This window comes from Chloroflexus aurantiacus J-10-fl (assembly GCF_000018865.1).
Classification (GTDB): domain Bacteria; phylum Chloroflexota; class Chloroflexia; order Chloroflexales; family Chloroflexaceae; genus Chloroflexus; species Chloroflexus aurantiacus.
This window is the reverse complement of sequence record NC_010175.1, coordinates 1,499,460-1,557,130: the sequence shown is the minus strand read 5'-3', so window position 1 is coordinate 1,557,130 and position 57,671 is coordinate 1,499,460. Positions and strand designations below refer to the sequence as shown.

Here is a 57,671-nt window from a genome sequence, read left to right as displayed (position 1 = left end):
ATGCTGCTCATGCGATTGAGTCGTTGCGGGCGAAGGGGTTGCCGGAAAAGCTGCCCGAATACCCCGTCTTCTTCAGTAAGATGCCCACGGCAGTCAATCATCCCAATGCACCGGTACCGTTGATGGCTGATGTCTCGGCGCAGCGCGACTGGGAGGTTGAGCTGGCGGTGATTATCGGGCGGCGTGGGCGGAATATTCCGGCAAGTGCTGCGCTCGATTACGTCTTCGGCTATACCATTATGAATGATGTGAGCGCACGCGATCTTCAGACGCGCCATCAACAGTTTTTCTACAGCAAGAGCCTCGACGGTAGTGCCCCGCTGGGACCGTGGATTGTCACCGCTGATGAAATTCCCGATCCACACGCGCTCGGCATCCGGCTGCGCCTCAATGGCGAGCTGGTACAAAATTCGGTGACGCGCGATATGATCTTTGATATTCCCACCTGTATTGCCACCTTCAGCCGTGGCGTGACGCTCGAACCGGGTGATATTATTGCGACCGGTACACCTTCGGGGGTCGGCATGGGCATGACGCCACAACGCTGGTTGAAGGTAGGCGATGTGATGGAGGCCGAGATTGATGGGATTGGGGTGCTGAAGAATGTTGTAAGTGAGTAGACCAGGTTGCCCCTATTCCATATCCACGGCAGACGAATGCACAGAGCATTTTTCTGTGCATTCGTGCTTTAAAACCTACGTACCCGGCATAGTTCAGCCATCAGGCAATTGTCGTCAGATAGTGAGCAACATGATATAATGCGCGCCGATGTTAGTAGTTACATACAACACTAAGGAGTAATCATGGATCGACGGGTGGTGGTGACCGGAATGGGGGCAATCAGCCCACTTGGTCTCAGCGTAGCCGAACTCTGGCAGGGGATCGTCGCAGCGCGGAGCGGCGTCGGTCCGATCACATTGTTCGATTCGACCGGTTTTGATACCCGGTTTGCCGCTGAGGTGAAGGGCTTCGATCCCACGAATTATATGGATCGCAAAGAGGCGCGACGCACCGACCGCTTCGTGCAGTTTGCGGTGGCTGCGACCAGAGAAGCGTTACGCGATGCCGAGCTTGAGATCACGCCCGCCAATCGTGATGAGATCGGGGTCTTTATTGCCAGTGGGATCGGTGGCATTGGCACCCTCTCGGAGCAGTTAGACGTTCTGCGCAGTCGCGGGCCGGGGCGGATCAGTCCCTTCCTCATTCCGGCGATGATCACCAATCTGGCCGCCGGTCAGGTTTCCATTGTCACCGGTGCCCGTGGGCCGAGCTACTGTGTGACATCGGCCTGTGCGAGTTCAGCCCACGCCATCGGCGAGGCGGCAGAGACCATTCGCCGTGGATGGGCAAAGGCGATCATTGTTGGTGGCAGTGAAGCCAGCATTACCCCTATTGGCGTCGCCGGCTTCAATGCGATGCGTGCCCTCTCGACGCGCAACGAAGACTATGCCCACGCCTCACGACCATTTGACGCCGAGCGTGATGGGTTTGTGATGGGTGAGGGTGCAGCGGTACTCATCCTCGAAGACCTTGAATTCGCTCTTGCCCGTGGTGCGCGTATTTTAGCCGAGGTGGTGGGGTATGGTGCAACATCTGATGCCTACCATATCTCGAATCTGGCCGAGGATGGCGAAGGTGTCGCACGGGCGATTCGGTTGGCCCTGCAGCGGGGTGCTCTGGCACCAGAGGATGTGGATTATATCAATGCGCACGCCACCTCAACTCCGGCTGGTGACCCGGTTGAGACAACCGCTATCAAGCAGGTCTTCGGCGGACGCGAGAAATCACCGCCGGTGAGTGCCAGCAAGTCGCAGTTCGGTCATCTGCTCGGTGCAGCCGGTGCTATCGAAGCAGTTGTGACTATCCTGGCGATGCAGAACAATCTCCTGCCGGCAACCATCAATCTTCAGCAACCAGACCCGGCCTGTGATCTCGATTTTGTGCCCGGTCAGCCGCGTCCGGCTCGGATTGAGGTGGCCCTAAGCAACTCGTTTGGCTTTGGCGGACACAATGTGTGCCTTGCCTTTCGTAAATACCACGGATAGGCGCTATGAGTGATCGACTGGCCGAACTTGAGCGGGCAATCGGGATCACCTTTCGTGATCGAACGCTGTTGCAGACGGCATTTATGCACCGTTCGCTGTTCAACGAACAGCCGCATCTGCTGAATCACCTGACCGACAATGAACGGTTAGAGTTTCTCGGCGACTCGGTACTCCATTTTGTAACCACAACCTGGTTGTTCGAGACCTTTCCCGACCAGGATGAGGCCACCCTGACCAACTGGCGGGCCGCGTTGGTGAGCACGAAGGGATTGGCAGAATGTGCCGCTCAGTTCAATCTAGGCCAGTATGCCTATCTATCGCGAGGCGAAGACAACCCTGGCGGTCGTAGCCGCCAGAAGCTGTTAGCCGATCTGTTTGAAGCGCTGGTAGGGGCCATCTACCTGGATCAAGGGCTTGAGACTGCACGGGCGTTCATTGTGCCATTCTGGCAAGCCCGGATCGAGCAGATTATTCACATCGATCTCGATCCAACAACGCGCTTACAGGAATTGATGCAGGCTCGCTTCAAGCAACTCCCCGACTATTCAATAGAAGAGGAGCGAGGCCCTGAACACCAGCGCGAGTACGTCATGGCAGTCACTGTAGCGGGTCGCAAATTTACCGGCTCTGGTTCGAGCAAGAAAGAGGCCAAGCGCGCGGCTGCACGTAAAGCGTTGGCTGCCTGGGATAAGCACGGCTTCACTGCAACGGCCATAGACGCTCAGGATGAGCGCAACTGAAGCATACCACGATGAATGGCGAACGGTATCTGATCACCGGTGGTACAGGGTACCTGGGGCAGGCGTTGATCCGTCACGCCCGTTGTCTGGGTGTGCAGATTGCTGCTACCTTTCACTCGCAGACTCCGCCAGCGCTGGCAGAGGTTGCCTGGCATCCCCTCGATCTCCGCGACGCAGCGGCGGTTATGGCATTGATCCGCGAGGTGCAGCCGACCGTGATTGTCCATACCGCATTCCGCCAATACGATCCCGACTTGATGGCGGTAACCGGGGAGGGTGCCGGCCACGTGGCCGTGGCTGCTGCCCAGATTGGCGCCCGCCTGATCCATATGTCGAGCGATGTCATTTTTGACGGAGAAAAGGGCGAACCATACACAGAAGATGATCCGCCCAATCCAATCACCGATTATGGTCGCGCAAAAGCGCGGGCTGAAGCGTTGGTGCAGGCAGCATATCCGGCGGCAGCCATTGTGCGCACGTCGCTCATTTACGGTTTTGAGCCGATGGATCGCCATACGGCTTTTGCTCTGGCCGTGGCACGCGGAGAGCGCCCGGAACGGTTGTTTCGTGATGAGTTCCGTTGTCCGATCTTTGTTGATGATCTGGCCGTAGCCCTGATCGATCTGGCGCAGCGGGATTACCGTGGAGTGATCAACCTTGCCGGCGCCGAGATACTCAGCCGCTATGAGTGGGGCTGCCTGCTGGCGCAGGCTTACGGTCTCGATCCAGGTCTCATACGTGGTGCCTGGAGTGCCGAGAGTCCAACACCACGACCACGCAACTGCGCGCTCGACATCAGCCGGGCGCGTCAGCTCGGTTTTCGCCTGCGGGGAGCGCGCGAAGTGTTACAGTCGCCTGGTCGGCTCTAACCCTGAAACTCTGTAATCACCGTCACCCCAGAACCACGGAAACTATCGAGATCGACCAGCGCCGCCGGTGCTTCACTCAGGCTAATCGTGCGGCCAATCAGGCGCTGCGGTTGTACTTTGCCAGACTGGATGAGGTCGAGCATCGCATCATAGCGGTAAGCCTGCATCCCATGGCTTCCCATAATCGTCAACTCACGCGCAACCACGATATCCATCGGCAACGGAGGCATCCGTTGGTCGGCCAGCAGCAGACCAACCTGCACATGGCGCCCGCGCTTCCGCAGACTGGCAATGGCATTGGCGCAGGTCATAGGACTACCCAACGCATCAATCGCGAGGTGTACCCCACCGCGGCTGAGATCGCGAACCACGCTTACCACATCCGGTTCGGTAGTGGCATCAATCACCGCCGTTGCCCCTACCGCCCGAGCCAGTGCCAGCCGTTCCAGGTTAATATCGATTCCGATCACCTGTCCACCGAGGGCAGAGGCTAACATAATCGCCGAGAGACCAACGCCACCACACCCGTAAACCGCCACCCACTCGCCTCCACGTACCTGGCCCAAATCAACGACGGCGCGAAAGGCAGTTGCAAAACGACACCCCAGACTGGCGGCAGTCGTGAAGCTCATATCGGCAGGCAAGCGCACCAGATTCAGATCGGCGCGATCAATGGCAACGTATTCAGCAAACGATCCCCAATGCGTGAATCCCGGTTGAAACTGGTTGTCACACACCTGTTGCTGACCGGCCTGACACTGAGGGCAAAAACCACAGGCACACACGAAGGGAACAGTGACCCGATCACCGATTCGCCAGCGCCGAACCTGTGATCCGACGGCAACAATCTCGCCGGCCAGTTCGTGGCCTGGCACATGCGGCAGCTTAATATCGGGATCATGCCCCATCCAGCCATGCCAGTCGCTACGACACAGGCCGGTAGCGCGTACTGCGAGCACGACACCATCTGGCGTTGGGGCTGGATCGGGCAGCGTGGCGATCCATGGCATCTGACCAAACGCTTCATAATAGACGGCGCGCATGGGAGTCTCCTTACGTAGCAGGTGAATGTTTGTTCGCTCTCACCCATGCTAGCACATCTTGCTATGTATACCGACAGTCTCCACTACGCACCCAAAAGCGTTCACCGTAGAGCGTACCCGGCGGTGCAACCTGTCGGGCATACGTGCGCACGGCATCGGCCATCACATCAACTGCCTCACCATTCGCGATCGGATGGCCTAACTGACTACGGCTCAGTTCGGCCAGTTGACTGGCATACGCCGTAATGGCAGCCAGACGTGTCGTCATTCGTTCGTCAATAGTCCGAACCAACGGGCGCAATGGCCAATCGAGGATGTCCAGTCGTTGTTCAAGTGCACCGGGGCGCACCACGTAGGGAAAATCCTCGTACCACATCACCGGACCCTCTATCGTCGCCGCAGCCAGACAGGTCAATTGGTGATCGACGTGATTCCCCACACCCAAGGGGGCGTAGACGGTAGCGTGGGGAAACCGGTGGCGAAGCTGGTGACACAGATCGTGAAGAGTGGTGAACAGCGGATCACCAGCAGCCGGCTCGCCGAAGAGAGCTGCACGACTGTTGTACACCTCTGGCATCCGGTAGATGGCATCAAGCGCACCGACCCACACCCCATCGGCCCCCAATATCGACAGCGCTGTCTCCTCTTCGCGGCAGCGGGTCTGCATTACCATCGTCGGTGACAACCCCCAATCAGCATGAAATTGTTGGGCCAGCGCACTAAATTGCATATCAGTGGGTGGCGTTGCGGTACAGATCGTCACCACCAACACCGGTTCGCCGGCAGCCACAGCGGCGGCCAGTGAACCGCCACAGGAGAGGGCAGCGTCATCGAGATGAGGTGAAAGCACAATATGGTGATACGAACGCTGAAGATTGGCGAGATGCGAGACAATCATGGCTGAAATGACCTTTCACGCCTGAAATGCTGGCAGCATAGCTGATAAGCTGCTGCGCATGATAGACGCTTTCGTGCTTTTAGCAGTTTCATCATGAGCTGACGATGAATAAGTTGCAATCAGGCAGGTGCCAATCCAGGCTCATCATATCAGTGGGTGCGTGTTATTTTTCGTAACCCGCGGGGATGCAACGGATCGACGCCTCGTGCCAGGGCTAGATGGTAACAGAATAGTTGTGCCGGAACGATGGTAACGATGGGGGTTAACCAGTCGGGAATACCTGCGGGTATGAGCAAGCCGGTAACACCGTGCGCAAAGAGTGTGCGATCATCACTGAGTACGAGCAATTCAGCGCCAGCGGCTCGTAAGCGGTCGAGCAGATTGGCGATGTACATACTGCCAGCATCGCGGGTAGCCACAGCTAGCACTGGAAACCCTGGCTCGATCAGAGCAATTGGGCCGTGTTGAAACTCGGCGGTAGAGTAGCGTTCGGCTACGACATAGGCCATCTCTTTCAGTTTCAGCGACCATTCCAGAGCAGTTGCCAGTTGAAATCCACGACCAAGTACTACACAGTATGACATCGTGCGAAAATGGCTGGCAGCAGTTGCTACAACTTCTTCGAGTTGCAAGGCTTCAGTAAGTGCTACAGGAAGTCGGCGCAATTCAGTTAATCTTGCCTGATCATCGGCCAGCGCTATTGCCAGCAATGCGAAAGCGGTCAGTTGAGCCGTGTAGGTTTTCGTCGCGGCTACTGCTAACTCTGGGCCGGCAGCGATGTCGAAGTGGAGGGCAGCGTGCTGAGCCAATGGCGAAGCTGGATCGTTGGTTATAGCCAGCGTGAGAGCCCCTTGCCGTTGTGCTTCATCAATCACTGCCAGAATGTCTGGAGATTGCCCCGATTGCGAAACGCCGATAACTAATGCGTGGCGCAGGTTTGGTGGCTGCTGATAGATAGTGAAAAGTGATGGCGCAGCTAGCGCTACCGGTAACCGATTGAGCGTCCCGAACAAATACTGACCGTAAATACTGGCATGTTCAGAAGTTCCCCGACCGGCTGCATACACATAACGGATATCATGCTTGCGAATTTTAGCGGCCAATTGGTATGCCTGTACCAACCCATGTTCAAGTAGTTCACTAATAACTGTGGGTTGTGCGTAAATTTCGTGTTGAATGGTCATACATTAAATTCCTCAGACAATACTCGTAATGGTAGCTTACCCTGGAATGGAATTTCACCCCATAGGCCAGCAGCAAGTGCTTTCAAGGCTACCGGTTGCAAACTATAAGTACAGAGATGCGTTGACACTTCCGGGTAGGCGAGCAAATCGGTGGGGAGACGTAATGCTACGGTAATCAGGGGAATGCCTCTTTGAAAGATCTCGTGTACGAGCGAAGCCTGACCACGATACGTTTGGGCGTTGATTGTTCCTATGATCACCAGATCGGCTTCGGCGAGAGCAGCTAGAATATCGGCAATGCTGGCTGGAGAGGGATCAATATCGATAATGAAGGACTGAACATAAGAATGGCAAGAAAGGATCGCCTCGGCAAGTGCAGGCCGTTCACTTGCTGATGTGTCGGCAGGGGTAAGATCAACGGGTTGCGGCATGATTACCACGACACGGGCTGTTGTTGATAATTGTAGTGGTAATAAGCCTTCCTGATTGCGCACCAGGGTTAATGCGCGCTGCGCCACCTCATCTGCCAGCGCGTGATGAGCTGCACATCCGACAACTGATAGATCTGGTTGAGGACGATTCCGCAGCCATTGGCGCAGCGCCGCAATGCGCTGGCTGGAAATAGTACTTTTAGTGTTTCTATCAATTGTACTGAGAAACTTTATTGTCTGCTCCAGATCATTTCCTGCACCGAGCAAGAGCAGATCGATACCTGCATGAACTGCTTCCGACAAAGCTCTGGCATATCCATCGTCAGGTGCAAAGGCTTTCATGTCGAGTGCATCGCTAATCGTAACACCTCTGAATCCGAGGTGATGCCGCAGATGCGCTATGACCTGTGGTGCGCGGGTGGCAGGGCGATCCGCTGCCTGCAATGCAGGTACAGCCAGATGTCCAACCATCACTGCCTGAACACCAGCCTCGATAGCCGCCGAAAATGGCAACCATTCTACGTGCTGTAATCGTTCGTAATCGTGATTAACCCTAACCAGACCATAATGACTATCACCAAACGTATCTCCGTGGCCGGGAAAGTGCTTGGCTGTTGCGGCAACTCCATGCTGCTGCAGGCCGGCAATCATTGCCGCAGCCAGTACTCCGACGATCTTGGGGTCATCGCCAAAGGCACGGATCCCGATGACCGGGTTTTGTGGGTTCGTATTAACATCACAAACCGGGGCATAGACCAGGTTAACCCCAAGTGCTGCCAGTTCCGCCCCGATTGCACTGCCAACACGAAAGGCCAAAGCTGGCGATTGGGTTGCTCCTAATGCCATTGCACCGGGAAAAGCGGTTAATCCCGGTAAGGCTTGCAATTGACCACCCTCCTGATCGGCACCGATTAAGAGAGGACCGTAGCCCGAGGCTGCTGCCAGTTGCTGTAAATGCGCGGTTAATGCACGGATACGGGCTGGTGATGCGCCATTGAGGTGGCGATAGAGCGTCACACCGGCAACGCGATGGTTGAAGATCAGGTCCGGCAGATGTGATGGTACTTCATCACCGGCGAACCAGATTAGTAGTTGTTCACTCAATGCATTCATTAGGTCGCCTCCTCACCAATGATGAACCACCAGCTTTGAATTTCCTTTGGTCCACAATGAATGTGTAAGGTTCGATCTGTCAAGGGTTGCGGCGGGGCTAATGCTTCTCCAGCTAACGTGATCGGTTGGGCTGCCTCAACAGGCAATGCCAGGTGGAGTTTACCAGACTCAGGAGTTTCATACGGATTAAACACCCGTACTTCTATTCTGCGTGTTGCTGCCAGTCTGAGACAACTTAACGTCAGCGGACCTTCAAGTACGAGCAGGCTGGCAGTGCGGGGGAGTCGACCATAGTCTGGTTGACGACAATGCACTGATTGAATCCCACCTGCCAACTGCTGGGCAAGGAGGTTGAGGCGTGCTCGATCAGGTGTAGCACTTAACGGGAGTAACCACATGCGGTAATGAAGTTCTGTGTTGAGCAGTAATCCATCAGGTTCGCCATCGGTGAAGACTGTACGACGAGTGCTCCGTAAAAGCGTCAGAGCAATCGCTCGATCAGGACGATCAAGCACCGCTGTTTCCAGCAAACCCGGTGCAATCAATGCCAGTCCTCGTCCGTCTGCAAACACTGCCGTCCAACTGCGCTGGGGGCGAGTTTCTACTTCGAGTTCACGATAGCGGTAGTTATCGGGTCGTAACGAAATTGCCCGTTCAACAACATCAAATGCCCCATCCGCCAGATAGGTTGTTGCCGGGGCATGGGTTGGGAACAGGAGCCGCAAGCGATGATCGGCGGCTGTATTACAGAGGTAGAGCTGAATTTCGAGACGGTCGCTCTCAGGGCGTAAACTCAGATCGATGGTTACCGGTAACTCAACCAGATGAGTGGCTCGCTGCATCAGGTTAAAATCAAAGTTGGCCGGTACGAGCAGTTGTCGTTGAACACGCAGAGTCGTCAGAAAGGGACCATTATGAATGACGCTCACACTGAGCATGGTGCTACTCACTGTTGGGTTACCGGCCAGGGCCGGACCGTGGTACCAGCCATCACCAATGTCGGCGTCATCACTTAGCTCAAGTAATCCCTGGTATTCTTGCCCGTGAACCAAATCATGAATTGTCAGAGTGCCATCGTGAGCCACCTCGACCGTCAAGCGCCCATTACTTATGCGACGTTCACCAATCAGCATGCCCTGTCCTGGATAGCGGATAGGTTGTGCGGGTGTTCGCCGGGCCGGATGGGCGGGCAGTGGATCGAGATCCCCCGGCTGAACCGTCAGTGTAGTGTAACCCAACGGCGGGAGCGAGAGAGGGAGACTCACTTTCACTTCATCGACCTGATAGACATCGGGAAAGGTGTGGGGGAAGCAGGTGAAGCGCGTTCGCTGGCGGTGCTGAGCAAGTCGTTGATAAGGAATTTCGTGTCCGTCCGCATCATAGATACGGAACGCCGGTAATGACTCAAAACCAAAGAACTCGGCAAAAGCAGGCCAATCTGGGGGTAGCTCGATAGTTAATTCAACAGTCTCTTGAACGGATACAGGTAATGGGTTAAAGACGACTAAACGTCGGCCCTGATTGGAATCTGAGTCAGCAACGGCTGCGGCTAATCGTTGTAAAGCCTGGGCTGTAAGAAGTTCACCAATTTGCCGGCACTGGCTATAGCGGTAGCGCATATCCCGATGCACCAGATCGATACTGCATCCACCCAGCGAGTCGTGTGGATGATTTAGTAGCAACCAGCGCCATCCCTCATCCAGAAATGCCGCTTCGTCCGGTGCTCCGGCTACCAGGTGTGCCCAGGCGGTAAAGGGTTCAACCCATTGAGTTAACAACTGCTCACAGGCTGCGTTTGCCAGCTTCAAATCGATCCGACTACTCAAGACCCCAGGTATCAGGTATTGTTCATTTTCAGCACGAGGTGGCAGAGCTGGTTCACGTAGTTCACCACGGGCTTCGGTAGTAATCATATCAACGTGTGGCAGAATATCATCAAGGTAGGAGTCAAGATCGCTGAAAACGATCTCAACCGGTGCAGCAGGATCTGCGGCATACGATTGCAATACCTCAGTTACTTGTGGATCCCAGGCCAGATGATCACCACCATCAAAGAGGAGAATGGATGGTAATGACGTAGCGGCAGCTTCAGCAGCAATAAATGCCGCCAGATTTGCAGTAAGTTCCGATCGGGTAGGCGAAGAGCCGGATAAATCAGCACGACGAACATCGAAGGCAAAACTACAATACCCGACACGGCCAAAACGATAGACCGGCATCATCGTGCCATCACTACCGTACCAGCGAAAGTGGCGGGCTTGCTCGTTTGTACCACGCCAAAGGAGAATCCCGTGTATCCCAAACCCGGCCAGTAACTGAGGTAACTGACCAATATGCCCAAACTGATCGCATACCAGCCCAGCCCGTGATGGCTGCCCGCCCAACTGTCGGGCAACGTGAGCACCGCGCCGCAGATTACGAATCAACGCTTCACCACCACTTAGAAACTCATCGGGAGCTACATACCACGGGCCTATCACCAGTTTACCGTTAGCGGCTAATGTGACAATCTGTTCCCGACGCTCCGGTCGCACTTCGAGATAATCTTCCAGGAGAACGGCCTGACCATCCGTGGTAAATGGGCCAGGCAAAGCACCGTTATTCAAGCCATCGAGCACAGTATCGAGCAATGCTACCAACGCATAGCGAAAATGTTGAAATGGACGGTACCACTCACGATCCCAGTGGGTACTGAGCACATAATGAGCACGGCGGCACGCCATCGATGATCTCCATTCCTTCAAGACACGATGAGCTATTGCTATTCAACAGGGGTTTGACAGAACCTGATATTATTATCCCTTAACTGCGCCGCTCAGACCACTGACAAAGTAGCGTTGGGCAAAGATGAACCCAATCAATATGGGAATGATTGCAATAATTGTTCCGGCAGCAATGAGCCGAAAATCTGCAGAAAACATTCCTCGCAGGGTGTTCAAACCAACCGGTAACGTATATATCTCGCGCGTCCGCAGCATCAGTGACGGCCAGAGGAGTGCGTTCCACGAGGTGACACCCGTGAACACAGCCGCCGTTGCCAGTGACGGACGAACTGTAGGCAAAACGATTTGTGCCCAGATTCGTAATTCGCTAGCACCATCAATCCGTGCTGCATCGATGAGATCATTTGGTACAGCTTGAAACGCTTGACGCAGCAAAAAGATATTGAAGGCACTGAAGACGTTAGGAAATATCAAACTCCAAAGGGTGTCATCATAACGAAAGACCCGTACTGCCAGGATATAGCCGGGCACATAAGTGAGTTCGAGAGGCACGATCAACGTTGCTAACAGACTGTAAAAGATTAATTCACGTCCTGGAAACCGCATCTTGGCCAGAGGATATGCAGCCAATGCCGAGACGGTAACATTCAAGATCACGGTGCAGGTTGCGACAAATAGACTATTCAGAAAAAAGCGCCAGACAGTAATTTGTTGCCAGACACGAGTAAAATTATGTAACGTTGGCTCATAAGGAATCCATTGTGGTGGGAAGCTAAACACTGCATCATTTGGCCCTTTCAATGCCGTTGTCACCAACCAAAAGAAGGGAAAGATTGTTACAACGCTGGCAATGCCTAATACAACATACCAGCCAGCCGCACTGCTGAGCGTCATCCGTGAACGGTTTGCAAGTGTTTGTGATCTTGCTATAGTTGCCATTGACTCTACTCCTTAATCATCACGCTGCTCAAGCAGACGAACATTGATAATCGAAAAACTCAGCGTTATGATTAATAAAACCATCGCTATTGCTGAAGCATAGCCAACATTTTGCAGGCGAAAAGCTTGCTTCCACAGATAGAAAACTATCGTTGATCCACTATTAAGGACACCTCCAGTAGCATTTGTTAAGATATAAATCTCATCAAATACTTTGAGCGCACTTAGACTGGAGATAACAGCCACGAAGACTATAGCAGGTCGAATACCGGGAATACTTACATGCCAGTGTTTCTGCCAGCGATTACAACCATCAATGAGCGCTGCATCATAGAGATCTTCGGAAATATTTTGTAATGCCGCCAAGAAGATCACCATGTAGTAACCAACGCCCATCCAGATGGTCATCAGCATTGCGATAGGTAGGATAAAATCCGGCTCGGTTAAAAAGACAATCGGTTTTTCGATCACTCCCAACCAGATCAATAAGCCGTTAATTGGCCCACCGCTGCCGTTGAAGAGAAATTGCCAGGCGATGCCAATCGCTACGCTACCGGTGATAACCGGGATGTAGTAGAGTGTTCGAAAGAAACTGATGCCGGGTAATTTGCGGTTTAGGGCTATCGCCAGGGCAATAGACAGTATAATAATGGTCGGAGTCACGATGAGATATACAAACGAATTGCGCAATGACAGCCAGAAAACATTGTCATTCAGCAAATGTTGATAATTAGCAAAACCTACAGGTGTTGGTGGGCGCAGAATGTCGTATTCAGTGAAACTGTAGTATCCTACTGCCACTAGCGGATAAAGCGTAAAAACACTCATAAATATCAGAGCAGGTGCCAAAAAGAGATAAGGTGTTACCCGCGACCATATTCGTGCCTTCATACCTTTCTCCATTAACGGGGCGGTAACGACCGCCCCGTTTGAATGGGCAAACGATGGTCTGTCGTTAACCCTACTTTCCGATCAACGTATTCGCCTGCGTAACGGCATCTTTTAGCGCCTGTTCTGCCGGTACACCGCCGAAAATGGCTGCTTCAATCGCCTGACGTACAATCTCATTCACCTCGTTCAAGCGCGGGATTTCGGGCAAAATATTGCTTTGCCGTGCGATAATGTCACGCGCAATTGGCCGGATCTGATCTTCAATTGCGACCGGTGGCTGTGTGAAGAAGGGATCATCATAAGAGGCTGGAGTGGAAGGAAAGATTTGCACCAGTTTCGAGAATTCAAGCATGCTCCGAGGATTGGTGAAGAACACAGCCAGTGCCGCCGCTGCACGAGGATACTTGGTATTCTTCGATACGACAATTGACATCGAGACCGGCGGGAGCTTTCCAGAGCGCCCTACTGCCCGGGGAACCATTGCCAGATAGCCGTATAATCCGGGATTGCTCTCACGCACCAATCGGATCAATTGTGGACCAGTAACGTAAAACGGCATTTGCCCTGCCGAGAAGCGCTCCAGACCGATCCGGTCGTCACTGCTGTTGAGCAAGAGAATGTCACGCGCAGTTGTTTCGTCCTTGATCATATCGACGTAGTACTGAAGCCAGCTTACCGCTTCCGGCGAGTCGAAGACGAAACGGCCATTGGCATCCATAATCGTGACATTGCCTTCGTAGGCCATACTCTGCAACAAATTGCCGGTATTTAGCCGCAGACCACAGGGAATGCCGGTCGCGGCTTTCACTCTGGCACAGAACTCTTTCTGTTCGTCGAAGGTTTTGGGTAGGTCGTCGATGGTCAATCCGGCTTGTGTCAGGAGCTGCTTGTTCACCAGATACCCATCGACTGCCTGATACCACGGCACCTGATAGCTGGCACCGCCAACATTAACCTGATTGAAGAGACCTTCAAAATACTGTTTCTGCACCTCTGGCGGTAAGGCTTCGCTCATATTCAAGAGCTGCCCTTTTTGGGCAAACTCCAGAACCCAATCGGTTGGAATGTTGACGACATCTGGGGCATTACCGGCGGCTAGACTGTTGCGGTACTCTTCTTGCAAGGTAGCCTGACGGTCTTCCCATCTGACCTTAACACCCGGATAGGCTTCATTGAAACGCGCTATGGTGTCTTTGATGTACTGATCAAATGTTGGTGAGAGGTAGAATGTCCAGAAGGTAATTTCTGCTCCCTCTTCCACCCCACTGATGACAGCTTCAGGATGGGGGCCAGGTGTTGGTGTGACGACGACCTCAACCGTCTTTTCGACTTCAACAATTTGGGTTTCCCGAACGATTTGAGTAACGATTTGTGGTTGAGCAGTCTGAGGGGTTGATGAACCACACGCACTCAGGGTGAGGCTGATCAGGCTAATAATCGCAAGCGGTAGCGCAAAGATGCGACGCATAAGACTTCTCCTTTGCACTGAAGACTAAATGTTGCAAGTGTATCGGGTTATTAACTGGCTTTACGTCAGTTGTCACCTCCTTTCTCGTGTAGATACTGGAGTGTGAAGTCGATCTCAAACACGCGCTGCCACGGAAAGTGCACGCTGCCGGGTAGAATGCGCCAGCGATAGGCGAAACCAGGCAAAGCCGTCACGATCTCATTGAGCCGTTGTTCTACACGTGTGGCAGCCAGTCCACGTAATTCAGGAGTAAGCTCGTTCTGGTTGTAGGTTGTCTGTAGCCATTCGCGGATTTCACGACGAACGATGTGCTGATAGCCGTAATCTTCGATGAAGCGATGGAGCAACAGTCGTTCTTGCGCAATACGACATGACCGGTCTCCAATCAGTGTCGCACAGGTCTGGGCGATAACGCCGCCAATCGTGTTACCGGCAGTGTTCCAACCTCCATATGCTGCCAGTTTCGTGGGATCGAGCCGGGTCGTTATCAGCTCGATCAGCAACGGATCTGCCCCATTTGGGTAAGCAACGTCAGCAAAGGCAACCGTCTTGCCGTCGACCAATGCTTCACCTGCTTTGGTGACCAAGTTTTCTATTGCGGCCTGACGTGCCATGCGATCATGGTGCCCATCCACTGGATTCCATTCAGCGCGCCGTGCTATTGGTGCATTCACACCCAGCCAGATGCGCGCTATTTCGGGCACGCCGATTAACTGGCATCCGGCTGCGGTAATCTGACGTTCCACAGTGAGACGGATTGGCCCATCTTCAAACGCTGCAATATTCATGGCATCGGTCGGTGGAGCGTAACGCACACTTACCGCGGGATGCAAACCGATATGCGTCAATGCCATCCGTATCGTCAATACGCTGCCTACTTCATCTGCACCAGGGTACATTAGCAACCGCTCCTGAAGCGGGAGCAACTCTGCCCAAGTATGTAACCAGCGTTTCTCACGGCTGGGTAAGCCAAAAGGACTGGTATCATCAGAACTGAGGACAAGCAGGTCGAAGATACCGTCATTCAGCAACTGGAGTGCTGTCAGGTTGATAAGATGGTTGCGCAATCGACGCCGCAAAACATCGGAGCGGTAAGTAGCAGGGATTGCCCGCTCAGCTTCTTCTCGTCGCGTCTTGCTCAGGGCCCCCTGATGTACCTGATCCAGGATTTGCGACCAATGGTAGATCGCTGTGCCATACTCGGCCCAATACGCCGGCTCTTCGCTGGCATCACTGGCATTGGAGACACGAGTGATGAGATTAAAGCCGTAGATGTATAAGTGGGGAAAGCGATCACGTATGCGTCGAAGTACACTCAAGCGCTGACTGATTGTCTCTGGCGGTTCGTCGGTTGTTCGTGAGGCGATCAATCCGCCGTAACCGAGTTGCTCACAAGAGACAATCAGCCCATCCAGTTTTGGCGCGACTTGTTCCAACCACCCAGCCAATCCGCTACAGTTACCAGGTTGGTGCTGGCGACTCAGGAGGTGGGATGGTGGCAAGATCAGATTGATTCCGGCAGCCTCGGCAATCAGTTTCGGATCGCGGGTATTCGCCGGACGTTCATCGAGCGGGATTAAACCAATCCGTATCACACCTTTCCTCCTGCCCGCTCAATTGCCTGTATGCTAAAGAGGAGTGCGCGCGGCATGTGGAAGAAGCCTTTGTAATTGCCACCCTTACTGGTCAAGGCTACTTCGCCGCGCCGATCACAATAGCCAAACCATTCGCCGTAGACGGGATCGGCAAAGTACCGAAAGGTATAGGCATCGATCCGTTCCAGCCATTCGATCCATTGCCGATCACCGGTGATGGTTGCTGCCAGCACCAGCGCATATATTGCTTCTGCGTGTGGCCACCAGAGCTTCATCGTTGACTCGATCTGTAATGTTGGTCGACCGGCCAGATCAACGAAATAGAAGATGCCACCGTATGTCTGATCCCAACCCAGTTCAAGCGAGCCGCGGATCGCTGCCAGAGCCTGCTTGCGGAGCGCCTGATCCGGTTGCCATTCGAGAAGATGCAACATTATCCATGCTGTCTCTAGCGAATGACCAGGATTAAATAGTCGGCTATCTGGATTATCTTCCAGCACTGAACCATCAGGTGCTACGCGTTCGCGGTAAATGTTACGTTCCGGGTCAAAGTGACGAACGATGCCTGCAATGGTTTCAATAATCGCTGTCGAGTATTCCTGCTCGCCGGTTAGCGTGAACATATCCAGTGCCATCATGCCGACAACCAGCAGATCGGTGAGCTGACTCACGACCGGCATGCCCGGCAACGAAGGACGACCTAATAGGCCGGGATTGGCGATCCATTGGCAAATCAAGGCGAAGACCTCTCTCGCTTCAGCAAGACAGGAATCATCACCGGTGGCACGTGCATATTCCGCTAATCCCATCTGGTAGAACACAGCCGCATACGGTTTTCGTTGCATAAAGACCGGCTGACCATCGCGAGTCAGACTAAAGTAGACTCGACCTTCACGATCACGGGCATGACGACGGAGAAATTCGACACCCAGCCTTGCTGCGGCTAAAAAATCGTGACGTGGCTCAAATGTGTTGTAGAGTCGGCTAAACATCCAGATTGCCCGGCCTTGCAGCCAGACATACTTGCGGGTATCGTAGACAGTTCCGTCACGATCAAGTGCGCTGAAATAACCGCCATGCTGATGATCAAGCGAATGGCGTAGCCAGAATGGAATGACACGCTCGGACAGTTCAATCCGATAACGATTGGCGAAGGCTTCAAGCATCAACGTGTTCCTCACGACGGTGAAGACGAATCAAACCCAATTCCCCGGTCAAGACTGGGGCTGCTGCGCCAATGAGGGGCGTAATGGTCGGTGCCGGCGCAAGTCTGATCTCAGTATCCCGTACCAGGGCTGGTAGTGCCCGCTGTGCCACTTCACGACGCACTAACTCAGCAAACGTTTCTCCGAAGGCGGTAATCCGACCCGTAATCAAGACATGACGAACCGACAACAGACTGATAATGGTAGCTACTGCGGCGCCGGTTGCTGCGGCAGCGGTTGTTATAACGTGCTGGGCAACCGGGTCGCCCATCGCTGCCCCTTCAGCAATCCGCCCGAGTGATAGATCGCTGGCGTATGCTGCGAGAATACTATTTGGATTGGCAGCAATTGCTGTTCGAGCCTGGTGTAACAGGGCGTCACTTCCCAACACGGTTTCAAGACACCCCCGATTTCCACACTTGCAAAGCAGTCCGTTCGCGGTAAAGGCCAGGTGTCCAATTTCACCAGCACCAAACCCTTCACCAGCATAGAGTTGACCATTCAGCACAATACCGGCACCTACACCTTTCCCAATCTTCAGGACCACCAAGTTGGCTACACCTCGCCATTCACCAAATAGATGCTCAGCTAAAGCCAGGCATTGACTATCGTTGACCACCTTCACCGGTAAGCCGTAGCGTTCATGGAGTAACTGACCAAGTGGTAGATCGGCCCATTCCAGTCCGACTGCGCGGACAATCATTCCCGAACTGGCGTTAATCAAGCCAGGAGTGGTTACACCAATGCCGAGAAGTGGCTGGTTTGCCGTCTGAATCAGCTCGTCAAGAGTTTCTTGCAAGGTGTTTAGTGCATCGGCACCTGTCTGCCCCTGAATCGAGCGGCTGATACGCCTTCCTACGTTTCCTCGCAGACTAACCAGCGCCCCTTCGACGCTGTCAGCATTGACACTAATAGCTGCTACCGGTCGTGACCATTCAGCAACGCTCAGGAGCATAGGTGTACGCCCTATTCCTCCACCTGTCGCCAATCCGGTCTCGATGACTAAGCCACGTTCTATCAGTTCTCCTACAACATCGGAAACCGTCGTTCGCGTCAAGTTAGTCAAACGTGCCAGGTCAGCTCGGCTCACCGCACCTAGCTCGTAGATAAGCCGCAATACCAGACGTAAGTTGACGTCCCGGGTGTGCTGACGGGTTGCTTTTTCGCCAAGAGTTGTCATAGCAGATCGTCTTAATTAGATAGTCCAATGAACTAACAAAATAGTAGCACGCAAATAAAACCCTGTCAAGAGGATAACTGGCCATTCTCACAGCATTGAGAGCGACACTTAAGATACCGTTTGGGTATGTATGGATGTCATTCGTCGCAGGACGATCTCACCCTTGTTATTCACGAATGTTGGAAATGGAGGAATGCTTCTTTCCTTCCAAATATTTTTGAAGCACAATGATTCAGGATAATCACGACCGTGCGATTGACATGAAGTTTTCCACTGTGATGCCAGGCTCGTGATCTTTTGAAGGGAGGAGTTGACTGGAGATGGCAGGCATGGTGTAGTCTGAACGTGCGCTGGTGTGAATGTATCAGTGGACACGCTGTTGCGAGGATACCCGCTCCTACCCAGTGTGCCCATCTTACCAGTTTGAAGTGCGGAAGCGTAGCTTCCGCACTTACTGTGCTTCGGTACTGACTGCACGGTTCGCCCGCTAACCTGTGAGTTGCGACCTGCTACTACCAAATGTGCATGAAGCATTCTGCTCTATCGACATCGCTTCGGCAGCAGAAAGCAAAACCTGAATCAGGCTAGCTCTCGTGTTCAGAGAATTTGTGGGATTGTTAAATCCGTTTGGTATCTAAATTGAACTCACAACCACATCTGCGCCAATGTATTAAGAGATTTTGTTCCACTTCACGCAATTCACGGTTTGAATTATCAGCGGGTTTTAGGATGAGGTCTGGACTCATGAAAACCAACAGGTGGCCTCTATGGGCCACCTGTCCTCATCGTATCACCTTACCTCAAATCGATACCATTCGCTCCCGGGTACGCCGGCGGGCAGCGAGTACTGCCGGGCGAGCCGGCTGGCGGAATGGCAATGGCAGTGCTGTCGGCTGCGGACGATAACCGAGCAAGCGCATAATAGTCGCCTGATCCTGCTGTGGCACCAGTCGTGAACTGAGACGCCCATCACGCTCTTCGACGATGAAGCGAGCCGCTTCGGGCGTCAGACAGTGGTGGGCCCCGCCACGGCCAGAAATCATCTGCTGGTACGCACCAATGCCGAAAATGGCCAGGACCAAACCGCCATCGGTCTCCGGCAACCACAATGGCGGCTGTTCCGGTCGCGGATAGATGTCATCGCTGTCGCATGTGCGCCGACCGGCAAGCCGTACTGGACGCACTGGCCGATGCCAGTCGCTGAGCGGCAGGATGACAAACTCCTGCCCACTGACGAAAAGGGTGTCCGGTAACATCACCATCAGTGAGCCATTGATCAAATACCAGTCTGGTTGATCGGGTTGTCCCGCTTTCACGGCGCCCACCTCAACCAGATAGGCGCTGTGGGTGGCGACGGTGTAACGGCCAAATTCACCGATTAACTCCGGCACCGGTACATCGTATTCGGCACACAGATCGCGCACCGTTGCCATCAGCCGGGCAAGAAAACGCTGGTAGTCGAAGTTGAACGTCAACTGATACCCGGCAGTTGGTACGCCACCACCAAAATTGAAGTAGCGCAGGGTTGGTACACGGCGGCGTAGACGACAATAGTTCTCAATCGAAGCCCGCAGGGTGGTCAGGAAGTGCCCTTCGTCTTCGATCTGGCTGCCGATCATGGCATGGTACAGCACAAGCCGGTGTTCAGTCGTTGCAATCAGATCGGCAGCCTGTTCGATCTCGGCCATTGTCAAGCCAAAACGATCATTGCCGGGGTGTCGACCATCCCGATTTCCGGCGGCACGTTCACGCACACCAAATTGTAAGGGTGCCGGCGTTGTGATCAGATCGTGCAATTCACTGAGATCATCGAGGACGGGTATCACCGTCTCACAACCGTCGAGACGCAATTGCCGGATCGCGTTGCGGTAGGCCGGCTCCTTTGAGCCGTTGCAACAGATCAGTCGATCAGGTGGCAGGATGCCCTGACGCCAGAGACCATGGGCGATGATCAGGTCGGCAGTTGCCGAGGTTTCATAATGAGCACCAGCCGCCAACGCCGTTTGCACCGCCTCGGCAGCAAAGTTAGCCTTGGTCGCATAGGCGTAATGGAAGGGGGCTGCGTATTCGGTAGCGGCACGAGCCTGCGCGGCCCAGCCGATCATGCGGTGAATTTGTGCAGTAATTTGCGGTGTGTATACGACTTCGAGCGGTGCACCGTGTTGGCGTACCAGTCGGTTCAAGTTGAGACGATCACCAAAGTAGAGGTCGCCGTCGTAACGGCTCACGAAATCGGTCAGGCGGCCCTCACCGGCAAAGCCGGTCTGCTGTGCAATCAAGTCGGCAAAGGTTAGCGTCTTCAACTGTACCACATTCCTCCATTCATACAGCGGGAACAACCCGCACCACGAAACCAGGGCAAAATAAGACCTATCCCACCAGAAGCGGGCAAGATCACAAGCGAACACCGGCAATGGCCGTGACAGGCACTAGATTGCCGTGACCATAGCGATTCAGCGTCAGGGGATGAAAAAAGGCCCTGCACCTGATGCAGCGGCCGGAGGAGCGAGAACGCGCAGCGTCACTCGCGCACGTCTAGCAGGCGGAACCTACCGACGCACGGCGTGCAGGTGTGCAGTTTGGGGAGCGCTGAATCGCGCGTAAATTGTATGCGCCGTCCATACTGCCTCACACTAGCCCGCCCGACGTCGTCTTCTCCACGGGGCACCAGCGTGCCATGACGACGATTTCCGCTCGGCGTTCGGTGTTGCGTGTTACGTGTGTCGGGTGCCTTCCCGAAACGCGAAACCCGTAACCCGAACGTAACGGGGGGCGCGAATGACATGGTCGATTGGCTCGACCGAGTGCGCATTATACATCTATCAGGGGTAATCGTCAATAGGGTAACGGGCTTAAATCTTGAACAGATGCGCTTCACGCCTCTCTGCCCTCTGTGTCTCTGTGGTGCATCTCCTACCACTCCACTGGGAAGCCCATTGATGCCTGAACCATCGCTTCCGACTGCGGCAGACGCAAACGAAACCCAGCGCTTCAAGCCTCTGTGCCCTCTGTGTCTCTGTGGTGCATCTTCCATCACTGGGTCAGCAGGGGTTCGTCTTGCCAGGCAAGACTCGCCTCTCTTTCCAACGTCTCCCCAAACTCTTGCTATAATGCTGCTATGCGTTACCTGTTACTTACCCTCGCTATCGTGCTAACTGCATGTGCGGCTCCGCTGCCGTCTCCGCCGACAAATACACCGCAGTCGGTGATCACGCCGACTGTTGTCAATCAGGTGCCGACCGCTACCTCTGCCACTCCGGTACCAACCGCCACACCGCTGGCAACACCCACGCCGGCACCGACGGCCACACCGCAACCTGCCGTGCATCCCCTCTTCGATCCACAACGGCTCAGCTACGACCACAATTTCAGCGGACCGGAGATTCAGGCATTTCTGGAAGCGCGCCAGAGTCCGCTGGCAACGATGCGTATCACTATTGGCGGTCGCAGCCATTCGTTTACCGATGTTCTGGTGTCGCTGAGTAATCTCTACAGTGTCAGCCCGCGATTACTGTTAAGTCTCATGGATCTGCAGAGTGGCGTTCTCAGCACCCCTAACCCCAGCAGTGATCAGATGGCCTGGGCTGCCGGGTTTCGGGGCGAGAATGGGAATCGACGCGGTCTGTTTGCGCAGTTACGCTGGCTGACCCGCGAACTACGGGCTGCCTTGCGCGACTATGCATTGCTGGGGCCGATGGCTTTACCTCCGCTTACTTTTGCCGATGGGAGCACCCTTGCGCTCCCGCCCGGAACGGACCTGAGTCGCTATGTCCTTAGTCGAGCGTTGGCACCAACAACGACTTCCAACCGTCTCGAAGCACTGCTCGTGGCCGTTGCGCCAACTTACCAGCGTCTGTTCGACCTCGATCCACGGCTGGAGCCAACCGATTGGCCGCCACCCGCTGAACCGTTTCTCACCCGTCCGACCGAACGAAACTTCCCGGTTACCTCCTTTTTCGATCACGATGCCCCTTTTCTCCGCACGAATGGCTCTCTGCATACCTTTTGGGGACGCGCTGAAACTGACCGGGCGTTCGCCTATGATGGCCATACTGGTTGGGATTATGCAATGGGGCCTCCGGATCGGGTATTGGCTGCGGCACCCGGTCAGGTCGTGTTTGCCGGCTATTCTGATGATGGTTGTGCGACGCCTGCCGGGGCAGTGATTATCGAACACGGCAACGGCTATCGCACGCTCTACTGGCATCTGGCTCGGGTGAGTGTGACGGTTGGAACAATGGTGGAGCGGGGGGCAGTGATCGGGATTGCCGGCGATACTGGCTGTGCCCGTGGTGCGCATCTCCATTTGCAGGTGCAGTACCTTGGGCGTGATGTCGATCCGTATGGCTGGTGTGGTACTGACCCCGATCCATGGGCGCTGAACCCGGTTGGTCAGATCAGTGTCTGGCTGTGGGTCGATATGCCATCACCTTGTGCGCCACCGCCGCCGGGTGTGGTCGTGGTTGATGATCGCGATCCCGGCTTTTTGCTGAGTGGTGACTGGCAGGTGATTGATATGGGCTACGCCGGTGGTGCCCACTTTGCTCCATCAACGTTAACACCCAGCATCACTCGTCCCTGGCGTTTCAGCGATTTCGCGGCCCCCCTGGTGGCTGTCTGGCAACCAGTGCTTCCGACTGGCGGGCAATACCGGGTGCTGGCATACGTACCGTTTGCCCTTAACGGCTATGACGACTCGCGTGAAGCCCGCTTTCTCATTCGTCATCAAGACGGTGAGACAGTGGTGACCGTTGATCTGGAAGCCGAACGCAACTGGTGGGCAGATTTGGGAGTCTATACCTTTGACCCGGCATCCTCACCGCTGGTTGCGACCGGTACCATTGCCGGTGATCGCCGACGTGGTATCTGGGCTGACGCGGTGGCGTTCGTGCCGGTGACTGATGCTACGACACGCTGAAGATCAGGTCACGCTGGTTAAACGCATAGCGGGCCAGTCCTAGAAATGCCAGTAAGAGTGAACTCTGCGCGACCAGGTTAGCCCAGACCGAGACCTCACTGAAACTACCGCTGATGCTAATCTGGTAGCCGTAAAAGATTGGAACCAGTGGCCCACTCAACACGGTTTGCACGGCGCGTAAGATCGTAACCAAAAAGGGATTGATCTCCTCGAGTTGATTGATGATTGGGCCGCCGATCACGTTACTCGATAGTGCCAATGCAATCAGGGCAAGCACGAACAAACGCCAGCCAGTACCCAACACCAGAGGCGAAAGTAAGATCGTCAGGGCGGAGAACAACCCGATATTGAGAATAAGCGGTAAGCTGGCCAGGAACCAGCCAATGAGATCGAGATCAACCACTCGATTTGTCAGGGCTACCAGCAGGCAGAGTATTCCGTACATAACCAGTACAACAAGACAGGCAGCGTAAAATAGCCCGATCAGATACGCACCACGACTGACGTTGTGCGACAGGATAATGTAGCCCTGGGGGCGATCACCCAGGCCGATCATAAAACCGGTACTCAGAATGGCCAGAACTGGTCCAAAGATGCCTGCCACAGTAAACAGATAGCCGGCATTCATTGGGGTTCCGGTAGGGCGCAGGAATACAACATAACTGGCAATCACGATGGTCAATTCGAGAAAGAACCGGCCAGAGCGCAAATACTCAAGTAAGGTGAAGCCGGTCAGGAGTATAGCTTGTTTACCGGTTCGGATCATTGGTGGCCATCCTTTTGTCTGGAGTCGCCCTCTCGCCGTTGCAGCAATCGTTTCAAGAGCGGATCAATGTCATCAGTTGGTGCCGGATTGATGGCTTCGTTCAGGACAGCACGTAGCGGCGCCTGGTCGGTAACCAGCAGGTTATCCACCGGTTCACCACGCACTGTGCGCATATAGATCTGCGCCAGGCGACTCAACTGTGGCTCTAGCGCCCGGATTGTCACATTCGCTTCGATCAAGACCTGAAGAACTTTTGCCTGTAATTCAGGCGAATGCGGACTGATCACAACCGCCTGTTCATCGCAGCGAATCTCACGTCCGATCATCTCTAATCGCTGGCGTAATGGCAGGTCGAGTGGCCCTGTTTGGACGACCATACTGCCGGTCATGTGTCGTACATCGGCGACATTCACCTCAAGCGCAACCTTACCGTTGGTTAAAATACCGACCCGGTCGCAGAGATATTCAACTTCAGCAAGACGATGGGTGCAGAGCAAGACAGTGTGCCCGCGCTGGCGAACATCGTTGAGCAAGACGAGCAGTTCTTGCTGGCCGTCAAGATCCAGGCCGCTGGTTGGCTCATCGATTAGCAAAAGATCGGGATCGGTAAGCAGGGCCTGGGCGATGCCCAACCGTTGAATCATGCCTTTCGAGAGGGTGCGCAGGTAGCGGTTGGCAACAGCAGTTAAGCCGGTTAGCTCTAGTAGCTCGTCGATCCGCTTGCGTAAGATGGTTTCCGGCATGCCATCGAAACGACCGAGGAAGGTAAGGTATTCGCGTGGTGTGTAGTAGTTGTGATAACGCTGCCGTTCGGGGATGTAGCCAATCTGCCGACGCTGTGCTTCGAGATCAGCGCTTCCCAGTACGCGAATCCGCCCGCTATCGGGGTATAAAAAACCGAGTAACAGATGGATAAGCGTTGACTTGCCGGCACCATTCGGTCCCAGCAAGCCGTACACTTCACCTGCTGCAACCCGCAGATGAACACCGCGCAAGACCGAGACATGACCGTAGCTTTTGGTAAGTCCTTCGACAACGATGACATCGGTCATTAGGTTGATCTCCAGTTCATGGTCTCTACCGTGGCTACATCTGCCCCACAGACAAGGCTACCAGGGCCACTCCGGCCAGGCTACCTGCCCCGATGAGGATGACTCGCAGCGCAGCCGGCACGCTAAAGCGCGGAAAGCGTCCGTTGAGCCACCGTAATCCCAGTGTGGTGATGATACTCCCAATCCCAATCACCAACAAGCCCAGCCACACTGGCAGCACTGCTATTGGGAAACCGGCCAGCCAGATGGTGGCAATGAGTGCCGCAGCCAGTGTATCGCGGGCGAACGTCAGCGTTGTTGCCGCCCGGGTGGAAAGACCTTCCGTGATCCCCTGCGGGCCAAGTGATGGTTCAGGGCCGAATGGTCCCCAGTTGATAGCTGCCGGCAGGCTCAGGAGAGCACTCACCAGGACGAAGCCGTGTCCGCTTAGTGACCAGCCATTGAGATTGTCGGCGGCGGCCAGGCCGGTGGCAATACTTCCCCACAGTATCGCCCGTGCCAGCATGCCGATTTGCGCTTCCCGTAGCGCAGCACGGACTGTACGAGGTGCACCTGCCATCAGGGCCGGCAACAATGGTAACCATGCAGCCAGTTCAAACAATGCCCAGCTACCGATCCAACCGAACGGTAATGACCACGGATGCCCTGGCCAGGTCAAACCGGCCAGACCCCCACCGATCAACGCCAGCGATGTCAACCCCAGACCGCCGGTGAGATCAGGACTGACGATCATTTTACCGGGAAATGGCAGTGGCCGACCGGACAGGATTCGATAACCGATACTTAACCCTATTGCAAATAATATACCCGGATATAGCAAAAGCGCAACCAATCCGGCTATAACTACGTCAGTCGTCAATTTTGCCTCCCATGACCACCGGTTATCCCGAACTCAGTGCTGCCAGGCTGCGCACGGCGGCTTCAATCGTGGTCAGTAATGTTTGCGGGGTCATCCCAATCACCAGCATAGCTGCTATCAACCCAATAATCAGCCATCTGGCAGTCCACGGCTCTGGTGAGAGCCGAACGGGCGAGGGACGGTCGACCTCAGTTTCACCCAGCAGGCGCGGCTCGACTTCGATGGCCTTACTACGCGATCCAATCAGGTACTGGACGGTCAGTTGGATCAGGGTCAGTGTCGCCAGGCTCATTGCCGCCACCAGAATGAACACCTCAACCAGACCGGAGTCAGCCGCAGCTTGAAGCGCCAGCAGGTAGGCGCTTCCGCCTGGTGATGGCAACCATCCCGTTAAGGCCAGGCCACCTGCCAGTAATCCTGCCCCGGCGACAGGGCGTTGCCAGATCAGGTCGTTGTACGACTCGATGGTGCCACCGCCAATAGCATGTTCCAGCAGAGTCAGGCTGATAAGTACCGTTGTGATGGCAAGCGCGATATTAATTGCACCGAAGACGGCTCCACTTAGCCCAATGAGTGACAGAGATGCAAAACTGTAGAAGATAACACCGCAATGGCCGGCAATCAGATAGGCCAGCCGTTGGCGCAGTGAAGCAGCGGTAAGCGCCAGCGCACTGCTCAGTAAGGCACTGAACGCAGCCCCAATGCGTAGCACAGTCAGGGCCTGCCCGCCTTCAAAGAGCAACGCAGGGTAACTTTGCAGGGTGAGCAGGAAGACGAGCAAACTGGCCGGTACCGGCAAAGCAATGATCAACACTGACGCCAGTGAACCGGCATAGGTAATGAGATCGACCAGCCATGCGTGGAAGGGTACGAGCGCCAAACGGAGGGCAAAACCGGCTGCCAGCAACGCCAGGATAAAGCGAGCCGGTGAAATTCGACCTGGTAGTTCGCCCGGTCGGAATAGATCGGTGAGTACGTAGGCGGCGTAGAGCAGGATGCCGGCAACTACCATTAACACCAGATACTTCAGCGCGGCTGCCAGTATCTGCCTGCTTACCAGCACACCTGCCCCGACCGGCAGATCGACAATTGCCAGCACCGCAGTGAGCGCGATTGCCACCAGCATTAAAGCCGTCACAAACGAGTCTTGCATGAGCAGAATGGCAACAGTTTGGGCGATGATGAGCAGGCCGGTTGCGCTGAAGTTCTCGCCGTGTGGAAATACCCACGCCGCGATCAGCACCACAATCCCTATGCCCAGAAAGAGAAACAGAAAAATCTGGTGCAATGGGCTGAGTAGCATGGTAACGCCGAAAACTCGCACCGGGTCATCTACTCGCACCTGTATTGCGAGCAATAGTTCAACAATCAGCGTGCCAATGCCCAAACCAACAGCAATACGTGGCATGCGGCGCAGCAGAAAGGTGCTAAACGCCATACTAATTGGAAAGAAGATGAGCAGCAGGTATAGCATAGTTATCCGCGGTATAGCTCACTGATCGTAAGCGTCTTCAACCGCCCGTAGACTAATCCGGCCAGGTAGGCAATGGCCAGCGCCAGCAATATCTGCACAATACTGAGGAGCAAGAGTGGCATGATCTTCAGTCCGCTCGCGGTTGGGGCACTGATAACCGCACTGTACAACAGATCGATACCACTCGTGCAGAGGAGCATCCCCAGGCCGATCTTCAATACATCGTTTGCGGTTGCCATTGCTAGCACGCCACTGAGAACCAGCCAGTACCAGGCAAAATCGAGAGTGGGGCTGGGGGCAATCGGATAGATGATGGGTAACATCAGGCTGGCAGTCAGTCCAGCGACCCCCGATAAGAACGGTAGGAGATATTCATTCAGGCGGGTCGATTCGGTTGAACGCTGCCGGGTTGCAGCTCGTAACGCACGTCGTAATTCGGCCTGCCCAAATTCATCGAGGTTTTCCAGGCCGTAGTCGCGCGAAAAGGTCAATGCTGTAACGGCAAGAATCAGCGCAGCACAAACACCGGTCACCATCTTGATCAATGCCAGCGAGCTAACGTTGAATTGGGTGAAATCGGTCGCGATGAACGGCTGTTCGTTGAGCAGGCCGGCCAGGCCGAAATAGTTGAGCAACAGCAGCCCAACGGTCAGGCGCCAGTCGCGTAATAGTAAGATGCCGCCGGCTGAGATACCGATCACGATAATCCAGGGATCTATCGCCATACAGTGTTGTCCTTGACCAATCCGATCTTGAACGTCTATCCGAACAAGCTGCAACGGGTTTTATTTTGAGTAGGTGAAGGTTACTCTTCACCTATCCGGGCCGCGTCTTGTTACCGGGTTTCTATTGCGCCATCAGAAACAGGATTGCCAACAGGCCAATCATCACCCCAAATAGATAATACCGTTGCTCAAAGATGATCATAATGGTATGGAGCGAGCTGCTTACGCGGTCGATCCCATGACCGAGAAGGCTGAATAGCCGACGGGCATCGGCCAGCTCGCTCATGCCCTGCAAGAGTTCTCCCATGCCTTGCCAGGTTGGACTGACTGCCGGGTCTTCAGGCATACGCTCTGTCTGGTAGGGATTGGCCTTGCGTAACAGGAACCAGCTTATGACGCCGGTCGCGATGGCCGTGCCGATAAAAGGCCAGGCAAGTGGTTCGGCAGGCATGACCGGTGGGGCGAACGGTGACCAGCTCAGCCAGAGTGGCCAGGCCAGCCAGGGCACAAACCCGGCCAGGATCAAGGGGATCAGGATCGGCAGGCTTAGCATACCCTCTGGCCAATGTGTATAAACTGGTGTTTTCCCCTGCCAGCAACGAATGAGCAGTGGCAATCCGGCGGCAAAACCGATAACTGCCGCAGTCATCAAGGGGCCAATAATCCACACGTGATGGCTGGTGGCGGCCTCTATCAGCCAGCGCCATCCCCAAAAGCTCCAGGTCAGCGGTAGACCGGTTGCGGCTGCCGTTGTCACAAGCCAGATCAGGCCAATGAACGGTAGTTGTGCTGTCGGTTGCTTGCCATCGAGCAGGTCGGAACCTTGCAGTCGTTCAATCGCAGCGCAAACCAATCCGCCGGCAACGGCGTGGAGCTGGAGCGACAACAACAGGGCCGGTGCTGCCAGACCAGCTAACGGTTCATTGAGGGCAGCCGCGCATACGACCACTCCTGCCTGCAACGCGCCGTGGCGAGCGACCAGATCGCGACCGGACTGCGCATTGAGGGCGGTGAATGCTGCCCCCAGTGCCCCAAATGCGCCAACAGCAGCCATGATGAAACCGGTTGATGCCGGCAAAGGAGGTATCTGTGGCAGGAAACGAACGATAAAGCCAAGCCCAATAGTGGGCAGGGTCAGTCCGCTCATGAGCGCAGCCACCAGGGCCGGTGCCGCGGTAAAAGCACTGCGCGCACCGCCAAAGGGAGGTGCTCCGGCCAAAGCCAGCGCACCGAACAGCGCCAGTCCGACCAGCGTAGTTGGTGGCAGGGTGTCTGGAGGTAAGGCGGCGCTCGTTGCAATCAGACCTGTCACAGCGACCACGGCTAGCCCGCCGGCAATCAAATGGGGCGGTAATTGATCAGGTGCTGGATCAACGCCTGCGGCAATCAGCGCTCCATGAGCGGCAATCACCGCCAGTGCCCAGCTCAACGGGGTCAGAAAGCTGAGCGGTGGAATGGTTAAGCTGAGCAGGGCGGCAGTCAGGGCCAGCAAGAGCCAGCCGAACAACGCGCCAAATCCCTCTACCTCCGGCGGTACAACCACGGCCAGGGCCAGTAAGCCAAGGGTGCCCCCAACCAGGAACATGACCGCAATTGCTCGTTCACTCAGTTCGGGCGCTGCCGGCAGAACGAGCGATAATGCACCGATACTCGACAGCGGTTCTGCCGGGGTCGTTTCTAGCGGATTGGCGATGACACCAATAGCTGCCAGGCCGGTCGCCAGCGCGGCCAGCAATGCCAGACGGCGGGTAATTCCAATCCGGGCCAGCCCAAAACAGAACACGGCACCTGTGATCAGGCTGATAAAGCTAGCGATAAGACCCATGCATCCTCGATATAACAACCCGGTACTCCACCGGGTGACACACTACATAGACACGGCTCTGCAATGCGGCATCAGGGTTCTGGACACTAACTACGTCCGATCAGGTAGGTTGCCGACTGCCAGCAAGCCGTACAGGGATCGGTCGAAATGGCGATCAGCATCACATCATCAACCGCTGCCTGCTGCAACAGCGAGCGAGCCAGCAATCGATCAAGCTGTGGCGCAATACCAATCTCCACCCCGGTCAAACGCTGACCATCGCTACGCACAGTATAGCGCAATGAGCCACGCGGCGCTTCAACCGTCACCGTTGCTTCGCCGGCCACCAACGGAACCTCTTCATACACGTTGCCAATTGGGAGATTCTGCAACCAGCGGACAACCAGCCGCAACGACTCTATTGCTTCGAGCAACAGAACCACTGCCCTGGAATGCACATCGCCACCCTCCTCGGTTACCAGTGCCGGGGCCAGGATGTTGTAAGCAGCATAAGGTTCCTGAATGCGGACATCAGTGGCAACCCCACTTGCTCGGGCCAGTGGGCCGGCCAGACCAAACTGCCGGGCAGCGGTTGGCTGCAACACGCCAATATCTACCGTGCGCGCCAGCAGTGAGCGGCGTGGAATGCTCTGCTCGGCAACCGCTATCATCCTCGGCAATAAATCGTTGATGGCCTGAGCCGTTTCGGCTAGCGCCGATTCACTGGGATCAGCCAGCAGGCCGCCTGGCCGAATCAGCGCGGCCTCGTCATTGCCAGAGAGTTTCAGCGCGATCAAGCCCAAACGGGTCGTTAACCGGCTGAGCCGGGCCGCATCGGTCAGGCCGAGCGCAGTTGCCAGTGCCGCCAGCGTATTGATGTGAGAGGTTGCGCGTTCCAGTTCGGCCAGCATAACGCGCACCGCCTGCGCACGGAGCGGTGCGGTGACGCCGGCGAGTTGCTCGATAGCCAGGCTGAATGCCAGGGTGTGGGCCACATGACAATGTGGGCAAACCTGACGTGCAGCCTGCAATGCGCCTGTTATTCCCCCTTGCATAAGACGCCGGGCATACGCCCCATCACCGACCGAAGGGCGATACTCAACATCAACAATGCGCTCACCCTGAATCGTCAGCGTCAGGCGCTCGCTATGCCAGGCTCCTGCAACCGGATGGAGTGTCAGTTGGTACTTCAAGCAACCTCCTTTTTCTGTCGCGGCGCATTATACCACGCACGTCTCATGTGATATGCCGGTAGGTAAGTCGGACACACACCGGTACCCAGAGAAGTCCGGCTTCCGTACCCTGGCCGATAGGGGCGCACGTCCGCCCCTATGTCCTGGACATCCACCCGCCACATCTGTCCGCTCGCAAGAGGATGGCAGCCCGCCGGTACCGAATCGAGCAGCGCCGGCGGCCATCACGGGGCAAATCACGCACTGGATTGGCTGCCTTGCCCGCTCGTCATGCGCGTGTCGCCTTGTTTGGCGTGCGGCAGCCACGCTGCCGCAGCAGCCGTGCCCACGATCAGGCGTGGGTCACGCCGTTCACCCTGCCGGTCGCGGGGATGCTATGTGATCTTGTCGCGATCATGCATTTGTCCATCTCAAACAGGTTGGAATACGCTGATCCAACCCTGGAGTCTGCTATCAACCCGCCGATCCACCCTGGGTGGGTATGCGTATTAGATGCATCGTGGTACGGTATCTCTGCATCGAGCTGACCTCCGATGCCACGCCAAACACCTGTTGCCGTCAGCATTAGCACATCGCCAGGTGTCTTTTGGCGTCTCGTGCGTACAACCAGATATGTCGGGTGGAGGGGAACGATGTTTTTGTGCATGGACTACACACCGCACGCTTGCAATAAGCGAGTTGCTGTAACATATCAACGTGAAAGTGAACATCCTGTGGAATACCGGTTATTTGTCGCCAATCAAACACTGCATATCGTCTTTGACGATGCTCGTAAGTGGAGTGGTCATATCCTGCGCCCAACCGATGGCCTGGAGGCGTCGTTTAGTAATCGTATGTGCCTGGAACATCTCATCGAGGGTTTGATTGGCCGACGAGCGTGGCCACAGTATCGCAGCCAGGTGCAGACGATTCTGGATCAGTTTCATGTGTAGTATCGCCGTCGTTTTGCGAGAACGGCCTGGAAGAGAGCAACATCAGCCGCTCTTCCAGGCCGTTCTGATCCCATTCCTGGCCGTACCGACAATTATTCGTAGCGCGAATTAATAATTTTGTAATCGCTCATCGCTACCTGTTCATCGCCACCACACATTAGCCCGGTATGTTTATACCGGGCTACATTGCTTACATCATTTCCCGCTCAACACACATCTCATTATTTCCTCAACTAGCGAAGGAGAATCTATGCGACCACGATGGATCGCGCTTGCTCTGGGAGCAATCTGGCTGCTATTGGCGACGATACCAGCTATCAGTGCAGCGCATACATCATCAACACCGGTGCTTGATACATCGGCGGGTATCAGTGCCCGTTCCTCGCTGAACAGTATGATTGGCGAGAATGACGAGCGGATTAGTGATGTTGCACCGACACGGGATGCGTTTGAACCGGACATTGCCTACAACCCGGTGACCAATCAATATCTGGTTGTCTATGCGCGTCCTCGTGAGGGAGGTGGCTCGAATGAGTTCGAGATTTATGGGCAGTTTATTGACGCAGCGACCGGTGCCTTGATCGCACCTACGGCATCCGGGGCTGAAGTCAGTGGTACCGCTTTTCGGATCAGTCGCAACGGCAATGATCGCTCGACTGACCCCTTCGATGCCTATAGCCCCGTCGTGAGCTATAGCGCACGTGATAACGTGTTTCTGGTGGCATGGACAGCCGACAATACCAATCCTCTGATTGACTGCAACAACCCGGATGCCGGTCGGGCCGGTTATCGTGCCGCCGGTGCCTTTGAGATCTATGTCCAGGTTGTGACTGCCGATGGCGATCTCCTGATCCGCGATGAGTGTGGGAATCCCCAGGATGACCGGATCACCGAGATCAATGTGTTGTTTTACCAAAACAATTTTGAAAGCCGTAACCCCGATTGGGACGCATTCTCGCCAGCGGTTGCCTACAATAGCCAGAATGGCGAATTTCTGATCTGCTGGTCTGATGACCGGGCGAATGGGTTTCTTTCGCAACCGTTCGCCGAGCAGGGTGGTGAGTTTGAAATTCGCTGTCAGCGTTTTTCGCTCGACCCCCATCCCACCCGGCGCTTTGTCGGTCAGATTGGGCCAAACGATTTCCTCATCAGCCGGGCTGGTTTTACAACCTCGGCTACCGGTTATGTGCGACCCGACTATGATGCAGTGACGCCAGCGATTACCTACAACAGCGTAGATAATCAATGGTTTGTGGTCTGGTCAGCCGATAACAACGCCAGCGGGGTAGAAGATGGCGAGTTTGAGATTTATGGTCAGGTATTGGCTGCCGACGGCACGCAGGCTCATTTGTTACCCGGCATTGGTGCAAACTATCGCGATGATCATCGGATTAGCCAGATCGGGGAAGCTACCGGATGTGATAATGCCAGTTGTGATGCCTATCGACCTGCTGTAGCCTACAATCCTGACCGCAATCAGTATCTGGTTGCGTGGTTCGGTGATAACGTCAACGGTTTTGACGAGGTGTATGTCAGTTTGCGCCAGCCCACCGGCTTCGGGACGAGTGTCAGTGGGCAACAGGTCAGTTTTAGCTCTAATGGTACTGACAACCGCTTCAAGGGACTTGATGTTGATGTTGCCTATGATCCGTTCAATCAGGAATGGCTGGTAATCTGGCGCGGTGATCCCAGCGTGAATGATCGCTTCGAGATTTACGGTCAGCGTCTCGATGCTGACTCTGACGGGAGTACGCCGCTGGCAACGATTGGCGCGAATTTTCAGATCGGGACGACGCCAGCACTGGCACCAACCGCGTTTCAGGCAAGTTCGAGCGGCTTAGCCCGTCCATTACCCGGTGGCGAAGTAGAGATCGCCAGCTCGACCACGTTGAATCCGGTGAACTGGCATCGCGTTGCGCCGCGACTTGCAGCAACCGGTAGTGGACGCTTTATGACCGTCTGGGCCGGCTATCTGAACGGTGTTGCGGCTGATCGACAGTTTGAGATCTTCGGACGCCGCCTGAGCTTTGTGCCGCCGACCGTATCAGCAGTCGTGTGTAGTGATGGAGCGAGCACGACGCCATTGCAAGATGGCGATGTCGTCAATGCCACTATCACCGAACTCAGCCTCATCTTTGCCGAACGTTTGCGCAACGGTACCGATCAGGCAAACTATCGGTTGTGGTCGGGCGATCTTCCCTCATGCAGCAGCACCGGCAGCAATCTGATCGCCAGTGTATCGGTCAACGATGCGACAACGACCATTGTTCCTACCATTCAGCCTCTGCCGGATGGTCAATATACGCTGATTGCCTGTGCCACGTTGAGCAGTGTCGGTGGTATTGCACTGGGTGACGATGTATCGCTCACGTTTACCATCGATACAACTCCACCGACGCTCGTTTTGCCGGAAGAAGTTACCGTTGAAGCAGAGACATCTGCCGGTGCAGTAGTGACATTCTCTGCCACTGCCAGCGATGCGGTGTCCGGGACGGTACCGGTGAGCTGTACGCCGTCCAGCGGCAGTACCTTCGCGATAGGCACGACGACCGTCACCTGTACTGCCAGCGATACCGCCGGTAATGTGGCGAGTGGCAGCTTTACGGTGACGGTGGTGGACACGACAGCGCCAACCCTCACCCTGCCCGGCAACCTCACCCGTGAGACGAGCGGGCCGGCAGGCGTGGTAGTAACCTTCACCGCCACCGCCAGCGATGCGGTGGCTGGGCTGGTACCGGTGAGCTGTACGCCATCCAGCGGCAGCACCTTCGCGATAGGTACGACGACGGTCACCTGTACTGCCAGCGATACTGTCGGCAATGTGGCGAGTGGCAGCTTTACGGTGACGGTGGTGGACACCACGGCGCCAACCCTCACCCTGCCCGGCAACCTCACCCGTGAGGCAAGTGGGCCGGCAGGCGTGGTAGTAACCTTCACCGCCACCGCCAGCGATGCGGTGTCCGGGACGGTACCGGTGAGCTGTACGCCGTCCAGCGGCAGTACCTTCGCGCTAGGTACGACGACCGTCACCTGTACTGCCAGCGATACCGCCGGTAATGTGGCGAGTGGCAGCTTTACGGTGACGGTGGCGGACACGACAGCGCCAACCCTCACCCTGCCCGGCAACCTCACCCGTGAAGCAAGTGGGCCGGCGGGCGCGGTAGTGACATTCTCTGCCACTGCCAGCGATGCGGTGGCTGGGCCGGTACCGGTGAGCTGTACGCCGTCCAGCGGTAGCACCTTCGCGATAGGTACGACGACCGTCACCTGTACTGCCAGCGATACTGCCGGCAATGTGGCGAGTGGCAGCTTTACGGTGACGATCACGCCACCGGGATCACCGCCGGTTGAAGCACCGCAACATCGTCTCTTCGTACCCGTCATTGTGCGCTGACAGCAATCTCTGGGGCCGAAGCCGGGCTTCGGCCCCTATCAACGTCGCAATGCAAAAGGGCGGGAATGTCAAATGAGAAGCAACAGGGTACACCAGATCAGCGCGTTACGTGCACACTGCGTGCAGAGAACATGCTGGAGACGTAGCGGTGCGCTCACCCTGTCCGCCGTCACCCCGCTACCACACCTGCTTCAACCAGAAACCGCCCAACACGGGCGCGGAAGGCATCAGGATTACGCCAGGCAATCAGATGGCCGGCCTCTGGTTCGTAGACAATGCGGGCACCGCGAATGCCGGCAGCTACCGCCCGCGCCTGTTCGTCGGGAACGAACGGGTCTTTGCCACCGTGAAAAATAATGGTCGGCACCCGAATCTGGTCAAGGCACGGTGTGACCAGTGCTTCCTGGGCGGCCAGTTGCTCGATCACCGACTCGACGCCGGCATTGAGAATCGGCCACCAGTCGGCACCGTGCTGACCTGCCATATAACGGTGCCAGCTCGGCGACATACTGGCTGTGGCGTGGCGATGCGCCTGATAGGTGGCTGCGGTTACCCGGGCAAACACCCCGTCAAGAATGAGAGCTGCGATCAGATCGGGGCGAATACAGACCGCATTCAAGGCACTGATCCCACCGGCACTCATCCCGAAGACCGGTACCGGTGTGTGGAACAGACCGGCCAGCGCATCGGCCACCGCCTCGCCTTGCATTTGAAAGTAGCGAGTGGTAAAGAGATCTGGCGGACGCGCCGAACCACCATGACCAAGCAGATCAAACGAGTAGACTGTAAACTGATCGGCAAACCGTTGCGCCAGCCGCACCTGGGTGGTCGCGCTATAGGTGTTGCCGTGAAGCAGTACAAACGGTGCACCCTGACCAACGGTGAGATAGTGCAGTGGGCCATGACGGGTAGAAATTGTTGACACTGAAATTCACCTCTAAAATTACAAAATTACGATTAAACGTAGTATATTAACATTTACTCAACTAATTGTATCAGCTTATCTCCAGAATAAACCGTGGCTCTTCCCTGTTTGGCTGATATATTCCCAGTTTCTGCCACCCAATGATATGACAAACAATTCAACAAACATTACGTTCTTATAGTACTATAGTCCTGCTAAATAATAGCCCAAAAGGTATTGGCAATATGGTCGCAATGTCTTATAATTCGATGAGAATTTATACCTGCAGGCGTTCGTTTCGCTCCCGCGAACTGATCTTCCTGGGAATAACACACGGAGAAAATTCATGCAACGTCGCACCACAATGATGACCTTGCTGATCTGGGTCACAGCCTTGTTGTTGCCTGTATGGTCGAAGGATACCACTCAGGCGGTTGAACTACCACCCGCCGGTTCAGTGTTCTACCTCCAGACTTCAAGTCCAAATCGTGCACTTGGTATCGGCGACTGGTACACAAATTCGACAGCGGGCGATGGTTATCACTACATTACCCTGCATGTACCATGTGGCTGGCCTTCTGGTACGCCCATTTATGTCGATCTGTTCCATCCCGATCTCAATAATACATCAGGTGCTGGTGTGGCTGATGAAATAACCACTGCCGGTAGCACCGTATTTGAAATCTACCAGCCAGGCACATCACTCAATCCGGCAACCAATCCGACAGCGCCGGGGCCAGGTGCCCCTGGGTCACTCCAGCAGACAATATACACTTCGGGTAGTGTTGGGCCACAATGGAACCGGTTTTACACCATCGACGTTGGCAATACAGGCTGTGGTACCTACATCCTGCGTGCGCAAACCAACGGGAATGCTGACAATAGCTGGCGCCTCCGGTTTGGTGCGGATAACGATAACAATCCAGCTACTGATCCATTGCCCAACTACGACAATCCTGATGGTCAGCCTGGTACGGGTGATGAGCTGTCGATTGGGATGGCTTACACAACGTATCAGCACAGTGGTGCTGGTGCCCAATGTCTGACTCTGTTTGAGTATGTTGCCCCTGGTCAACCCACTGTCACATTTCATAATTTTGACATGGATGGGAATGTGCGGGTCAGATACTACGCGCCGAGTGCTACGTTCGATGCTAGCGGATTGACAGGAGGAAGCGCAGGTACCGTGTCAGGTGCGACACGCTGGAATGGCAGTACCAATGCAACACGTGCTGGTGATGTTGTTAATAACCCCGAACCAGGCTGGTGGCGCATTGTGAGCTGCGTTAACAACAATAATCAGTTCATCCAGGAAGGTCAGTCAAGTGTTCCAGTGTATCTTGAGCCACCGCCGGCCCCAGGCTTGACCCTCTCGAAAACGGATGGGGTAGACTTCGCTGCGCCGGGTGAAGTGCTGACTTATACTCTGACCTTCACCAATACCGGCAACGGTATTACTGCCCCTGGCCCGGCCTACAACGTTGTGCTGATCGACACGCTGCCGGCGGATGTGATATTTCAAGGTTGTGTGGCACCGAACGGCACATGTACGCATAGCGGCGACCCCTTTGGAGGTACGGTTACGTACACCCGTACCGATCCTCTGAATCATAACGCCAGCGACACGATCACGATCACGGTGCAGATTAATCCATCACTTACCTCTTCCGTCACCCTGACCAATACTGCCGTACTCGATTATCGGGATGGCTTTGGCAACCAGTATCCACAGCTCCAGGCGACCGATACGACGGTTGTCAATCAACCACTGCTGCAATTGAGCAAGACGGACGGCTCAACCGTAACTGCTCCAGGGCAGGCATTGACCTATACGCTAATATTCACCAACACAGGTCTCGCTCCGGCATACAACATCACGCTGAGCGACACGTTGCCGCCGGAGGTGACGTTCCAGAGCTGTAGTGTGGGCAGTCTAGGTGGAACCTGTAATGCGAGCGGCAGTACTGTGACCTTTAACCTCGCCACCCCACTCGCAGCCGGGGCAAGTGCCAGCGTGAGCATCACCGTGCAGGTGAACGCTACTGTGACCGGCCCGACCACGCTGACCAATACCGCGACACTCGACTATACCGATGTCAACGGCAATGTCCGTCCGTCGGTGAGTGCGACTGACCAAACGCAGGTACCGGCACAGCCGAACATTGTGCTGAGTAAGACCGACGGCTCGACGGTCACCGCCCCCGGTCAGAGCCTGACCTACACGCTGACCTTTACCAACACCGGCGCGGGTGATGCATACAACATCACGCTGAGCGATAACTTACCCGCCGGTGTGACCTACCAGAGCTGTAACCTCGGCAGCCTGAGTGGGACGTGTAGCGAGAGCGGTGGGGTGGTGACCTTCACCCTGACCAATCCACTCGCAGCCGGGGCAAGCGCCAGTGTGAGCATCACCGTGCAGGTGAATACCACAGTGACCGGCCCGACCACACTGACCAATACCGCGACGCTCGACTATACCGATGTCAACGGCAATGTCCGTCCGTCGGTGAGTGCGACTGACCAAACGCAGGTACCGGCACAGCCGAACATTGTGCTGAGTAAGACCGACGGCTCGACGGTCACCGCCCCCAATCAAACGTTGACCTACACGCTGACCTTTACCAACACCGGCGCGGGTGATGCATACAACATCACGCTGAGCGATAACTTACCCGCCAGTGTGACCTACCAGAGCTGTAACCTCGGCAGCCTGAGTGGGACGTGTAGCGAGAGCGGTGGGGTGGTGACCTTCACCCTGACCAATCCACTCGCAGCCGGGGCAAGCGCCAGCGTGAGCATCACCGTGCAGGTGAATACCACAGTGACCGGCCCGACCACACTGACCAATACCGCGACGCTCGACTATACCGATGTCAACGGCAATGTCCGTCCGTCGGTGAGTGCGACTGACCAAACGCAGGTACCGGCACAGCCGAACATTGTGCTGAGTAAGACCGACGGCTCGACGGTCACCGCCCCCAATCAAACGTTGACCTACACGCTGACCTTTACCAACACCGGCGCGGGTGATGCATACAACATCACGCTGAGCGATAACTTACCCGCCAGTGTGACCTACCAGAGCTGTAACCTCGGCAGCCTGAGTGGGACGTGTAGCGAGAGCGGTGGGGTGGTGACCTTCACCCTGACCAACCCACTCGCGGCGGGGGATAGCGCCAGCGTGAGCACGACGGTGCAGGTGAACGCCACAGTAACCGGCCCGACCACGCTGACCAATACCGCGACGCTAAACTACACCGATAGCGCCAATCAGCCGCGCCCACAAGTGAGCGCGAGTGACTCAACACAGGTACCGGCGCAGCCGACCATCGTGCTGAGTAAGACGGATGGGTCAACCGTAACTGCTCCAGGGCAGACATTGACCTACACGCTGACCTTTACTAACACCGGGGTGGGTGATGCGTATAACATCACGTTGAGTGACACCTTACCCGCTGGCGTAAGCTACCAGAGCTGTAGTCCAGCCTGTAACGTGAGCGGCAGTACCGTGACCTTTAACCTCGGCACACTCGCGGCGGGGGCAAGCGCCAGCGTGAGCATCACCGTGCAGGTGGACACCACCGTGACCGGTCCGACCACGCTGACCAACACGGCGACGCTGAACTACACCGACAGCGCCAACCAGCCGCGCCCACAAGTGAGCGCGAGTGATAGCACCTACGTGCCTGGTCCAACCACAGTTGACCTTATCAAACGGGCATCCCTGGTTGTCGATAGCAACAGTGATAATCTGGCCGGGCCGGGTGACGTTATTGAGTACACCCTGGTGCTGACCAATACCGGCCCAGAGATTGCACTCCGGCTGAATGTCAGTGACACGCCCGATGCAAATACCACGCTCGTCGTGGGCAGTGTGGCAGCGACGCCGCCAACTGCGGTGATTGTGAGTGGCAATACTACCGGCGATGCCGCCGTGGAAGTCACCTTAGACGAGCTGGCTGTGAATGCGGTGCTAACCATTACCTTCCGGGTGCAGGTAAACAATCCTCTACCCGACAGTGTCACTGAAATCAGCAACCAGGCCACGGCTACGGGCGCGAATATCTCCTCAACGCCGAGTGATGATCCAACGACCACCGATCCTGACGATCCGACCCGTCTGCGCACGCCGCCACCCGGTGGGCCGCCAACCGCTATTGTGCTCACCGAGTTACGTCTGGTTACATCCGGTAGTGGCTGGGACATCGTCTGGACAACCGGGGCTGAAATTAATACCCGTGGCTTCCTGATCTATCGCTCAACTGCTGGCCGGGATAAAGCGCAATTGTTGACACCAATCCCAATTCCGGCGCGAGGCAGTACGACCAATGGTGCCAGTTATCGCTTCAGTGATACCACTGCGCTGACCGGGGTGGATTACTCGTACTGGTTGGTCGAAATTGAACTGGATGGTACCGTCAATGAGTACGGCCCGTTACAGTCTCGTGGTACGATAAGCCAGCAGCATCGCTATTTCATTCCGTTGATTGGGCGATAGGGGAGCGAACCATCATGAGAGACCAGTTCTGGCGTTTAGTACCAATCGTTATCGGAGGGGGAATTCTGCTGGCTTTTCTACTGACGACACCGTTCGGGGCAGTTACCGCGGCGCCACCGCTTAGCATCACTGAAACGGGCACGGCTGAGCCACCGACGCGAACACCAGGCACGACCACGCCGACCACCAGCGTGGGCACCACCACCCCAACCACCGGTGTGGGTACCACCACGCCGACCACCAGCGTGGGCACCACCACGCCAACTGTGGTAGTGCCACCAACCAGCACACCAACCAGTCCACCGGTGGTGCCACCAACCAGCACACCGACCAGTCCACCGGTGGTGCCACCAACCAGCACGCCGACCAGTCCGCCACCAGATGCGCCTGGTTCGAGTCCCGATCTCGTTCTCAGCAAATCGGTTTCACCTGGGGTTGCCCAGGTAGGCGATCAGGTCGTCTATACGTTAACGCTGAGCAACATCGGTGGAGCAGCAGCCAGTGAAGTGGTGGTTGATGACCCCTTACCGGCATTTCTCCGTCTGGTCAATGTCAGTGCCTCAAGCGGTACGGTGCAGACCGTCGGCAATCAGGTCACGGTGAGCATTCCGGTGCTTGCCCCCGGTGAAAGCGTGACTATCACCATCCAGGCCGAACTGATTGCCGCCCCACTTCCGCCGGAGAATCGTAATGTGGCATCGGCACGCACCAGCAGTAGCGAAATCACAACGGACAACAATACCAGCAGCGCGACTCTGTTGCCTGCGCTTCCCGATCTGATCGTTACGAAAGAGGTAAACCCGGCTATCGCTCAGGTTGGCGACAACGTTGTCTATACCATCACGGTGCATAACATCGGTGGGGCGCCGGCCAGTGATGTGACGCTGAGCGATAATCTCCCGCCGGTGTTGCGCCTGATTGGCGCAACTACCACCGTCGGCGATGTGCAGACGAACGGCAATCAGGTGACAGTCACTGCACCAACGCTTGCCCCTGGCGACATCATTGTCGTGCAGGTGACGGCACAGGTGACTGCACCACTCACCTCAGCAAATTCGCTCAATACGGCTACGGTGCGCACCAGTGGTGGTGAGATCACGACGGACAACAATACCGGTAGTGTAACACTCGGTTCGCCGCCGGCTTCCCTGCCCCAAACCGCAGGCGATGTGTCGCGTTCGTTGCTGATCCTGATGGGTCTGGCACTGCTTGCGATTGGTATTGGCGCGTTCGTGCGCCGACGTTCATATCGTTAGGAATTCGGAGTTCTATGCGGCGTCTTTGTCTCTTCTTTGCTGTTGCCGCACTTTTAGTAGTGGCTGCGCCTGCAACCTGGGCGCAGCCATCCACCGGCCTGATCCTGCACCAACGGCCCGATGGGGTTGAGATTGTCTGGACGGCAGATCAGTCATCTGAGCCGCAACGATTGTTACTCTACCTCACGGCGGATGCTTCACCGTCGCCTGTCTTGCGCGAGTTGCAAGACCAGCCACTCAATAGGCCGCTTGCCCTACCATCCCTGCCCACTGTGGTTGTCGATGGCGAGCCGCGCCCACCGCTGCCGTCATTCGCCCCAGCACCACCGACGGCGCCCCTGCGTCTGCTCGGTGAAGGTTATCGGCAAGGCATGCGGTTGGCCCTGTATGAAATCTCTCCCTATTACCGGGCGCCCAATGGCCCCCGGCAGGCGCTATGGCTACGGGCATTTGTCGCCGGAGCAATGCTGGCTCCAACCCATCATCAGCCGGCAGTGGGTCTGAGTAGTGCCCCGCTGCCCGACCCGATTGCGACACGACCGGCCTGGACAATCGATGTCTCGGCGGAAGGTATCCAGGAGATTGATGCGAACACGTTGCGTTCGCTCGGCCTCGATCTGGATCAGGTCGCGCTGACGCAATTGCGCCTCTACCGTGCCGGGAGAACGCTGCCGCTGGAACCGGTGATCGGTGGCGCGAGCGTGACCGCCCTGCGCTTCTACGCACCTCCCCCCGGAGATCGCTGGTCGGCGTCTGATCGTTACTGGCTCACGGTTGAGCCGGGGGCCAGTCTGAACCTGATGGCCAGCCGAACCGCGCAGCCACAGGCCGGTGATGTACCGGCAGGGATCACCGTGAGCGGAAGCGGGCCGGATGAAACGCCGACCATCTATGAGTCGACGCTGGCCGGTTTTGATGGCGATTACTTCTTTCGCCGTCAGCTCGATGCCAGTGCAGGCGCACCGGTCAGCACGACCCTGACGATCACCCCAACTCTGCCATTCGCCACCAGTGGCTCGATGCAGGTAACGTTTGAACTGGCCACGCTGGTGCGGCACAGTGGTACGCATCGGCTGCGGGTGGCTGCCGGGAACGGCTGGAGTACGTCGCTGGAGTGGAGCGGGCACGGTAGCCATCGCGCCGATATAACGCTGCCGTCGCCGACGACGGTGCTCACGCTGACCCTCGATCCGATCAGTGGGATTGACCGCATCTATCTGGATCGGCTCCTCTACCAGGCGCCGGCGCAGATTAACCTCACCTCTGCCGGTGCGATCTTTAGCGGTCAGGCCGGGCGTTTTGCCTATCCGCTTACCGGCATGGCGCCTGGAAGTGCGGTGTACGACATCAGTGATCCGTACCAACCGGTGCGGTTGCACTTTAGCGGTACAACCTTTGCCGATGATGCACCTGCGCCACGTCGCTATCTGGTGACCGGTTCGGCCACACTGCACACACCGCTGGTAGCGCGTCACAATCCGGTTGATGTGACGACCCCACGGCAGGCGCGGGCGATCTACATTGCGCCGCGAGCGCTGATTGGTGAACTGGAACCTTTGCTTGCCCGTCGCCAGGCCCAGGGCTGGTCACCGCTAGCCATTGCCGTCGAAGATGTGTATGCCGGTTGGAGTGGTGGCGAACCTGATCCGCGGGCCATCCGCGATTTTCTGCGCTACGCTGCCGCGACCTGGTCGCCTGCTCCAGAGGCGGTGATTCTGGTTGGTGATGGCAGTTCTGACCCACGCGATTATCTGCGGCGCGGCTGGCCGACACTGATTCCGCCGTATCTGGCCGAGGTAGACCCGTGGTTGGGCGAGACGGCCTGTGAAGTCTGTTTTGCCCAACTGGACGGTGATGATCCAACGGCTGAAACCCTCTTTCAGGCCGATCTCTGGATCGGACGCCTGCCGGTGAAGACTGCGGAAGAGCTGCGTCGGCTGGTCGCAAAAATGCTTGCCTACGAGCAGAGCCGGGGTGCCTGGCAACGTCATGCCGTCTATCTGGCCGACAATCCCGACAGTAGCGGTGATTTTGCGGCTATGCTCGACGATGCTATCGGCTTGCAACCATCGCAAACAAGTACTACTCGCGTCTACTACAACCCGGATGGCGGTGAGGGCAGGATTGCTGATGCCAACCTGGCGCGTCAGCAGGCATTTGCGGCCTTCAACCAGGGTGCCGGCTTGCTTGTCTACGCCGGTCATGGCTTGCAGTTTCAGTGGGCATTTACGGCTTTTGGTGTTGACGAGCCATTTCTGCTCAACGTCGATACGGCCACCGATCTGCGCAATGGTTCGGCGTTGCCGGTTGTGTTGAGTATGACGTGTTTGACCGGCGCGTTTCAGCATCCCTCGTTTCGGGGCACGACCATTGATGAAGCCCTGGTCTTAAATCCTGACGGCGGTGCGATTGCCGCCTGGAGTTCCAGCGGCTTCGGGGTCGCTTACGGTCATCGTCAACTGCTGTTGGGCTTTGTGGAAGCTCTCTGGAGCTGGCACGCAACCTCGCCACCGCCGCTCGGTCACCTGGTGGCTGCCGGTTATGCCGAACTGGCCGCCAGTGGCGAGGCGCCGGCATCGTTGCGGACATTCCTGTTGCTCGGCGATCCGCTGACACCGGTAGCGGCGCGGCCACTCTACCGGGTGGATGTGCCGCTGCTCCAGCGCTGAGCAGTTTCGGCTGCGAGCGTGTTCGGTAGATAGGGCTTAAAGAAGCCATGAACGCCCTCACCCCCGGCACCTCTCCCGCGCAGCGAGAGAGGGAAGAGTAGAGGGCTGAGATCACATCTGAAAAACCATCCACGGCGCGTGATGCAAGACATTCCCATTCACCGCATCCCTTGTGTGGTAAGGTGAACGGGTAAAGACACCGTCTGTAGGGGCGGGTTCTAAACCCGCCCCTACGGAACCCGCCTCTCCGTCATCATCCAGATGAGGTGTCCCCTGGGAGCACGAGCCTCCGGCTCACTCACCACCCTGCCTGCGCAGATGAATCCCGCCCCCGCTGGGGACAGGTTGGGGTGGGGGCGGGTGAGGCCAGGGGCGTGTCGCCACGCAGTGCTGCAACCAGCACCAGCCTGATAGGGAGCGAGTGGGCTGGTGCTGCCGCTGCATGCGATGGAGCGTGAACCGAATTTGTGCGTCTGTGCCGATCCATCAGCGGCTGCCTGGTGACAGTCCGGCAGTACACCAGCGCGATTCTGATAACCTGAATGACACCCGGTATCAGTCAAGACTTACGGATTGGTCGCCGGTGCTTCTGCCGGTGGTGCTGAAGGGTTATCTGCCGGTGTGGCCGGTCGGGTCTGATCGACGCGCAGCCAACCCACATAGCGCGTGTCACCGACACGTACCATTGCCTCGTACCAGTCACCCTCCTGATTAAAGACAAACACTCGACTATCTGGCGGAGCCTGGACGAAAATTCGCGCCTGCGCCGATGGCGCTGCACGAACTGCTGCCTCAACACTGGTGTAAAGAATCGGCCATTCGGGGGGCAGCAAGGCAGCACCGTCATTTGGATCGCGCTGATTGAGATACTTCAAAATCCCTTCGGCAATCCCCCGTGCCGCCAGGTCTGGCCGGTCGACGATAATCGTCCGGTCGGCAGCATTGGTTAGAAATCCGGTTTCGACAATAATGGCCGGCGTAGTACGGGCAATCGCGTGGGTATGGCGACGGTAATTGAAGGCGTAGTAGCCGCGCATATTGATCGTAATCCCGTTGCGATCTTCCGGCAGACCGGTAATGACACCGTAGGTCGAAGCTACTGCTTCCATCAATGCCCGACTCGCGGCTGAGGTGCGCCAGGGCGTGGCAATCTTCCAGCCGCGGGCCCCAGCCGTAGAACCGTCGGCGTGAATGGCGACAAACGCATCAGCATCGTATGAGGGTGGAACCGTCGCCGGCAGCAGATCAACCTCAACTCCAGCCGCAACCAGGATGTCACGCACGCGGATCGCAATTGCCTCATTAACCTCGACCTCGCGAATGTTCTGCCAGTATGTTCCGGTTGACGTTCGCAAGTGGGCCAGTTCTTCCGGTAGTTCGTTTGAACGTAAATGACCAATCTGCAAACCGACCCGCGGGGGTGTGCCGGGTGGCCGTGGTGTCGGGGTGGGGATAACACCCGGTTGAGTGGTTGGTGAAGGAACGACCGGTTCGGCCACCAGATCACTCACCGGTGCAGCCTGGGCAACCCGTTGTGGCGTTGCAGTTGGGGATGGGAACGGTGTCGGCAAGACCATTGTTGGTAACGCAGTGGCAGTTACCACCGCTGCCACTGCAACCGACGATGGTTCAGCGGTCGGCACCGGTTGTTGAATCGGTGTGGCCGATGAGCAGGCGGACAAGACCAGCAGGTAGATTAGAATAGAGATCATTCTCGGTTTCATGCCGGTATCATATCATTGACTTGACAATTGTTGTTTAAGAATTTGCTGAGAGCCTAACTATGGGAGGAATGTCATGATCGTGGTGAAGATTGGTGGTAGTGCCGGTAACGATTACGATGCGCTTTGCGATGATATTGCCGAACGCTGGCGTGCCGGTGAACGGCTCATTCTCGTTCACGGCGGTTCAGATCAGACCAACCGTTTGGGTGAGGCGCTTGGCCATCCGCCGCGGTTCGTCACCTCGCCGAGCGGACATACCAGTCGCTATACCGACCGCCGCACACTCGAAATCTTTATGATGGCGACTGCCGGCCTGATCAACAAGCAACTGGTTGAACGCCTGCACATGCGCGGTGTGATGGCACTTGGTCTCAGCGGGCTTGATGGCCGTCTCTTGTCCGGGAAGCGCAAAGCGACGATCAGAGTCATTGAACAGGGACGGCAGATGATCCTGCGCGACGATTGGACTGGTACCATCGAGCAGGTCAATCGTGATCTGTTGCACATGCTGCTCGCTGCCGGTTACCTGCCGGTTGTGGCCCCGCTGGCCTGTTCGGAGGCCGGCGAAGCGGTGAACGTCGATGGTGATCGTGCCGCAGCGGCCATTGCGACAGCTATTGGTGCGCAGACGCTCATCCTGCTCTCGAACGTACCGGGCCTGCTGCGCAATTTCCCAGACGAGTCATCACTGATTACCCATATCCCCCGCAATGATCTCGAATCATCCATGACATATGCTGCCGGTCGGATGAAGAAAAAATTGCTCGGTGCGCAGGAGGCCCTGGCCGGTGGGGTGCAGCGCGTGATCCTTGCCGATGCCCGGATTCCGGCGTGTGTGAGTCAGGCATTGAATGGTGGCGGAACCCACATTGTGTAAACTTATCGCGTCAGGCTGTGCCAGCGAAAGGGACAACGTGCCTCAGACAGCATTCCCTGTGTTCGGCACACCGGCAAGGGAGGTAGAGGCGATGTCTTCCATCCACCTTATTCTCCATGATGGGTGTGTGCTGTGGTTTGGCGTGCGGAAGGCAGACTTCCGCACCCACCGGCGCGTGTCGCACCGATCACCCTGCTGAACGGGTACGACATGCGTTTTCGTCACCCCCGGCTTTGGCAAGGATTCCTGACCAACGCTATGATCGTAACGAGCATACCTGGCATCCACCTGACCGGTAGGGTCAACGGCGTGCCACGTGCCGGATCGTGAGCACAGCTGCTGCGGCAGCATGACTGCCGTACTCCAAACGTCGCGACACGCGCATGCCGAGCGGGCAAGGTACCCCATCCAGCGCGTGATGGCCCGACCCTCTGCCAACGGGCCAGGAGCAGGGCAGGCTGTCGTTGGTGATTGGCAAGCGTTCATGCGTCTGGGAGAACGATAGCACAGCTTAATGAAATAAGTTCTAGTCTGGTTGATCTTTAAGCCGCTTCTCACACCATTCCACTATTCCACAAAGTATTTGCGCGATCTTTCAAACTTCGTTATAATAATTTTTGGATATTCCCCGTCCAGTACGAGAGTAATTAATCGATCATCACGGACTCAGCAAAGATTGTTGGGTCATTGATCGGTTAAGCGGTGCGTAGTTGTTTCGTGCATTATCAATGAGGATCGCATGACGCATCGTGATTCAACAACACTACCGGCGCCCCAAATGGAGATTGATCATGTGGGGCTTAGCTTCGGTGGTGTGCGAGCACTATTATCGGTTACGTTTAACATTTACCCCGGCATGATCCAGGCGATTATCGGCCCGAATGGTGCCGGAAAGACCAGCCTGCTCAATTGTATCAGTGGTCTTTACCGCCCTCAGCAAGGGCAAATTCGTTTTGAAGGCCGGAACATCATCGGCCTACCGCCCCACCAGATTGCCCGTCTTGGCATTGCCCGTTCATTTCAGAACATCGAACTCTTCCGCCATATGACGGTGGTTGACAACCTGATGCTTGGTCGTCACATCCATATGCGCAGCGGTATCTTCAGTGGCGGTTTCTACTGGGGGCGTGCCCAACGGGAAGAGGTTGAGCATCGCGAGTTTGTTGAGCAGGTGATCGATCTGCTCGAAATTCAGTCGATCCGCAAGAAGATGGTGGGGACGCTCTCGTATGGCTTGCAAAAGCGGGTCGAGCTGGGGCGAGCGCTGGCAATGAATCCGCGTCTGCTCCTGCTCGATGAACCGATGGCCGGCATGAATAACGAAGAAAAAGAGGATATGGCTCGCTTTATCCTCGATATTAACGAGGAATACGGTACAACCATTGTCCTGATCGAACACGATATGGGTGTGGTGATGGACATCAGTGATCGGGTCGCTGTGCTTGAATTTGGACAACTGATCGCCTATGGTACCCCGGCTGAGGTGCGCAGTGATCCGAAGGTGATCGATGCCTATCTTGGCCGTGAACACGCGATGCCAACAGTATAACCTGGGCGATATACCGGCGGAAACTGGCGATGTCACTATCGGGTGGGACGATGATACAGATACCGGAGACAACTCTACCACGGCTCCTCTTTCAGAACGCGGAACGTTTTGGCGATAAGGTGGCCCTGCGCGAAAAGGATTATGGCATCTGGCAAACGGTGACCTGGCGGCAGTTTGCTGACCACGTGCGCGCCTTCGCGATGGGATTACACGCGCTGGGGGTTCGGCGCGGTGATGTCATTGCCATTCTCGGTGATAACCGCCCCGAATGGTTGTACGCCGAGTTCGCCGCCCAAACCATCGGTGCAATGTCGATTGGGGTCTATCAGGACTCAGTTGCCGAAGAGGTCTATTACATCGTCTCGGCTGCCGGCGCACGGGTGATCGTGGTCGAGGATCAAGAGCAGGTCGATAAGATCATCGAAATCTGGCCGCGGCTGGAAGGGGTGTTGAAGGTAATCTACTACGAACCGAAAGGCATGCGCAATTATCGCCAGCCCTACCTCGCCGATTTTCCGTCTATTGAAGAGCTTGGCCGGACGTATGATCGCGAGCATCCGGGTCTGTTTGAGGCTGAACTCGCTGCCGGTAAACCTGATGATGTAGCCATTCTCTCGACCACCTCCGGTACCACCGGCAAGCCGAAGCTGGCCATGCTGACCCATCGCAACATGATCAGCCAGGGTGCCGGTCTGCTCTCTGTCGATCCTCTCGGCCCCGATGATGAGTTTGTCAGCTTCCTCCCGCTGGCCTGGGTGGGAGAGCAGATGGTGACTGTGGCCGCCGGTATGCAGTGCGGTTTTACCATCAACTTCCCGGAATCGGCCAGTACCGTCCAAGAGAATATTCGCGAGATCGGGCCACGGGTGATGTTCTCGCCACCACGCATCTGGGAGAATATGCTCTCGCAGGTGCAGGTGAAGATTCAGGACTCGACACCGCTCAAACGTGCGATCTTCGAGTGGGCAATGCGCCAGGGGTACGAGATGGCCGATACCCGCTTCAGCGGGAAACAGCCCGATCTCTGGCTGCGCCTGCGCTATGGGTTGGCGCGCCTGCTGGTCTTTGAGATGCTCAAAGACCATCTTGGCCTGCGCTTCCTCAAACGGGCTTACACCGGCGGTGCCGCGCTCGGCCCTGATGTGTTCCGCTTCTACCACGCGATTGGGGTGAATCTGAAACAGGTGTACGGGCAAACGGAAAGTGCCGGCCTGAGCGTCATCCATCGTGATGGGCAGATTAAGTTTCAAACTGTGGGGACACCGCTGCCAAATACCCAGATTCGGATTGCCGAAAATGGCGAAATTCTGGTTAAAAGCCCCTCTGTCTTTGTGGGATACTATCAAAATCCGGAGGCAACCGCAGAAGCGCTCGAAGATGGCTGGTTGCACAGTGGCGATGCCGGCTATTTTGATGAAGATGGCCATCTGATCGTGATTGATCGAGCCAAGGATGTAATGACTCTTCACGACGGCACTAAATTCTCGCCACAGTTTATTGAGAATAAACTCAAGTTTAGCCCATACATCAAAGAGGCCGTGGTCTTCGGTGGTGACTGGCCCTTCGTGACCGCGATGATCAACATTGATTTCGCGAATGTCGGTAAATGGGCCGAGAACGCTCAAATTTCCTACACGACGTATACCGATCTGGCGCAGAAGCCGCAGGTGTACGCCCTCATCCGCAAAGATGTTGAACGCGCCAATGCCGATTTACCCCCGGCAGCACGGATTCGCCGCTTTCTGCTGTTGCACAAGGAGCTTGATGCCGATGATGGTGAACTGACCCGCACCCGTAAGGTACGCCGTCGTCTGGTCGCCCAACGTTATCAAGAGATTGTCGATGCGCTCTATAGCGATCAGGACGAACTTGAAATCGAGACCACGATCACCTATCAGGATGGGCGGACTGCGCTGATCAAGACGCGCCTGCGGATCGAAGAGATAGATGATCCGGCGACGACACTGGCAGCATCACCGTCGCGGATGGCAGTTCGTTAGTTGAAGCAACGGAGAGCGGCATGGATCGGTTCATTCAGCTTGCCCTGAGTGGTATTGCAAACGGTGCCATTTTTGCGCTGGTCGCGCTCGGTTTTGTGTTGATCTACAAAAGCAGCGACGTGATCAATTTTGCGCAGGGCGAATTGTTGTTGATCGGTGCTTACCTGACCTACGCTATGGTCGAGCAGTTCGGCCTCTGGTGGCCGGCAGGTGTGGTCTTGGCGGTTGTGCTGGCAGCGGTTGCCGGCGTGCTGATCGAGCAGTTGGTGCTGCGACCAATGATTGGTGAGCCGGCGATTTCGGTGATTATGGTCACCATCGGTCTATCGTCGCTGTTGCGGGCAATTGTCGGCGCGATCTGGGGTGTCACCCCACGTCCGGCCCCGCAATTTCTACCTACCGACACGGTCACCATTTTAGGCGCAAATGTTGGCGTGGATCGCATCTGGGCATTTGGCCTGGCTATTACACTCTTCGTGATCTTAACCCTCTTCTTCCGCTACAGCCGTGATGGAATTGCCATGCGTGCGGTGGCCGATGATCAACAGGCGGCGCTCAGCATGGGTATCAGCGTCAAGAAGGTATGGGCGGTGGCCTGGGCTATTGCGGCAATTACCGCCGCAGTTGGCGGTATTTTGCTGATGAGCATCTTCGGTGGTGTGTCCGGCACCATTGCCCGGGTTGGTTTGATCGTCTTTCCGGTCGTGATTCTCGGTGGCCTCGATAGCATTCCGGGTGCAATTATCGGCGGGCTGATCATCGGTCTGTTGCAATCGTTCGCCGGTGGCTATCTGCCTCCCGAATGGGGAGTAGGTGAGGTTGTGCCGTTCATCATCCTCTTGTTCATTCTGCTGGTACGTCCTTACGGTCTCTTCGGACAGCGCATTATCGAGCGGGTGTAGGGGATACAGACCATACAGACAGGGTTGCCTATGCAGAGCGGAACATTTCATACCACGTATGCCAGTGATGTCAGTCTGCGCCCCTATTGGCCGCAACGGATGCGGATTGTCCTTGTTCTGGTGGCAGTGCTGATCTTTCCCTGGTTTGCCGACCGCTACTGGCTCAATCTGGCCAACACGATTGCCATCGCTGCAATCGGTGCTATCGGCCTGAACATTCTGGTCGGTTACACCGGACAGATCAGTATCGGGCATGGTGGCTTTCTGGCGGTCGGGGCGTATACCGCCGGTTTGCTGGCCGTGCATCTTGGTACCCCGATGTGGCTGACCATTCCTATCGCCAGCTTTTTCACTGCGGCAGTTGGTGCCTTCTTCGGTCTGCCGTCACTGCGCCTGAAAGGTCTGTATCTGGCGATTGCCACCCTCGCGTCGCAAGAGATTATCATCTGGCTCCTGACACACGGCAAACTGCTCGGCATCGGCGAGTCACTTTCGTTACCGCGGGCGACCAATAATCTCTTCGGTCTGCCAATGGAGTGGCTCGGTAACAATGATTTTGCCTTCTACTGGGTGTGTCTCGCCTTTTTGATCCTGACGGTTATCTTCGTGAGCAATCTGTTCCGAACCCGTACCGGGCGCGCCTTTGTTGCGATCCGCGATCAAGACATTGCGGCTCAGGTGATCGGTGTCGATCTCTTTCGGTATAAACTCCTGGCCTTCGCCACGTCTTCATTCTTCGCCGGTCTGGCCGGTGCGCTGACTGCGCACTACCGTGGTGTGATCTCGTGGGAGCGGTTTACTATCGAAACCAGCATTCTCTACCTGGCGATGATTATTATCGGCGGTTTAGGGAGCGTTTCAGGATCAATCTACGGCGCTGCATTCATGATCTTGCTCCCAGCCTTTCTGTCGAATATGGCCCGCACGCTGAGTGGCGTCGTTCCCGACATCAACTCGTATCTGCCGTATATTCAGCAGGGTGCTTTTGGTCTGGCAATCATCCTCTTCCTCATCTTCGAGCCGGAAGGCATCGTTAAGATGTGGCGCAATGTTAAAGATTATTTCCGGCTATGGCCGTTCAGTTACTGAGGTGTGTAGCAAGGAGGATGGCATGCACAGGTGGAAACGCACGTTCGGTTGGTGGATGGTAATGGCGTTGGTTGCCACAATGCTGGCAGCATGTGGTGGCGGTGGCACAGGTGGAGGTGGTGGTGCAAGCAGTGAACCGATCAAGATTGGCGCGATTTTTGACCTGACCGGTGCAACAGCCGACGTAGGAACGCCCTATGCCCGCGGACAGATTGCCTTTATTGATTGGAAAAATGAACAGGGCGGCATTAACGGGCGGCGCTTGCAGTTGGTGAGCGAAGACTATGCGTATCAGGTGCCGCGGGCGGAAGAGTTGTATACGCAATTCGTAACCCAGGATAAGGTGCTGGTCTTCTCAGGATGGGGTACCGGCGATACCGAAGCGCTTCGCCCCAAGATTACCGAAGACAAGATTCCGTTCATCTCGGCCTCGTACTCGGCGACGCTGGCCAATCCGGCGGAAACGCCTTACAACTTCCTGGTTGCGCCGACCTACTCTGACCAGTTGATTATCGCGATGAAGTGGGCGATTGATGACTGGAAGGCGAAGGGCAACAGTGGGATGCCGAAGTTTGCCTATCTGATCAACGATAGCCCCTTCGGTCGTTCGCCACTGGCCGATGGTACGGCCTTTGCCACATCGCAGGGTATCGATACCCCGCTTGAGGTTCCTTCGCCGCGTGGTGCAACCGATTTGACGCCACAGTTGACCCAGATTCGCGACTACGGTGCCAACTACATCTTCTTGCAGAACGTCTCTAGCCCGGCGGCACTGGCGATCAAGAATGCGAAAAGCCTGGGTTACGACGTACAATTCGTTTGCCTCAACTGGTGCGCAAACGAGATTTTGATCAAGCAGGCTGGGGCCGACGCTGAAGGTGTTGTTGGCGTGGTGCCCTTCAACCACGAAGCGGAAGGTGGGAAGATTGCGCTTGATTACGCTCGCCAGAAGAATATTGACTACGGCGGTGCCGACAGCACCTTCGTGCAGGGGTGGACGGCACTGTCAATTCTGGTGGCCGGTATCGAGCGAACACTGGCGGACGGCAAAGAGCTGACCGGTGAGAATATCAAGAATACGCTGGAGACGATGGGTGCCATCGACACCAAGGGGGTAACGCTGCCGGTGCAGTTCAGCTCCACCGATCACGCCGGTGTGAAGTCAACCCGCATGTTCCGGGTTGAAAATGGTAGGTGGGTAGCGATCACTGATTTCATTAGTGCGCGGTAAGTTACACGTGACCGGTGTGTTGTCTATTGACAACACACCGGTCATTCATAGCAGGCAATCGCTGCGGTTGCCCTCTTGCATATGCTGACACTCAACAATATTGAAGTTATCTATAACGATGTGGTGCTGGTGCTGAAGGGGTTGTCGCTGGAAGTGCCGGAAGGGCGCATTGTGGCGCTGCTCGGCTCAAACGGTGCCGGCAAAAGTACAACCCTCAAAGCTATTTCGGGGCTGCTCAAGCCGGAAAACGGTGAAGTGACCGACGGCGAGATTTTGTTTCAGGGCCAGCCGATCCACAAAAAAGATGCTGCCGAGATCGTGCGGATGGGCATCTTTCAGGTGATGGAGGGACGGCGCGTCTTCGAGCATTTGACGGTCGAAGAGAATCTCCGTGCCGGCGCCTACACCCAATCATTTCGCCGCTTCGCCGGTGATCTGGCGCTGGTGTATGAATACTTTCCACGCCTGAAAGAGCGTCGCAACCAGATCGCTGGATTTCTCAGCGGTGGTGAGCAGCAGATGCTGGCGATTGGGCGGGCGCTCATGGCGCATCCCAAACTGATTATGCTCGATGAACCGTCGCTCGGCCTGGCGCCACTGCTGGTCGCCGAAATCTTCGAGATCATCCGCCGTATCAACCGCGAGCAGGGAACAACGATTCTGTTGGTTGAACAAAATGCGCGACTGGCGCTGGAAGCTGCCCATCACGCCTATATTATGGAGAACGGGCGGATTGTGCTTGATGGATCGCCAGACGATTTGAAAGATAACGCCGATGTGCGCGAATTTTATCTTGGCTTAAACGAGATTGGTAGTCGCAAGAGTTATCGTGACGTCAAACACTACAAGCGCCGCAAGCGCTGGCTCTCCTGATCGGGTTATCTATAAGAGGATGGTATGAATATTGAGGCATTTTACGCCAGTTTTGATCAACGAGTGCGTGAGATTGTTGCTTTCGGCTATGAGCATTCGCCGGCGTTTCGCCAGCGTATGGACTCGGCCGGCTTGACACCCTCTGATATTCAGACCACCGCCGATTTGAGCCGGCTGCCGATATTGCGCAAAGAACAACTGGTGGAATTGCAACGTCAAGGGCCACAGTTAGGTGGCATGCTCACGGTGCCCCTATCACGGCTGCGCCGCATTTTTCAATCTCCTGGCCCAATCTACGATCCTGAGTCTGATGAACCAGACCCGTGGCGCTGGGCACCGGCGTTTCGGGCCGCCGGTTTTGGCCCTGATGATATTGTGATTAACTGTTTTGGCTATCACCTGACGCCTGCCGGTGTGATGTTTGAAGAGGGTGCGCGTGCGGTTGGTTGTGCAGTCATTCCAGCCGGGGTTGGTAATCAGGCTCAGCAAATCGAGGTGATGGCCCAGCTCGGTGTGACCGCCTACGCCGGCCTGCCGAGCTATCTGAAAACCTTGCTCGAACGAGCAGTTGAGGCAGGTCATGATCCGCGCACCTGGCCGCTGAACAAAGCCTTTGTCGCTGCCGAACCGTTACCGCCATCACTGCGGGCGTTGTTTGAAGAGCAGTACGGTATTCTGGTGTATGACGGTTACGGGACTGCCGAGACAGGAAACCTCGGCTACAACGGCCCAGAGCGGCAAGGCTGGCACCTGCCTGAGGATGCTCTGGTGCAGATTTGCGACCTGAATACCGGTGAACCGGTACCGCCTGGGCAGACTGGTGAAGTTGTGGTAACGCTCTTCCGCCGCGACTACATCCTGATCCGCTTTGCGGTTGGCGACCTCTCTGCGTTGATGGAGCCAACAACTGCAACCGTCATTCAAACCCCGCGCCTGGTAGGGTGGCTCGGTCGGAGTGGAGAGAGTGTCAAGGTGCGAGGGTTGTTTGTCCATCCCCGGCATATTGCCGAGGCGATGCGGCGTATGACCGGCTTGCAGGCGTATCAGGCGGTTGTGGTGCGTGAAAACCACCGCGACGAGCTGATCTGTCGGCTTGTGCCGACTGCCGATGCCGATCCTGCACACCTTCGTGATAGTGCCGCGCAGGCGCTCCACGAAGCGCTGAAACTGCATTGTCGGGTAGAGCTGGTTAGCGATCTGCCAGCCGATGCCAAACCGTTTGTCGATCTGCGCACCTGGGACTAATCCTGGCCGGGCGGTCACGACCTACCGCCAGGCGGGTGGTGCCGTGAGGCGGGCTGAAGCCCTACCTGACGACGTGGCAGTCCTGGTGGGGCTACGTATCAGCACGCCCGGAACCCTTTCCCCACCGCCAAACAGCCTTGAAGGGCGTGCAAGACTTGAGGCAGGGTTTTAACCCGCCGGGTCATAACCCGTCAACCCGTAACCCGCCGGCGCTCTCCTTGCGCAGGTATGGAAGCATCTCCCCGCCTTCAGGCAGCCCCGAAGGAGCGTGCAAGACTTGAGGCAGGGTTTTAACCCGCCGGGTCATAACCCGTCAACCCACAACCCGCCAATTTGCGCCAACCCACATCCCCGCCCCGGCCTATGCATTACCCACATGTCACGCTGCGTTATGACAGGCTGCACGTGCTCCCCGTGGCGCGGGCTTTCCGTGGCGCAGGCTTCCAGCCTGCGTGGAGGCATTCCTCTCCACCGCCGTCAGGTGCCGGCCGTGGCCGCTGGTGCGCAGGCACGAACCTGGTACAACCAAACGTCTACGCGAAGGTATCGCATGCATGCCTGACCGACTCGATGAGCGACACGAGCACATTCAGCACCCCCGTGACCAGGATGGGTAACGGTATGCCACGCGCCGGATCGTGAGTACGGCTGGCGCGGCAGCATGGCTGCCGCACTCCAAACTGTGCGACACGCACATGATGCGCGTGTAAGGCAACCCATCCAGCACGTGCTGGCACGGCTGGAGCGGTGCACTGTCACCGGGCCAGTCGCCCAACATAGCACCTATGGCGATCATACTCGCTGATACGCACGTGGTTGTCACCAGTTGTGGGTAATGCATAGGCCCCGGCCAGGGCGATGTATCCCTCGTACTCACCGTTGCACTGCCACAACCCCGATGGTGTAGATCAGCACACTACCCGCAACCGATCAGCAAACGCATGACTGGAAGCGCTTTCACGGTTTTGTACAAGTGCTTCGCGCTTTTTGAAAAGCCAGACCTGCTCCTTTTTTGTACTATAAGGCCAGTTGGAAGCGTTCCCAGTGAGTGGTGGCAGATATGCATATTACCCTTGACGAAATTGCCCGGCGGGCCGGGGTCTCGCGATCAACTGCATCACGGGTTCTCAACAATCACCCGCATGTGAACCCGGCAGTGCGCGAGCGGGTCTGGCAGGCTATTCGCGAAACCAATTATCAACCAAACCATCCTGCGCGCTCACTGGCCAGCCGTCGGTCGCAGGTGATTGGGATCATTATTCCGCAGTCGATCCACACCCTGTTCGCCGATCCGTACTTTCCGCTCTTGATCGAAGGGATTGCCTGTGTCTGTAATGCGCGGGAATTTTCGATCATGCTGGAGCTGGCGACCAATACAACTGGCAATCCCTACCGTCATATTGGTCGGCG

39 protein-coding genes and 1 pseudogene (2 of these 40 cut by a window edge) are annotated in these 57,671 nt (G+C 56.2%); 19 read left to right on the top strand and 21 right to left on the bottom strand.

The window, feature by feature from the left end:
• The 4 genes from CAUR_RS05845 to CAUR_RS05830 all read left to right on the top strand — a co-directional run.
• Positions 1–620, top strand: partial view of a fumarylacetoacetate hydrolase family protein gene (locus tag CAUR_RS05845; RefSeq protein WP_242605078.1) — the 3' portion only. It extends 7 nt beyond the left edge of the window; the window shows 620 of its 627 coding nt (coding positions 8–627); the start codon falls outside the window, past its left edge; its stop codon occupies positions 618–620.
• Positions 621–803: 183 nt separating this feature from the next.
• Positions 804–2,045: a beta-ketoacyl-ACP synthase II gene (fabF, locus tag CAUR_RS05840; RefSeq protein ID WP_012257003.1), complete on the top strand. Its 1,242-nt coding sequence runs from the start codon at positions 804–806 to the stop codon at positions 2,043–2,045.
• A gap of 5 nt (positions 2,046–2,050) precedes the next feature.
• Positions 2,051–2,785, top strand: coding sequence for a ribonuclease III (gene rnc, locus CAUR_RS05835; RefSeq protein WP_012257002.1), 735 nt, complete (start codon positions 2,051–2,053; stop codon positions 2,783–2,785).
• Positions 2,786–2,796: 11 nt separating this feature from the next.
• Complete coding sequence (locus CAUR_RS05830; RefSeq protein ID WP_012257001.1) at positions 2,797–3,654, top strand: SDR family oxidoreductase; 858 nt, start codon at positions 2,797–2,799, stop codon at positions 3,652–3,654.
• Here the strand turns inward: CAUR_RS05830 and CAUR_RS05825 are convergent.
• The 12 genes from CAUR_RS05825 to CAUR_RS05770 form a co-directional block, all read right to left on the bottom strand.
• Positions 3,651–4,697 carry a zinc-dependent alcohol dehydrogenase family protein gene (locus CAUR_RS05825; protein WP_012257000.1) on the bottom strand — a complete coding sequence of 349 codons (1,047 nt, stop codon included), beginning with the start codon at positions 4,695–4,697 and terminating at the stop codon, positions 3,651–3,653. The genes CAUR_RS05830 and CAUR_RS05825 overlap by 4 nt on opposite strands.
• 61 nt (positions 4,698–4,758) lie before the next feature.
• Entirely contained in the window at positions 4,759–5,595 is an 837-nt protein-coding gene (locus CAUR_RS05820) for a PIG-L deacetylase family protein (protein WP_012256999.1), read from the bottom strand.
• 149 nt (positions 5,596–5,744) lie between these two features.
• Positions 5,745–6,779, bottom strand: coding sequence for an SIS domain-containing protein (locus tag CAUR_RS05815; RefSeq protein ID WP_012256998.1), 1,035 nt, complete (start codon positions 6,777–6,779; stop codon positions 5,745–5,747).
• On the bottom strand, positions 6,776–8,323 hold the full coding sequence (locus CAUR_RS05810; RefSeq protein ID WP_012256997.1) for a glycoside hydrolase family 3 protein: 1,548 nt from the start codon (positions 8,321–8,323) through the stop codon (positions 6,776–6,778). The genes CAUR_RS05815 and CAUR_RS05810 overlap by 4 nt, the downstream gene beginning before the upstream one ends.
• Positions 8,323–11,046 carry a glycoside hydrolase family 38 N-terminal domain-containing protein gene (locus CAUR_RS05805; RefSeq protein WP_012256996.1) on the bottom strand — a complete coding sequence of 908 codons (2,724 nt, stop codon included), beginning with the start codon at positions 11,044–11,046 and terminating at the stop codon, positions 8,323–8,325. Before CAUR_RS05805 ends, CAUR_RS05810 begins: the two co-directional genes overlap by 1 nt.
• A 72-nt stretch (positions 11,047–11,118) precedes the next feature.
• On the bottom strand, positions 11,119–11,985 hold the full coding sequence (locus tag CAUR_RS05800) for a carbohydrate ABC transporter permease (protein WP_012256995.1): 867 nt from the start codon (positions 11,983–11,985) through the stop codon (positions 11,119–11,121).
• Positions 11,986–11,997: 12 nt separating this feature from the next.
• Positions 11,998–12,876 (bottom strand): carbohydrate ABC transporter permease, encoded by an 879-nt coding sequence (locus tag CAUR_RS05795; RefSeq protein WP_012256994.1) that lies wholly within the window; start codon positions 12,874–12,876, stop codon positions 11,998–12,000.
• Between the two features lie 70 nt (positions 12,877–12,946).
• Positions 12,947–14,344: an ABC transporter substrate-binding protein gene (locus CAUR_RS05790; RefSeq protein WP_012256993.1), complete on the bottom strand. Its 1,398-nt coding sequence runs from the start codon at positions 14,342–14,344 to the stop codon at positions 12,947–12,949.
• Positions 14,345–14,409: 65 nt separating this feature from the next.
• Positions 14,410–15,939 (bottom strand): DUF4127 family protein, encoded by a 1,530-nt coding sequence (locus CAUR_RS05785; RefSeq protein WP_012256992.1) that lies wholly within the window; start codon positions 15,937–15,939, stop codon positions 14,410–14,412.
• The gene (locus CAUR_RS05780; RefSeq protein ID WP_012256991.1) at positions 15,936–17,105 is read right to left on the bottom strand and encodes an AGE family epimerase/isomerase; all 1,170 of its coding nucleotides are present in this window, start codon (positions 17,103–17,105) and stop codon (positions 15,936–15,938) included. Before CAUR_RS05780 ends, CAUR_RS05785 begins: the two co-directional genes overlap by 4 nt.
• Positions 17,098–18,324: an ROK family transcriptional regulator gene (locus CAUR_RS05775; protein WP_012256990.1), complete on the bottom strand. Its 1,227-nt coding sequence runs from the start codon at positions 18,322–18,324 to the stop codon at positions 17,098–17,100. The genes CAUR_RS05780 and CAUR_RS05775 overlap by 8 nt, the downstream gene beginning before the upstream one ends.
• Before the next feature lie 800 nt (positions 18,325–19,124).
• Positions 19,125–20,636 carry an arginine decarboxylase gene (locus CAUR_RS05770; protein ID WP_012660610.1) on the bottom strand — a complete coding sequence of 504 codons (1,512 nt, stop codon included), beginning with the start codon at positions 20,634–20,636 and terminating at the stop codon, positions 19,125–19,127.
• Positions 20,637–21,442: 806 nt separating this feature from the next.
• Here CAUR_RS05770 and CAUR_RS21725 point away from each other — a divergent pair.
• Positions 21,443–23,242: a peptidoglycan DD-metalloendopeptidase family protein gene (locus CAUR_RS21725; RefSeq protein ID WP_012256988.1), complete on the top strand. Its 1,800-nt coding sequence runs from the start codon at positions 21,443–21,445 to the stop codon at positions 23,240–23,242.
• Here the strand turns inward: CAUR_RS21725 and CAUR_RS05760 are convergent.
• From CAUR_RS05760 to CAUR_RS05730, 7 genes are all read right to left on the bottom strand, one after another.
• On the bottom strand, positions 23,229–24,008 hold the full coding sequence (locus tag CAUR_RS05760; RefSeq protein WP_012256987.1) for a hypothetical protein: 780 nt from the start codon (positions 24,006–24,008) through the stop codon (positions 23,229–23,231). The genes CAUR_RS21725 and CAUR_RS05760 overlap by 14 nt on opposite strands.
• On the bottom strand, positions 24,005–25,060 hold the full coding sequence (locus CAUR_RS05755) for an ABC transporter ATP-binding protein (RefSeq protein WP_012256986.1): 1,056 nt from the start codon (positions 25,058–25,060) through the stop codon (positions 24,005–24,007). Before CAUR_RS05755 ends, CAUR_RS05760 begins: the two co-directional genes overlap by 4 nt.
• Positions 25,061–25,094: 34 nt before the next feature.
• A complete protein-coding gene (locus tag CAUR_RS05750; RefSeq protein WP_012256985.1) occupies positions 25,095–25,919 on the bottom strand; it encodes a hypothetical protein in 825 nt (274 codons plus the stop codon).
• Positions 25,920–25,941: 22 nt separating this feature from the next.
• Positions 25,942–27,393, bottom strand: coding sequence for a proton-conducting transporter transmembrane domain-containing protein (locus CAUR_RS05745; RefSeq protein ID WP_012256984.1), 1,452 nt, complete (start codon positions 27,391–27,393; stop codon positions 25,942–25,944).
• A gap of 2 nt (positions 27,394–27,395) precedes the next feature.
• On the bottom strand, positions 27,396–28,118 hold the full coding sequence (locus CAUR_RS05740) for a hypothetical protein (RefSeq protein WP_012256983.1): 723 nt from the start codon (positions 28,116–28,118) through the stop codon (positions 27,396–27,398).
• 121 nt (positions 28,119–28,239) lie between these two features.
• Positions 28,240–29,943, bottom strand: a complete 1,704-nt coding sequence (locus tag CAUR_RS05735) for a proton-conducting transporter transmembrane domain-containing protein (protein ID WP_012256982.1) — start codon at positions 29,941–29,943, stop codon at positions 28,240–28,242.
• 86 nt (positions 29,944–30,029) lie between these two features.
• A complete protein-coding gene (locus CAUR_RS05730) occupies positions 30,030–31,115 on the bottom strand; it encodes an NADH-quinone oxidoreductase subunit D-related protein (protein ID WP_012256981.1) in 1,086 nt (361 codons plus the stop codon).
• A 713-nt stretch (positions 31,116–31,828) separates the two neighbouring features.
• On the opposite strand from CAUR_RS05730, the gene CAUR_RS05725 reads away from it, so the two are divergent.
• Positions 31,829–32,047, top strand: a complete 219-nt coding sequence (locus tag CAUR_RS05725) for a hypothetical protein (protein ID WP_242605077.1) — start codon at positions 31,829–31,831, stop codon at positions 32,045–32,047.
• A 250-nt stretch (positions 32,048–32,297) separates the two neighbouring features.
• A complete protein-coding gene (locus CAUR_RS05720) occupies positions 32,298–35,441 on the top strand; it encodes an HYR domain-containing protein (protein WP_012256980.1) in 3,144 nt (1,047 codons plus the stop codon).
• 169 nt (positions 35,442–35,610) lie between these two features.
• Here the strand turns inward: CAUR_RS05720 and CAUR_RS05715 are convergent, their stop codons facing one another.
• Positions 35,611–36,366 (bottom strand): alpha/beta fold hydrolase, encoded by a 756-nt coding sequence (locus tag CAUR_RS05715; protein WP_012256979.1) that lies wholly within the window; start codon positions 36,364–36,366, stop codon positions 35,611–35,613.
• A 325-nt stretch (positions 36,367–36,691) separates the two neighbouring features.
• On the opposite strand from CAUR_RS05715, the gene CAUR_RS05710 reads away from it, so the two are divergent.
• Genes CAUR_RS05710 through CAUR_RS05700 form a run of 3 tightly spaced genes read left to right on the top strand, consistent with a single transcriptional unit; the run spans position 36,692 to position 44,771 of the window.
• Entirely contained in the window at positions 36,692–40,846 is a 4,155-nt protein-coding gene (locus CAUR_RS05710; RefSeq protein ID WP_012256978.1) for a COG1361 S-layer family protein, read from the top strand.
• Positions 40,847–40,860: 14 nt separating this feature from the next.
• A complete protein-coding gene (locus CAUR_RS05705) occupies positions 40,861–42,102 on the top strand; it encodes a DUF11 domain-containing protein (protein WP_012256977.1) in 1,242 nt (413 codons plus the stop codon).
• Between the two features lie 14 nt (positions 42,103–42,116).
• Positions 42,117–44,771: a C25 family cysteine peptidase gene (locus CAUR_RS05700; RefSeq protein ID WP_012256976.1), complete on the top strand. Its 2,655-nt coding sequence runs from the start codon at positions 42,117–42,119 to the stop codon at positions 44,769–44,771.
• Between the two features lie 566 nt (positions 44,772–45,337).
• On the opposite strand, the gene CAUR_RS05695 is transcribed toward CAUR_RS05700, so the two are convergent.
• Positions 45,338–46,483 (bottom strand): N-acetylmuramoyl-L-alanine amidase, encoded by a 1,146-nt coding sequence (locus CAUR_RS05695; RefSeq protein WP_012660607.1) that lies wholly within the window; start codon positions 46,481–46,483, stop codon positions 45,338–45,340.
• 85 nt (positions 46,484–46,568) lie between these two features.
• Here CAUR_RS05695 and CAUR_RS05690 point away from each other — a divergent pair, with 85 nt between their 5' ends.
• The 9 genes and pseudogenes from CAUR_RS05690 to CAUR_RS05650 all read left to right on the top strand — a co-directional run.
• Entirely contained in the window at positions 46,569–47,372 is an 804-nt protein-coding gene (locus CAUR_RS05690; RefSeq protein ID WP_012256974.1) for a [LysW]-aminoadipate kinase, read from the top strand.
• 739 nt (positions 47,373–48,111) lie between these two features.
• Positions 48,112–48,921 (top strand): ABC transporter ATP-binding protein, encoded by an 810-nt coding sequence (locus CAUR_RS05685; protein ID WP_012256973.1) that lies wholly within the window; start codon positions 48,112–48,114, stop codon positions 48,919–48,921.
• A gap of 50 nt (positions 48,922–48,971) precedes the next feature.
• Positions 48,972–50,921 carry a long-chain fatty acid--CoA ligase gene (locus tag CAUR_RS05680; RefSeq protein WP_012256972.1) on the top strand — a complete coding sequence of 650 codons (1,950 nt, stop codon included), beginning with the start codon at positions 48,972–48,974 and terminating at the stop codon, positions 50,919–50,921.
• 20 nt (positions 50,922–50,941) lie between these two features.
• Positions 50,942–51,823, top strand: coding sequence for a branched-chain amino acid ABC transporter permease (locus CAUR_RS05675; protein WP_012256971.1), 882 nt, complete (start codon positions 50,942–50,944; stop codon positions 51,821–51,823).
• A gap of 30 nt (positions 51,824–51,853) precedes the next feature.
• Positions 51,854–52,912, top strand: coding sequence for a branched-chain amino acid ABC transporter permease (locus CAUR_RS05670; protein ID WP_012256970.1), 1,059 nt, complete (start codon positions 51,854–51,856; stop codon positions 52,910–52,912).
• Positions 52,913–52,934: 22 nt separating this feature from the next.
• Positions 52,935–54,143 carry an ABC transporter substrate-binding protein gene (locus tag CAUR_RS05665; protein WP_012256969.1) on the top strand — a complete coding sequence of 403 codons (1,209 nt, stop codon included), beginning with the start codon at positions 52,935–52,937 and terminating at the stop codon, positions 54,141–54,143.
• A gap of 81 nt (positions 54,144–54,224) precedes the next feature.
• Positions 54,225–55,016 carry an ABC transporter ATP-binding protein gene (locus CAUR_RS05660; protein ID WP_012256968.1) on the top strand — a complete coding sequence of 264 codons (792 nt, stop codon included), beginning with the start codon at positions 54,225–54,227 and terminating at the stop codon, positions 55,014–55,016.
• 24 nt (positions 55,017–55,040) lie between these two features.
• Positions 55,041–56,261: a phenylacetate--CoA ligase family protein gene (locus CAUR_RS05655; protein ID WP_012256967.1), complete on the top strand. Its 1,221-nt coding sequence runs from the start codon at positions 55,041–55,043 to the stop codon at positions 56,259–56,261.
• A gap of 1,060 nt (positions 56,262–57,321) precedes the next feature.
• Positions 57,322–57,671 (top strand): annotated as a pseudogene (locus CAUR_RS05650) (LacI family DNA-binding transcriptional regulator); it runs 679 nt beyond the window's last position.

What these genes read in the sequence shown, in the direction of transcription:
- fabF (WP_012257003.1), top strand. Translation starts at nt 804, where the DNA reads ATGGATCGACGGGTGGTGGTGACCGGAATGGGGGCAATCAGCCCACTT.
- rnc (WP_012257002.1), top strand. Translation starts at nt 2,051, where the DNA reads ATGAGTGATCGACTGGCCGAACTTGAGCGGGCAATCGGGATCACCTTT.
- CAUR_RS05830 (WP_012257001.1), top strand. Translation starts at nt 2,797, where the DNA reads ATGAATGGCGAACGGTATCTGATCACCGGTGGTACAGGGTACCTGGGG.
- CAUR_RS05825 (WP_012257000.1), bottom strand. Translation starts at nt 4,697, where the DNA reads ATGCGCGCCGTCTATTATGAAGCGTTTGGTCAGATGCCATGGATCGCC.
- CAUR_RS05820 (WP_012256999.1), bottom strand. Translation starts at nt 5,595, where the DNA reads ATGATTGTCTCGCATCTCGCCAATCTTCAGCGTTCGTATCACCATATT.
- CAUR_RS05815 (WP_012256998.1), bottom strand. Translation starts at nt 6,779, where the DNA reads ATGACCATTCAACACGAAATTTACGCACAACCCACAGTTATTAGTGAA.
- CAUR_RS05810 (WP_012256997.1), bottom strand. Translation starts at nt 8,323, where the DNA reads ATGAATGCATTGAGTGAACAACTACTAATCTGGTTCGCCGGTGATGAA.
- CAUR_RS05805 (WP_012256996.1), bottom strand. Translation starts at nt 11,046, where the DNA reads ATGGCGTGCCGCCGTGCTCATTATGTGCTCAGTACCCACTGGGATCGT.
- CAUR_RS05800 (WP_012256995.1), bottom strand. Translation starts at nt 11,985, where the DNA reads ATGGCAACTATAGCAAGATCACAAACACTTGCAAACCGTTCACGGATG.
- CAUR_RS05795 (WP_012256994.1), bottom strand. Translation starts at nt 12,876, where the DNA reads ATGAAGGCACGAATATGGTCGCGGGTAACACCTTATCTCTTTTTGGCA.
- CAUR_RS05790 (WP_012256993.1), bottom strand. Translation starts at nt 14,344, where the DNA reads ATGCGTCGCATCTTTGCGCTACCGCTTGCGATTATTAGCCTGATCAGC.
- CAUR_RS05780 (WP_012256991.1), bottom strand. Translation starts at nt 17,105, where the DNA reads ATGCTTGAAGCCTTCGCCAATCGTTATCGGATTGAACTGTCCGAGCGT.
- CAUR_RS05775 (WP_012256990.1), bottom strand. Translation starts at nt 18,324, where the DNA reads ATGACAACTCTTGGCGAAAAAGCAACCCGTCAGCACACCCGGGACGTC.
- CAUR_RS21725 (WP_012256988.1), top strand. Translation starts at nt 21,443, where the DNA reads ATGCGTTACCTGTTACTTACCCTCGCTATCGTGCTAACTGCATGTGCG.
- CAUR_RS05760 (WP_012256987.1), bottom strand. Translation starts at nt 24,008, where the DNA reads ATGATCCGAACCGGTAAACAAGCTATACTCCTGACCGGCTTCACCTTA.
- CAUR_RS05755 (WP_012256986.1), bottom strand. Translation starts at nt 25,060, where the DNA reads ATGACCGATGTCATCGTTGTCGAAGGACTTACCAAAAGCTACGGTCAT.
- CAUR_RS05745 (WP_012256984.1), bottom strand. Translation starts at nt 27,393, where the DNA reads ATGCTATACCTGCTGCTCATCTTCTTTCCAATTAGTATGGCGTTTAGC.
- CAUR_RS05740 (WP_012256983.1), bottom strand. Translation starts at nt 28,118, where the DNA reads ATGGCGATAGATCCCTGGATTATCGTGATCGGTATCTCAGCCGGCGGC.
- CAUR_RS05735 (WP_012256982.1), bottom strand. Translation starts at nt 29,943, where the DNA reads ATGGGTCTTATCGCTAGCTTTATCAGCCTGATCACAGGTGCCGTGTTC.
- CAUR_RS05720 (WP_012256980.1), top strand. Translation starts at nt 32,298, where the DNA reads ATGCGACCACGATGGATCGCGCTTGCTCTGGGAGCAATCTGGCTGCTA.
- CAUR_RS05710 (WP_012256978.1), top strand. Translation starts at nt 36,692, where the DNA reads ATGCAACGTCGCACCACAATGATGACCTTGCTGATCTGGGTCACAGCC.
- CAUR_RS05705 (WP_012256977.1), top strand. Translation starts at nt 40,861, where the DNA reads ATGAGAGACCAGTTCTGGCGTTTAGTACCAATCGTTATCGGAGGGGGA.
- CAUR_RS05700 (WP_012256976.1), top strand. Translation starts at nt 42,117, where the DNA reads ATGCGGCGTCTTTGTCTCTTCTTTGCTGTTGCCGCACTTTTAGTAGTG.
- CAUR_RS05695 (WP_012660607.1), bottom strand. Translation starts at nt 46,483, where the DNA reads ATGATCTCTATTCTAATCTACCTGCTGGTCTTGTCCGCCTGCTCATCG.
- CAUR_RS05690 (WP_012256974.1), top strand. Translation starts at nt 46,569, where the DNA reads ATGATCGTGGTGAAGATTGGTGGTAGTGCCGGTAACGATTACGATGCG.
- CAUR_RS05685 (WP_012256973.1), top strand. Translation starts at nt 48,112, where the DNA reads ATGACGCATCGTGATTCAACAACACTACCGGCGCCCCAAATGGAGATT.
- CAUR_RS05680 (WP_012256972.1), top strand. Translation starts at nt 48,972, where the DNA reads ATGATACAGATACCGGAGACAACTCTACCACGGCTCCTCTTTCAGAAC.
- CAUR_RS05675 (WP_012256971.1), top strand. Translation starts at nt 50,942, where the DNA reads ATGGATCGGTTCATTCAGCTTGCCCTGAGTGGTATTGCAAACGGTGCC.
- CAUR_RS05670 (WP_012256970.1), top strand. Translation starts at nt 51,854, where the DNA reads ATGCAGAGCGGAACATTTCATACCACGTATGCCAGTGATGTCAGTCTG.
- CAUR_RS05665 (WP_012256969.1), top strand. Translation starts at nt 52,935, where the DNA reads ATGCACAGGTGGAAACGCACGTTCGGTTGGTGGATGGTAATGGCGTTG.
- CAUR_RS05660 (WP_012256968.1), top strand. Translation starts at nt 54,225, where the DNA reads ATGCTGACACTCAACAATATTGAAGTTATCTATAACGATGTGGTGCTG.
- CAUR_RS05655 (WP_012256967.1), top strand. Translation starts at nt 55,041, where the DNA reads ATGAATATTGAGGCATTTTACGCCAGTTTTGATCAACGAGTGCGTGAG.